Source organism: Paracoccus marinaquae, from assembly GCF_018860165.1.
Taxonomy (GTDB): Bacteria; Pseudomonadota; Alphaproteobacteria; order Rhodobacterales; family Rhodobacteraceae; genus Paracoccus; species Paracoccus marinaquae.
The window spans coordinates 57,672-114,044 of sequence record NZ_JAHKNG010000004.1 but is presented as its reverse complement, the minus strand read 5'-3'; the positions used below and the strand labels follow the sequence as shown (position 1 = coordinate 114,044).

The following is a 56,373-nucleotide window of genomic DNA, read 5'->3' as shown; positions in this document are numbered from 1 at the left end:
GGGGGCGATGGTCGGGTTGCAATGGGCGCGGCGGATGCACGGCTTCGGCGACGCCCCCGAACCCGCGACGACATGAATTCCCCTGCCGATCCGCCGATCCGCGACGCGGCGACCATGATCCTGCTGCGGCGCGCGGCCTCGGGTGCCTCGGTGCTGATGGGGATGCGCGGCGCCAAGGCCGTGTTCATGCCATCGAAATACGTCTTTCCGGGCGGCGCCGTCGATGCCGAGGATGCGGGTGCGCCGCTGGCCCGCAAGCTGGCCGAGCCGCATCTCCGCCGGCTTGGCGCCGAGCCGCGCGAGGGTGCGGGCAGCAATCCCGACGCCATCGCGGCCGCCGCACTGCGCGAACTGGCCGAGGAAACCGGGCTGCTGATCGGCCAGACGGGCGGTCCGCGCAGCCCGTGGCCGGGCTATGCCGAAACCGGCCTCGGCCCGGACGCTTCAACGCTGTCCTATGTCTTCCGCGCGATCACCCCGCCGGGCCGGCCGCGCCGCTTTGACGCGCATTTCTTCGTCGCTGACGCCGCCGCGATTTCCGGCGACCCCGAGGATTTCGGCCGCGCCTGCGATGAACTGTCGCATCTGCACTGGGTGCCGCTGACCGAGGCGCGGGCGCTGAACCTGCCCTTCATCACCGAGGTGGTTCTGGCCGAGGTGGCCGAACTGGTGGGGTCGGTCGCGCATGACGCGCCCCTGCCCCTGCCGGATACGGTTCCCTTCTTCGACAATCGCGGCCCCTCGCCGCGCTTTTCGCAGATCGTCTGATCAGCGCCCGATAAAGCGCGGCTTGCGCTTTTCGAGGAACGCCGCCACGCCCTCGCGAAAATCGCTGCTGCGCCCGGCCTGCCCCTGCAGCCGCGCCTCCAGGGCCAGTTGCCCGTCCAGATCGTTGTCGAACGAGGCCGAGACCGCCTCGCGGACGGCGCAATAGGCCAAGGTCGGCCCCTGCGCCAGATGGCGCGCGCGCGCGGCGACGCCCTCGGCGAAAGCCTCATCCGGAAACGCCTCCCAGATCAGCCCCCAATCGGCCGCCTGCCGGGCCGGGATCGCATCGGCAAACAGCATCATGCCCATGGCGCGCGCGCCCCCGACCGCACGCGGGATCGCCCAGGTTCCGCCCGCATCCGGAATCAGGCCGATCCGGGTGAACGCCTGGATGAAATTGGCGCTTTCAGCCGCGATGACCACATCGGCCACCAGCGCCAGATTGGCCCCGGCCCCGGCGGCGGTGCCGTTCACCGCCGAGATCACCGGCACGGGCGCGTTGCGCACCGCATGCAGCATCGGCTCGTATTCGTCGCGCAGCGTCGCCTCGAGGTCCAGTTCCTCGCCCGCATCGCTCAGATCCTGGCCCGAGCAGAAGGCCCGCCCGTTCCCGGTCAGCACCACGCAGCGCACCTCGGCGTCAAGCGTGGTCAGCGCTTGGGTGATCTCGGCCCGCATGCGGCTGTTCAGCGCGTTCATCATCTGCGGACGGTCGAGAGTCAGCGTGGCAATTCCGTCGCTTACCCCGAACTGGATGGTTTCGTAGCTCATGGCATCTCCCCTGTTTGGGAGGCATGATGCTCAAATCGCTGCGGCCTGCAAAGCCGAACCTCGCGTCACTCGCCCCGCATGATCTCGTCGAGACGCGATCTTTCTGCCTCGCTCAGCGTGACCGCCGGCGGCGCTGCGGCGGCCGCGCGGCCGCGCATGAAACGCCAGGCGATCAGCAGCGCGATCAGGGCCATCGCCGGCCCGGCGAGCCACAGAACCAGATTGCCGCCGCGGGCACGCGGCTCGAACAGCACGAATTCGCCGAAGCGGTCCACCACCGCGTCGACCACCTGCGTGTCGTCGTCTCCGGCGACCAGCCTTTCGCGAACGTAAAGCCGCAGATCGCGGCTGATGGCGGCATTCGATTCGTCGATATTCTCGCCCTGGCAGACCGGACAGCGCAGCTTTTGCGAGATCTGGCGCGCGCGCCCCTCCAGCACCGGGTCGTCCAGCACCTCGTCGGGCTGCACCGCCAGCGCCGCCAGCGGCAGCGCCAACAGCAGCGCAAGGATCAGGGCCAGCCGTTTCATTCCGCCGGCACCGCGCTGGCCGCCGCGCGCCGCGCGCCTGCGGCCACGCGATAGCGCCGGTCCGACAGGCTGATCAGGCCGCCAAGCGCCATCAGGATCGAGCCCAGCCAGATCCAGTTGGCGAAGGGCTTGATATAGGAGCGGATCGCCCAGCCGCCATCGGCCTGCGCGTCCCCGATGACCAGATAGATGTCGCGGAAGATGCCGTTGTCGATCGCCGCCTCGGTGGTCGGCATGGCCTGCACCGGATAGACCCGCTTTTCGGGATAAAGCACCGCCACCTCGCGGCCGCCGCGCGTCACCTGCAGCGTGCCGGTGGTCGAGATGTAGTTCGGCCCCTCGACCTCCTCGACCGCCGTCAGCGTGACCTGATAGCCGGCCAGATCGAAGGGCTCGCCGACCTGCGCCACGCGGATATCCTCGACCTGCCAGGCGGTCAGCAGGCCGATGCCGATGAAGGTCACGCCCAGCCCGCCATGGGCGATGGCCTTGCCCCAGTCGGCCCGCGGCAGCCGCAGCAGGCGCGACAGGCCCGACTTGCCGGTGCGGTGGATCAGTTCCGCCACCGCCCCCGCGACCAGCCAGGCGCCCAGACCGGCGCCGACCACCGCGATGGCGCTGCGCCCGGTCGAGACGGCAAAGACCAGCAGCATGACCGCCACCGCGAACAGCAGCGCCCCGCGCAGCGGCGCCAGCGCGCGGGCCAGCACCGCCCGCTTCCACGGCAGGATCGCCCCCACCGGCAGCACGATGGCCAGCACGATCATGAAGGGCGTGAAGGCCTTGTTGAAGAAGGGCGCGCCGACCGACAGCTTGCGGTCCCACAGGAGTTCGGCCACCAGCGGCCACATGGTGCCGATGAAGACCACGAAGGCCGCGACCGCCAGCAGCACGTTGTTCAGGACCAGCGCGCCCTCGCGCGAGACCGGCGCGAAGACCCCCTTGGCCGTCATCGCCCCCGCCCGCGCGGCGTAAAGCGTCAGCCCGCCGCCCACGAAGACGGTCAGGATGCCAAGGATGAACACGCCGCGTGCCGGGTCGCTGGCAAAGCTGTGGACCGAGGTGATGACGCCCGAGCGCACGATGAAGGTGCCGATCATCGAGAACCCGAAGGCCATGATCGCCAACAGGATGGTCCAGCTTTTCAGCGCCTCGCGCTTTTCGACGACGATGGCCGAATGCAGCAGCGCCGCCGCCAGAAGCCAGGGCATGAAGCTGGCGTTCTCCACCGGATCCCAGAACCAGAACCCGCCCCAGCCCAGCTCGTAATAGGCCCACCACGAGCCAAGCGCGATGCCGACGGTCAGGAACATCCAGGCGGCCAGCGTCCAGGGCCGGACCCACCGCGCCCAGGCCGCGTCCACCCGCCCCTCGATCAGCGCGGCAAGGGCAAAGCTGAAGGTCATCGAAAGCCCGACATAGCCGAGGTACAGGAACGGCGGATGGAAGGCGAGGCCCGGATCCTGCAGCAGCGGGTTCAGGTCGCGCCCGTCGAAGGGCGGATTGGCCAGCCGCAGGAACGGGTTCGAGGTGAAGATGATGAAGGCATAGAAGGCCGCCGCGATCGAGGCCTGCACCCCCAGCACGCGGGCGCGCAGGCTGGGTGGCAGATTGCCCCCCCAGGCCGCCGCCGCCGCCCCGAACAGCGCCAGGATCAGCACCCAGAGCAGCATCGAGCCCTCGTGATTGCCCCAGACGCCGGTCACCTTGTAGAGCATCGGCTTGGCGGTATGGCTGTTCTCGTAGACCAGCTTCAGCGAGAAATCCGAGGTAACGAACGCCACCGTCAGCGCCGCGAAGGACAGCCCCACCAGCAGGAACTGCGTCATGGCGGCGGGACGGGCGCTGTCCATCCAGCCGGCCCAGCCCTTGGCCGCGCCGATCATCGGAACGGTCATCTGATACAGCGACACCGCAAAGGCGAGGATCAGGGCGAAATGGCCGAATTCTGCGATCATGGGGGCGGTCCTCCGTCCCCCGCAGCATAGGGCGACGCAAAAAGGGGGGAAAGTCCCCCCTTCGTCGATCCCGCTCAGTTTTCCGTGTGACCTATCCGCGCAGGCCCGAGACCCAATCCCTGAGGGCGGCATTGTCGGCGAAATCGTCATCCGGAGACGCGACCGGCGCCGCCTCCAGTGCCTGCGCCCGCGCAGGCCAGGCCCGGTTGCGGAAGTGATGCGCCTCGCGCGCCCCGAAATAGAAGCCCACGATGGCCCCCAGCAGCCACCACAGCGGCTCGGGCACCTGCTGCAGCCCCTCCATGCGCAGCCCGAAACCGACGGGTTCCACCATGGCATAGACGAACAGCGCCATCGTCCCCAGAGCCAGCAATGGCCGGGGCAGTCGGTTCAACCCGTTGACGAGGCTGTCGAAGAATCCGGCCCGGGCGATCTGGAACTCCTGCCCCAACTGGGTGATGGCGCGGGCATAGGCCTCCTCCTCCAGTTCCATCTTGCGGGTGGCGTTCTGGGTGAACACTTCGGCCATGCCGGTCGCGGCGCTGCCAAGCGCGGTGATGCCGGGCGCAAGCCCGATGAAACGCTCGATCATGCCCATTTCGCAGTCCTTTCGCGGTGCCCGGCCTCGGTCAGGTGATATTTCGGCGTGATGAAGGCCTCGGCCCGGGTGATCCAGCCACCCTTGCCGCCGCCGCGCATGCGCGCATATTTGCGGCTCGCCGGGCGCCGGTCGGCCAGCGCGTAGTAATAGTTCCGCCGCGCGATCCCGTAGGCATCGCCCAGATGATCCGGCGCGGCGGCCGCCGCATCCGCCGCCGCCGCGATGGTCTTCGGCCCGACCACGCCATCGCCCGCCACCGGAAAGCCCATCCGGGTCACCAGTTGCTGCAGGATCTTCACCGCATTGGCCCCGGCATTCACATACATGTCGAAGACGCTGGCCTGCACCACCGGTGGCAGTTCGGCCAGGCGCGGCCGGCGGAAATAATGCTCGACGAAAATCCCTTCGGCCTGCTCCCGGCTCAGCGCCTTCACATCGGCGGAATCGACACGACCGTCGCGGTTCATATCCAGCCCCAGCGACCGCATCGTGCCGATCGTCACCCCGTATTTTGTGGCCCCGCCCGGATCGTCGGGATCGTTCACATAGCCGCCCTCGCGGGCGACGATCTCTCGTGCAATCTCTTCAACGCTCGGCATCGCGATCCCCTCAGACCCTCCGCACCGGTTCGGCGGATCGGGAAAGGCTCACCCCTTCGCGTTAACCCGCCGTTAACCGGCCGGGCGTTGCGCGCGGCCCCTCGCACTCTTTGCAAATACCTTCGGGGGGTCCGGGGGGCGAAGCGCCCCCGGCCGTCGCGGGACGCGGGATCAGGAATTCGGGTCCTGATAGACCCCGGTATCCTTCAGCGTATCGATCACCTCCCGCGGCATGTAGGTCTCGTCATGCTTGGCCAGCAGGTTCTGAGCCTCGAAACGGCCGTCGCGGAAATAGCCCTTGGCGATGGTGCCCTGGCCCTCCTTGAACAGGTCCGGGCGTGGGTCGCGGCCGATATAGGCGACCGGAATCTCGACCGCCCCGTCGGTGATGACGAAATCGAAGGCCACGCCGTCGCGGTTGATGATCGAGCCCTCCTTCACCAGCCCGCCAAGCTGGAAATACTCGTCGGGCGCCGGCGCCGCCTCGGCCACCTGCGTGGGCGAGCGATAGAGGTTGATGCCGTCCCGAAAGCCGTATCCGATCAGCGCGACCGCCACCGCAAGCGCCAGCGCAGCGCCGCCCAGAACCTGTATCCGGCGGCGTTTCTTCAGCGATTTCAGACCGGCCATCGTGTCACCTCATGCAGCCTCGAAGCGGATCGGACGGCGAAGGAACTGCGTCGCCTTCCCCGATACCCGCGCGGGATCGCCCGTCGTCAGAAATTTCGCCTCGGTTCCCGAGCCGAGAAATTCGGGCCTGCGCTGAAGATAGTCAGCCAGGCTCTCGGCCACCAGCCCCGCCTGGCTGTAAACCTTGACCTGCGGGCCAAGCGCGCGCTGGAACGTCGCCTCGACCAAGGGATAATGGGTGCAGCCCAGAATCGCCGCCTCGGGTTGCGGCATGCGCCGCAACAGCGCCTCGACATGGCTGGTCACCAGCGCCTCGGCCAGAATTTCGTCACCCATTTCAATGGCATCGACGACGCCGCCGCAGGGCTGAGCCTCGACATCCACGCCCACGGCGCGAAAGGCCAACTCGCGCTGGAAGGCGCGGCTGGCGACGGTGGCGGGGGTGGCGAACAGCGCCACATGCTTGACCGTCACCTCGCGGGGCGGCGAATTGTCGCCCCAGCGACGCTCGGTCAGGGCCTCGATCATCGGCACGAACACCCCGAGGACACGCTTGTCGGCGGGCAGCCATTTCTCCTGGATGCGCCGCAACGCCGCCGCGCTGGCGGTGTTGCAGGCGAGAATCACCAGATCGCAACCCTCCTGCCACAGCCGCTCGACGCCGGCGCAGGTCAGATCGAAGATGTCCTCGGCGGTGCGCACCCCGTAGGGAATCTTGGCATTGTCACCCAGATAGACCAGGGGCACCTCGGGCAGGCGGGCGGCAATGGCCTGCTGAACCGTCAGACCGCCCAGACCCGAATCAAAAATACCAACCGCCATGCTGTCCTTCCCCTTGCTCCGCGCAGCCCTTCTAGGGCGATGCAGGGGCTTTGGGAATGACCCAGATCATTCGGCGGCATGCTGCAGGGGCGGCAGTCCGCTGCGGAACCGCTCCAGCAGATCCGCGCGCCGATGCGCGGCCTCGTCCGCCGCCCTTTCCTTGACCGGGCCGAAGCCGCGCACGCTCAAGGGCAGTTCGGCCAGTTCAACCGCGACCGGCATGGTGGCATCGGTGACCTTCGCCAGCAATTCGCGCATGTCCTGCTCGTATTCGCGGATCATCGCGCGCTCGCGCCGCCGCTCATGGGAATAGCCGAAGGGATCGAAGGGGGTGCCCCGCAGGACCTTCATCGCCGCCAGCAGCCGGAAGCCGCGCGCCATCCACGGCCCGAATTCACGCTTCTTCGGGCGGCCATTGGCATCCCTGCCCGGCAGCATCGGTGGGGCAAGATGGAAGGACAGCGCCACGTCACCCTCCCAGATCGCCCCCACCTGGCGGGCGGTGTCCAGATGCAGCCGTGCGACCTCGTATTCGTCCTTGTAGGCCAGCAGCTTGTAATAGCCGCGCGCCACGCTTTCGCGCAGCGGCGCGGGCGCGGCATCGACCAGCTTGCGGTATTTCCTTGCCAGCCGGTTGCCTTGATAGCTGACCAACCGCGCGGCCCGGTATTCGACCGGATCGGCAGGCAATTCAGCGACTTCCACAGGCTTTCTCGCCTGATCCGGAAAGGCCATCGCCCAACGGCCGATCTGGAAGGCGCGCTGGTTCTCGGCCACCTTGGCGCCGTTTAGGCGGATCGCCTCCATGATCGCCTGTTCGGTCAGCGGGATCAGCCCCTGCTGCCAGCAGGCCCCCAGGACCAGCATGTTGGAATAGATCGAATCGCCCAGCATGCGCAGCGCCAGATCATTGGCATCGAAGAACGCCACCCGGTCCCGAAGGCGCGACTCAAGCGACAGTTTCAGCCGGTCCGAGGGCACCCGAAAATCGCGGATCCGGGTGAAATCGCCGGTGATGATCTCGTGGTCGTTCACCACCGCGCCAGTCCGGCCGCCGGTCATCAGCCCGATCGTTCTGGCGCCGGCGCTGACGACCAGATCGCCGCCGATGACGCAATCGGCCTCGCCCGTGGCCACGCGGATGGCGCTGATATCCTCGGGCCGGTTGGCCAGACGCAGATGGATATGTACGGCACCGCCCTTCTGCGCGAGGCCGGCCATCTCCATCATGCCCGCGCCCTTGCCGTCGATATGGGCGGCCTGTGCCAGCACCGCGCCGATGGTCACGACACCGGTGCCGCCGACGCCGGTGATGACGACGTTATGGGTGCCGCTGATCGCCGGCAGGGCGGGTCGTGGCAGATCGGGGATGTCGAAGGCCGCGGCCTCGGGTTTCCTCAGCTTGCCGCCCTTCACACTGACAAAGCTGGGGCAGAAGCCGTTCACGCAGCTGTAATCCTTGTTGCAACTGGACTGGTCGATCTGCCGCTTGCGGCCCAGTTCGGTCTCCAGCGGCACCACCGAGACGCAGTTCGACTGCACCGAACAGTCACCGCAGCCCTCGCAGACCTCGGGGTTGATCCAGATGCGGCGGTCGGGATCGGGAAACTGGCCCTTCTTGCGGCGGCGGCGCTTTTCGGCGGCACAGGTCTGCACATAGAGGATGGCGCTGACACCGGACGCGGCCCCCAGGTCGCGCTGGACCGTCATCAAGTTGGCCCGTTCCTCGAAGCGCAGACCCGAAGGGAACTGCTTGCGGTCGATCTCTTCCTTCTCGTCGTAAACCACGACGACCGGATCGACCCCCATGGCCACCAGTTCACGCGCGATCTGCGGTGCGGTCAGCCCGCCCTCGTTCGGCTGGCCGCCGGTCATCGCCACCGCGTCGTTATAGAGGATCTTGTAGGTGATACTGGTCCCCGCCGCCAGCGCGGCCCGGATCGCCAGAACCCCGGAATGATTATAGGTTCCGTCGCCAAGATTCTGGAAAACATGGTTTCTCTTGCTGAACGGCGCCTCGCCGACCCAGTTCACGCCTTCGGCGCCCATATGGGTGAAGCCGTTGGTGTCGCGGTCCATCCACTGCACCATGTAGTGACAACCGATACCGGCATAGGCGCGGCTGCCTTCAGGCAGCCTGGTCGAGCTGTTATGCGGGCAGCCCGAACAGAACCACGGCGTGCGGGTGGCAATCTCGGGGGCGTTGTCGTTGCGGCGCACCTCGGTCAGCCGCTCCAGCCCGGCCCGGATATGTTCGGTGCCGCGCCCCTCCTCGATCAGGATGCCGCCGATCTTCTGCGCAATCATCACCGGATCCAGCGCATAGCGGGTCGGGAACAGTTCCTCGCCGCTGCGGTCATGCTTCCAGCCATGCACGCGACGACCGTGCCGATTGTCGAAGATCGCCTCTTTCAGCTGCACCTCGATCAGCTTGCGCTTTTCCTCGACGCAAACGATAAGATCAAGATTTTCAGACCACTCCTGCATGGACTTCATGTCAAGTGGCCAGGTCTGGCCGACCTTGTAGGTGGTGATGCCCAGCCGTTCCGCCTCGGCCTCGTCGATCCCCAGAAGCGACAGCGCATGGACCAGATCCAGCCAGTTCTTGCCGGCGGCGACAAAGCCGATCTTGGCGCCGGGCTTGCCCCAGACCTGCCGGTCGATCCGGTTTGCGCGGGAAAACGCCTCGGCCGCCCACCGCTTGTGGTCGATCATCCGCGCTTCCTGCGCCAGGGGCGTATCGCCCAGCCGGATGTTCAGCCCGCCTTCGGGCAGTTGCACCTCGGGCAGCACGAAGGACAGCCGGTGCGGGTCGCCATTCACGACCGAGGTCGCCTCGACCGTATCCTTCATGGTCTTCAGCCCGGTCCAGACACCGGCAAAGCGCGACAGCGCAAAGCCGTAAAGCCCGTAGTCGAGGATTTCCTGCACCCCCGCCGGCGACAGCACCGGGATATAGGCGTCGATCATCGCCCAGTCCGACTGGTGCAGCACGGTCGAGGATTCGCCGGTGTGATCGTCGCCCATGGCCATGACCACGCCGCCATGTCTCGACGAGCCGGCCATATTCGCATGCCGCATCACATCGCCGCTGCGGTCGATGCCCGGCCCCTTGCCGTACCACAGCCCGAAGACGCCGTCATATTTCCCCTCGCCACGCAACTCGGCCTGCTGGCTGCCCCAGATTGCTGTCGCGGCAAGATCTTCGTTCAGGCCGGGCTGGAACAGGACATTTGCCTCGGCCAGCCGCTTGCCCTCGCGCATCATCTGCAGATCAACCCCGCCAAGCGGGCTGCCGCGATAGCCGGTGACAAGCCCGGCCGTCCTCAGCCCGGCGGCTTCGTCGCGTGCCGCCTGCATCAGCATCAGCCGCACCAGTGCCTGCGTCCCGTTCAACAATACGTGTGTCTTCGACAGATCGAAGCGGTCGGCTAGCGAGAATTCCTGCTTGCTCATCCTGCGTCTCCTCCGATGGCGCATGGCTGGCGCAGACTATACGTCAGTCATGCTGACCAATAAAGGAAAAATTCGGCGCTTGACGTTACGTGCCGGGACAGGCAGGGGAGTGTAGATTTGCAAAAAATGCATGGCTGACCTCGCAGGATTGTAACAGCTATGGACTGGGACAAGCTCAGAATATTTCATGCGGTTGCCGATGCCGGCAGCCTGACCCATGCCGGCGACGTATTGCATCTGTCGCAATCGGCGGTCAGCCGCCAGATTCGCGCACTTGAGGAATCGGTCGGGGCGACCCTGTTTCACCGCCACGCCCGCGGCCTGATTCTGACCGAACAGGGCGAATTGCTGTTCGACGCCACCTCCGCGATGGCCCGCAAGCTTGATGCCGCCTCGGCCCGTATCCGCGACAGCGAGGAAAGCGTACTGGGTGAATTGAAGGTCACCACCACGGTCGGCTTCGGCTCGCTCTGGCTGGCACCGCGTCTCTACAAGCTGTACGAGAAATTCCCGGATCTGAAGATCGACCTGCTGCTGGAGGAACGGGTTCTGGACCTGCCGATGCGCGAGGCCGATGTCGCCATCCGCATGAAGGAGCCCAGCCAGTCCGACCTGATCCGCCGGCGCCTGCTGAACATCCGCATGCGGCTTTATGCGACCCAGGACTATCTGGACAGTGCCGGAACCCCCGAAAGCATGGCCGATCTGGCCGCGCACCGGATCATCTGCCAGAAGACCGACCAGCCGCAGGTCGCCGCCGGCGCGAGGCTGGTGCAGGAGATCCTGACCCAGAACATCACCTCGACCCTGACGGTGAACAATTATTTCGGTGTGCTGCAGGGCGTGCTTGCCAATGTCGGGATCGGCGTCCTGCCCGACTACCTGTCCCTCGATCACCCGCGCCTGGTTCGCGTCCTGCCCGAGACAGAATCGGGCGAGGTTCCAGTCTTCCTCGCCTACCCCGAGGAATTGCGGCAAACCCGCCGCGTGGCGGTTTTCCGCGATTTTGTCTTGGAGGAGATTCAGGCTTATCGTCGCCTGCAAAGCGAGAACTTGACAGCCTGATCCGCTAAACAGGCGGATTCCCTTGATATCGGAGTCAGAAAAGTCGTGATTCGGCGGTTGAAGATCAACTCTTGCGTGTAGCTATTCGGCAACGGCATGTCGGCTATGCTGCACGTGCAGCATGAAGATACTTGATTCGGCAATGGCCTGCACATAAATCATGCTTCGAAGGCGGTGGTCAGCCTAACCGCGCATCACCTTCAACCTCCCTGTTGGACTTAGGCCGGGCTTCTTGCCCGGCTCTTTTTTTGTCGCAGCGCGATCTTACCCGATCCACCGCCCTTCCAAACCGGCATCTCTCGCCATACAAGGCGCCAGACTCCACGGGCAGGAAGGGCCGGACATGCAGGAACCGTCGATCACCGCCGATCTGATCGCCGCGCACGGGCTGAAGCCCGACGAATATGACCGCATCCTGCAGATCATCGGCCGCGAGCCCAGCTTTACCGAACTGGGCATCTTCAGCGCCATGTGGAACGAGCATTGTTCCTACAAGTCCTCGAAGAAATGGCTGCGCACCCTGCCCACGGAAGGCCCGCAGGTGATCTGCGGCCCGGGCGAGAATGCGGGCGTGGTCGATATCGGCGACGGTCAGGCGGTGGTCTTCAAGATGGAAAGCCACAACCACCCCTCGTATATCGAACCGCATCAGGGTGCCGCGACCGGCGTGGGCGGCATCCTGCGCGATGTCTTCACCATGGGCGCGCGGCCCATCGCGGCGATGGATTCGCTGTCCTTCGGGCGCCCCGAACATCCCAAGACCCCGCATCTGGTCAAGGGTGTGGTCGAGGGGGTCGGCGCCTATGGCAACTGCTTCGGCGTCCCGAATGTCGGCGGCGAGGTGCGGTTCCACCGCAGCTATGACGGCAACTGCCTTGTGAACGCCTTTGCCGCGGGCCTCGCCGACAGCGACAAGATCTTCTACTCGGCCGCCTCGGGCGTCGGCATGCCGGTGGTCTATCTGGGCGCCAAGACCGGCCGCGACGGCGTCGGCGGCGCGACCATGGCCTCGGCCGAATTCGACGACACGATCGAGGAAAAGCGCCCCACCGTCCAGGTCGGCGACCCGTTCACCGAAAAATGCCTGCTGGAAGCCTGTCTTGAACTGATGGCTTCGGGCAGCGTCATCTCCATTCAGGACATGGGCGCGGCGGGCCTGACCTGCTCGGCGGTCGAGATGGGCGACAAGGGCGGGCTGGGCATCCTGCTGCAACTCGATCACGTGCCGCAGCGCGAAACCGAGATGACGGCCTATGAGATGATGCTGTCCGAAAGCCAGGAACGCATGCTGATGGTGCTGAAGCCCGAGAAGGAGGCCGAGGCACGGGCGATCTTCGAGAAATGGGATCTGGATTTCGCCATCGTCGGCGAGACCATCCCCGAGGACCGGTTCCTGATCCTGCATGGCAACGAGGTGAAGGCCGACCTGCCGCTGTCGAAACTGTCCTCCAGCGCGCCGGAATATGACCGGCCCTGGGTGGAAACCCCGGCTGCCGCCCCCGCCCCGGCCCTGCCCCGGATCACCCCCATTGCCGCCCTGCGCGCGCTGATCGGGTCGCCCAACCATGCCCACAAGGCCTGGGTCTGGGAACAGTATGACACGCAGGTCGGCGCCGATACCATCCGCCGCCCCGGCCTTGGCGCCGGCGTGGTCCGCGTCCACGGCACCGGCAAGGCGCTGGCCTTCACCAGCGACGTGACCCCGCGCTATGTGAAGGCGAACCCCTATGAGGGCGGCAAGCAGGCCGTGGCCGAGGCCTATCGCAACCTCTGCGCGGTGGGCGCCACACCGCTGGCCACGACCGACAACCTGAATTTCGGCAATCCCGAAAAGCCCGAGATCATGGGCCAGTTCGTCGGCGCCATAAAGGGCATCGGCGAGGCCTGCCGGGCGCTGGATTTCCCGATCGTGTCGGGCAATGTCTCGCTTTACAACGAGACCGACGGCAAGGGCATCCTGCCGACGCCGACCATCGGCGGCGTCGGCCTGATCGCGGATCTGGATGAGCTGATCGCGGGCCTGCCCGCGGCCGGTGATCTGGCGCTGGTGATCGGCGTCACCCGGGGCCATCTGGGCCAGTCGGCACTGGCCGCCGAAGCCTTCGGCGTTGAGGCGGGCGACGCCCCGCATGTGGATCTGGCGGCCGAGCGGAAGCATGGCGAATTCCTGCGCGCGAACCGCGCGCATCTGAACGCCGCCACCGATCTGTCCGATGGCGGCCTGGCGCTCGCGGCCTTCGAGATGGCCGAGGCGGCCGGGCTCGGCCTCACGCTGGATACGGCCGAGATCGGCCAGCTGTTCGGCGAGGATCAGGCCCGCTATCTGGTCGCCTGCTCGGCCGAGGGAGCCGAGGCCCTGATCCATGCAGGTCGGGCCGCCGGCGTCGCGGTTGCCGCGGTCGGCCGGTTCGGCGGCGACACCGTCTCGCTTGGCGGCGATGCCGTGCCGCTGGCGGAACTTTCCACGCTCTATCGCACGGCTTTCGCCGCCGCCATCCGCGGCGACATGCCCGATCACATATGACACTCACCGTACCGGCAGGCTATGCCGCCATCGTCACGGCGGCCGGTCGCGGCAGTCGAGCCGGCGGCGACCTTCCGAAACAGTGGCGCGATCTGGCCGGAAAACCCGTTCTGGCCCATGCGCTGGCGGCCTTCGCGGGGTTCGAGCGGGTCATCCTGGTCGTTCATCCCGACGATATGGGCCGGGCCATTGCGGGTTTCGCCGGCCCGGTCACCATCATCACCGGCGGTGAAACCCGCGCAGCCAGCGTCCGCGCGGCGCTGGCGACGCTTGAGGGCAGCGACATCACCCATGTCCTGATCCATGACGGCGCGCGGCCCCTGGTCAGCGAGGCGGTGATCCGCGGCGTCATCGCGGCGCTGCAATCGGGCGCCGCCGCCGCCGCCCCCGCCCTGCCCGTCAGCGATGCGCTGTGGCGGGGACAGGACGGCGCCGTCACCGGCACCGCCTCGCGCGAGGGGCTCTATCGCGCCCAGACCCCGCAGGGCTTTGCCCTGGCCGACATCGCCTTGGCGCACCGGCTGCACCCGCAGGACGCGGCCGACGATGTGGAACTGGCCCGCAAGGCCGGGATCGAGGTTGCGATCACGCCCGGCAGCGAGGACAATCTGAAAATCACCTTCCCCGCCGATTTCGCGCGGGCCGAAAGACTGCTGGGGGGCGCGATGGATATCCGTCTGGGCAATGGCTACGACGTTCACGCCTTCGGACCGGGCGATCATGTCTGGCTTTGCGGGGTGAAGATCCCGCATGAGGCCGGGCTGGTCGGCCATTCCGATGCTGATGTCGGCATGCACGCGCTGACCGACGCCATCTATGGCGCGCTGGCCATGGGCGATATCGGTCGCCATTTCCCGCCCTCGGATCCGCAATGGAAGGGCGCGGACAGCGCCGTCTTCCTGCGCCACGCGGCGGAACTTGCCGGCAGGCAGGGTTTTCGCATCGGCAATGCCGATGTGACGCTGATCTGCGAGGCCCCGAAGATCGGCCCCCATGCCGTCGCCATGGCCGCGCGGCTGGCCGGCATCGCCGGGATCGCGCCCGACCGCGTCAGCGTCAAGGCGACCACCTCGGAACGGTTGGGCTTCACCGGCCGGCGCGAAGGCATCGCCGCCATCGCCACCTGCACCTTGCTGAAGGAATAGCGCATGGAGCGGCTTCTCTGCATCTGGTTCGGCGCCGGCCTGCTGCGCCCCGCGCCCGGCACCTGGGGCTCGGCCGTGGCGGTGGCGCTTGGCCTGCTGATCCACCGCATCGGGCATTTCCCGCTGCTGGCTTTGGCCACCGTCGCGGCGACCGTGGTGGGCTTCTGGGCGGTACGGCGCTATACCGCCGGCATGGCCGATCCCGACCGCAGCGAGATCGTCATCGACGAGGTGGCGGGGCAATGGCTGGCGCTGTGCTTTCCCTCGGCCGGCTTCTGGCTGATGGGCCTGCCGGCCGGAAACTTTCCCTGGCCGGGCTGGGTCGCGGCCTTCCTGTTCTTCCGCCTGTTCGACATCTGGAAACCCTGGCTGGTCGGCCGCGCCGACCGCGAGGGCGGCGTGGACGGGGTGATGAAGGACGACCTCTGGGCCGGGCTTTTCGCCGGCATTGCCACCATGATCGCCGCCGGCATCTCGCACGGGCTGATCAGATGAGCCTCGCCGCCCAGATCCTCGACGCGGCCCGCCGGCGCGGCATCATGATCGCCACGGCGGAAAGCTGCACCGGCGGGCTGATCGTGGGCGCGCTGACCGAGGTGGCGGGGTCGTCGGATGTCGTGGACCGGGGATTTGTGACCTATTCCAACGCCGCCAAGCAGCAGATGCTGGGCGTGCGCGCCGAAACGCTGGACGCCCATGGCGCCGTCAGCGAAGAGGTCGCGGCCGAGATGGCCCAGGGCGCGCTTTCGCAGTCGGGGGCGCAACTGACCGTTTCGGTCACCGGCATCGCCGGCCCCGGCGGGTCCGAGCACAAGCCCGAGGGCCGGGTCTGTTTCGGCATCGCCACCGCCTTCGGCGTGACCACCGAGACGGTCGAATTCGGCGCCATCGGCCGGCATCAGGTCCGCGCCGCCACCGTCGATCATGCCCTGCAACTGCTGCGATCGGCGCTGGATCGCTGAACCCCGGCCTACCCGGCCAGCAGCGCGATGAACGCCTCGACATCCGTATCGGGCGTGTCCCAGGACGTGACCAGCCGGATCGGCACCGGGTCCGAGGCTTCGGCGGACTTGTCCGGCCAGAGGTGATAGATCGCCCCCGCCGCCCGTGCGCGCCGATGTGCCCCGGCCGGGATCGTCGCAAACACCGCATTCGACTGCACCGGGGCCAAGAGGCCGCCCCCGGCCGCCAGCACCCCCTCGGCCAGTCTGGACGCCAGCGCATTGGCGCGGATCGCCAGATCCAGCCACAGCCCGTCGCTGACCAGCGCCAGCATCTGTGCGGCCAGGAAACGCTGCTTCGAGAACACATGGCCCGACTGCTTTCGCCGAAAGTCAAAGCCCGCGGCCAGCGCCGGATCGAAGAACACCACTGCCTCGGCCGCCATGGCACCGTTCTTGGTGCCGCCAAAGCACAGCGCATCCACGCCCGCGCGCCAGGTCATATCGGCCGGCGCGCAGCCCAAGGACGCCGCGGCATTTGCAAAGCGCGCGCCGTCCACATGCAGCGGCACCCCCGCCCCATGGGCCAGATCCGCCAGTGCGGCGACCTGGTCGGGCGCATAGACCGTGCCCCATTCGGTGGCATTGGTGATCGAGACCATGGCGTTGCGGCCACCGTTCAGCCCGCCGCCGGCCCCGCGCCGCAGGGCCTCGGCCAGCGTATCGGCGGTCATCCGGCCTTCGGCGCCTGCCAGCGTCACCAGCTTTGCGCCATGCGAAAAGAATTCGGGCGCGCCGCATTCGCTGGTCTGGATATGGGCATCCTGATGGCAATAGATGCGCCCGCCCGCCGGGCTCAGTTGCGCGCAGACCAGCGCATTGGCCGCCGTGCCTGTGGCGGCGAAGCGGATCACCGCCTCCGGCGCCTCGAACAGATCGCGGATCGCCGCCTCGGCGCGGGCCGTCACCGGATCGGCGCCATAACCCATCACCGCCCCGGCATTGCAATCGGCCAGTGCGCGCAGCACCGCCGGATGCGCGCCGTAGGCATTGTCCGAGGCGAAGTTCACGACAGATCCTCGATGATGTGATCCTCCCAGTCCTCTTCGGACAGTTCGACCTCGCTGATCGTCCAGCCGCGCACGCTGACCCCGGCGCGATGCACCGATTCCGGATCGCCCGAGATCAGGTAATGCCACTTGTACAGGGGCCGCCCCTCGTGGCGCAGCCGATAGGCGCAGGTCGCCGGCAGCCACCAGGCGATCTCGTTCAGCTTCTTCGGGGTCAGCACCACGCATTCGGGCACATAGTCGTGCCGGTTGGCGTAGGAACTGCAGCGGCAGGCATGGTTGTCCAGCAGCTTGCAGGCGACGCGGGTGAAGGCCAGTTCGCCCGTATCCTCGTATTCGATCTTGTTCAGGCAGCACTTGCCGCAGCCGTCGCACAGTGCCTCCCATTCGGACGGGGTCAGGCTGGCCAGCGGCAGCTCCCAGAAACGTTCGCGCATCAGCTGGCCGACAGGATCGCGCGGGCCTGCCCGGCGTCGCGGGCGATCTGGTCGGTCAGCAGGTCGATGCTGGCGAATTTTTCCTCGTCGCGCAGGAATTCGACCAAGGCCACCGACAGGTGCTGGCCATAGAGATCACCCGAGAAGTCGAACAGATGCACTTCCAGATTGGGCGCGTTGCGGCCGAACATCGGCCGCACGCCAAGGCTGGCCACACCCCGGCAGGACAGCCGGTCCGGCCCGGTCAGCACATCGACCAGCACCGCATAGACGCCCAGCCGCGGCAGATGCAGCCCCTCGACCCGCATGTTCGCCGTGGGCCAGCCCAGATCACGGCCGCGCTTGTCGCCATGCACGACCTCGCCCTCGATCCGGTGCCAGTGGCCCAGCATGCGTTCGGCATCGCGGGGGCGGCCCTCGCTCAGCGCCCGGCGGATCGCGGTCGAGCTGTAATCCTGCCCGTCCGGCGCGGCCAGCAAAGGCACGGCGGTGACGCCGAAACCCAGTTCCGCACCCAGATCGCTCAGCGTCCGGACATTGCCCGCGCGCTTGTTGCCAAAGCAGAAATCCTGCCCGACGCTCACATGCCGCACGCCCAGCCCGTCAACCAGAACCTCGCGGGCGAAGGCCTCGGGCGACAGGCCGGCAAGGACCGGGCCGAAGGGCAGTTCATAAAGCTGCTCGACCCCCAGCCGCGCCAGGCGGTTGGCCCGCGCCTCGGCATTCATCAGCCGGAAGGGCGGCGCGTCGGGGGCAAAGAATTCACGCGGATGCGGCTCGAAGGTGATGATGCCCAGCGGCGCGTCGGTGGCGGCGGCGCGTGCCGCGTCGATCACTGCCCGATGGCCCAGATGAATGCCGTCGAAATTGCCCATGGCGATGCTGGCGCCGCGCGCGCCGGCGGGCAAACCGGTCCAGTCGTGATGGATCTGCAACGCGCCCCCAATCGAGGCACCGAGGCCCCGTCAGTCGAACTTGCGGCTTGGGGCCAGCACGACCGCCTCGCCTTTCAGCACGACCGTATCACCCACCAGACAGCGGGTTGCAAGCGTGACCCGCCGTTTCGCATGGTCGATCGCCTCGACCGTGACCTCGGCCCGGACCATGTCGCCGGGGCGCACGGGGGCCATGAATTTCAGCGTCTGGCCCAGATAGACGGTGCCATGGCCGGGCAGCTGCTCGCCGATCACGGCCGAGACCAGCCCGGCGGTCAGCATGCCATGCGCGATCCGCCCCTCGAAGATGGTGTCTTGCGCATAGGCATCGTCCAGATGCACCGGATTGCGGTCGGTCGAGACCTCGGCGAACAGTTCGATATCGCGATCCGTCACCTGTTTCTGCAGGTGGCGGGTCATGCCGACTTCCAGATCCTCGATGACGATGGTGCCGCGGGGAAGATTGTCAAACATGTCGTGTTCCATCAGCTGGGTCGGCCTCTTGTCGTTCATGCTGCATAGCAGCATAAAAATCGAAACGCAACAATATATCGCTGAACATACACCAAAGTATAAGATTGTTACGTTGCGGATTGCCGCACTGCCGGCACGAAAAATCCCGCGCCGGAGCGGCGCGGGAGATGGAGGTGCGGGCGGTTACAGGATCAGCGCAGCCGGCCGATACTGTATTGCGGGTCGAGGAAATGATGGGTCAGCCATTCCTGCAGCAGGTCCGGGCTGGGGCTTTCGACATCGCGGCCAAAGGCCTCTGCCGCAAGCCCGCCGGTCACGAACAATGCGTCGATCCCCTCCTGCAGCGCGCCGCGGATATCGGTATTGATGCCATCGCCAATGGCAAGGATGCGGGCCTGATCGCCCAGACCCAGCAGCCGCCGGGCGCGATCATAGATCGGCGGGTTCGGCTTGCCGAAATACAGCGCCTCGCCGCCCAGTTCCTCGTAGAACTGCGCCAGCGCGCCGGCGCAGTAGATCCGGGTCTCGCCCATGTCGACGACGACATCGGGATTGGCGCAGAGCATCTTCAGCCCGCGTTCGCGCGCCAGCATGAAGCGGGCGCGGTAATCCTCGGGCGCCTCGTTCATCTCGTCGAACGGGCCGGTATTGACGATGCCCTCGGCCTCCTCGAGCGGGACGCGGGTGATCGGCGGCGCATCGGCCCATTCCGCGGGGATGTCGTTGAAGAAGCCGTCATCCTTCTCGGTGCCGATGAACCAGACCCTGCGGCCGACCGCGCCCGCGAACATGGCGTCCTGCGCGGCATCGCCCGAACTGACGATCAGATCCCAGACATCGTCCGGCACGCCCATGCGCGCAAGCTGGGCCTGTACATAGGCGTTGGGGCGCGGCGCATTGGTCATCAGCACCACCTTGCCACCGCCCTGCCGGAACTCCTGCAGGGCCGCCACGGCGGCGGCATAGGGCTGCTTGCCGTTATGCAGGCAGCCCCAGAGATCGCAGAACAGCACGTCGTAATCGCCGCCGATCTCCGACAGCCGCTCGATGATGCGGGTCATGTCAGACAGCCAGCGCCGGGATGATCTGCTTCTTGCGGCTCATGATGCCCGGCAGCACGACGGTATCGCCGCTGACCGAGGCACCAAAGCTCTGCTCGGCCACCTGCTTGACGAAGTCGTTGGGCACCAGAAGCGTCGCCTCTTCGTTCAGGATGTCGATGACGAACAGCAGCACCTCATCGGCGCCATCGGCCGCGGCGACGCCCGGCATGGCGGCCATCAGCGCATCCTTGCGGTCCAGCAGCACCTGCGGCGCCGTCGTCTCCAGCACCGAGATGCGCAGCTGCTTGCCGCCCAGCTCGTATTCCTTGCTGTCCATCTTCAGCAGCGCCTCGTCCGAGAAGGCGCTGACATCGGATTTCGCGGCGAACATCTCGGCCGCGTATTCGCTGACATTCACGCCCAGATCGGCGGCCAGCTTCTCGGCCACGGCGCGGTCATGCGGGGTTGTGGTCGGGCTGCGGAATTCCAGCGTGTCCGACAGGATGCAGGTCAGCATGGCGCCCTTGACGGCCTCGGGCGCGGCGACGAGGTCGTCGCCGATCAGGTCGTGCATGATCGTCGCGGTGCAGGCCAGCGGGCGCACGGTGATGTTGATCGGCAGACGGGTCTTGATGCCACCCGCCAGCATGTGGTGGTCGATGATCTCGAGCACCTCGGCCTCGTTGATCGAGGCAGGCAGTTCGGCCGGGTTGTTGGTGTCCACGATCACGCATTGCTCGCCTGCGGCCACGTCCGCGATGATCTCGGGCTTGTCGAGGTTCCAGCGGGTCAGCATCCAGGCGGCCTCGGTATTCGGCTCGCCCTGCAGCACCGCCCTGGCCGGGGTCTTGCGAACCTCGTTCAGATACCAGGCCCAGATGATGGGCGAGCCGGTTGAATCCGTATCGGGGGCGGTGTGGCCGAAAACCTTGATCATGATGCGCCTCTGGAAGGGTTTGAAGTCGCGCGCCTTATAGGCGGGGCAACGGGTGATGTCCACGCGGGCGGCGGCGCCCGGCTTCATCGACGACGCTGATCGGAACGGCCCTGATGATCTGGAGGCGGCGTCTGCTGTGGTCCCCGACGGCCGCGCAGCCAGCCTGACGGGTCAGGCGATCCGCCACGAAAAAGGGCGCCCCATTGGGACGCCCCGATGCAATGCAGTGAACGAATCAGGCCGCGCGCGACAGCAGCACCTCTTCGACGCGCTTCTGGGCCGCGCCCTCGTCCACACCGCTGACGGCCGCAACCTCGCGGGTCAGGCGATCCAGCGCCGCCTCGTACAGCTGACGTTCGGAATAGGATTGCTCGCGCTGATCGTCGTTGCGGTGCAGGTCACGCACCACCTCGGCGATCGACATCAGGTCGCCCGAGTTGATCTTCTGGTCATATTCCTGCGCCCGCCGCGACCACATGGCGCGCTTGATCCGGGCCTTGCCCTTCAGCGTATCCAGCGCCCGCGCGATCAGGTCCGGGGTGGACAGGCCACGCATGCCGATCTCGGTGGCGCGCGCGGTCGGCACGCGCAGGGTCATCTTGTCCTTTTCGAAGGAGATGACAAACATCTCCAGCCGCAGCCCCGCGACCTCCTGCTCTTCGATCGAGACGATCCGGCCCACGCCATGAGCCGGATAGACGACGAAATCATCGGGGCGGAATTCGTTCTTCTTGGTCTTGGACATACGTGCTTCCTCTAGGTGGTGCCATTTCAAGGGCACAAAAGACCGCAAGCGGCGGCAGCCACCTTCGGTCCATCTTGATCTTTCGTATTTTCCGCGTGCCTGGCAGATAGCACGGGGCCAAAATTACGGCGCACAACCAACGGGCCTCTGACTCCCATCAGATGCGAAGAGAAATTGAACATAGCATAAATAAAGCGCCAGAAAAAGCGCCGTGATTCCCGCCCGGATCGGGCTGGGTCAAGCGGTTTTTGACTGAACGGTCAAGACATTAACGCCGCCAGTTCGTGACGCTTGGGTAACAATAGGGGCGAATCACCCTGCCCGAAGGCGGGTCCCGGGCCGGCTCAAAACCCGTTCAGTCGCCTTCGCCGGGCGCTTCCGAGAAGTATTTCTCCAGCTTGCCAGTGACGCCGTCCATCTCTTCGGCTGTCGGCAGCGGGTCCTTCTTCTGGGTGATGACCGGCCATTGCTCGGAGTATTTGCGGTTGAACTCGACCCAGGGTTCCATGTCGGGTTCGGTATCCGGGCGGATCGCGTCGGCCGGGCATTCCGGCTCGCAGACCCCGCAATCGATGCATTCATCGGGATGGATGACCAGCGTGTTTTCGCCCTCGTAGAAGCAATCCACCGGGCAGACCTCGACGCAGTCGGTATATTTGCACATGATGCAATTATCGGTGACGACATAGGTCATGGCGCGCTCCACTTCAATCCGCCGCGACAGTTACGCCCGGCGCGGCGATCATTCAAGGCCGCGGCTGCGGAAAAGACCGGCATCTCGACGCCGGGGACGGAAGGAGAACACCGGTTCCCGCCAGACCGGAATGCGGCGAATAGCGGTCCGCCGTCACCCGCCGCTCGGGCATGTCTCCGACCGCGCGTCTTCACCCAGTTCGCGATAGAGGGCCTGGGCTTCGACAGCGGGCCCCCGCCGCGTCCCGAGGGCCAGGATTTCGAGGCTGCGGACCCGGCCAAAGGCGGACACGACCAGCAGATCTCCGGGCTTCACCGCCCGGCCGGGCTTGCGGCAGGGCTGGCCGTTCAGGCGGATGCCGCCGCCCTCGATGCGTTCGGCGGCCAGCCCGCGCGACCTGAACAGGCGCGCATGGAACAGCCATTTGTCCAGCCTCAGCCCGGCGGCCTCGGCCACCGCGCTCACTTCTTGTCTTTAAGCGCCGCCAGCACCGCGAAGGGGCTGTCCGGGTCGGCCTTCTTCTCGGGGCGCGACGAGAAGGTCTTGGGGACCTGCTGCGGCTTGCCGCCCTTCTTCGGGCCACCCTTGCCGCGTGGCTTGCCGCCATCGCGGGGTTTTCCGCCCTCACGTCCACCCTCACGCTCACGCGCCTCGCGGCCCGGCTTGCCGCCTTCGGCGCGGCCCTCTTGCGCGGCGCCCTCGCGGCGCGGTCCGCGCCGCCCCTGCCCCTGTCCCTCACCCTGCGGACGGCGGTTGCCGCGCGGCTTCGGCGCCCAGCGGAAGGTATAGAAGACTTCCATCTCGGGCGCGGCCTCGCCCTCGGCGGGCACCTCGTCGGTCTCGCCGGCGGCCTCGGCCTCGGCGCGGCGCTTCTCGGCCTGCTCGGCCTCCCATTTCGCCCGCGTCTCGGCGGCAAGGACGCTTTCCTCTTCGGTCATCGGCGCATCCGACGCCTCGCCTTCGGGTGCGGGCTGGGGCGCCGGCGGCTCGGCCGCCTTGACCTTGGCACGCTCGCCGCGCTCGGCCGCGTAGCCGAGGCCCTGCATCAGCCCGGCGAACTGTTCCAGCGTCATGCCGGTGATTGACAGCATGTCGGGATTGGCCTCGAAGCCGCTGCGCGTGTCCTGCGTGCGCACCAGATCGGCCAGCCGTTCCAGCATGTCGATGCGGATCGCCCGCTCGCCGGCGGGGCGATAGCCCGACAGCGTATAATACCCGTCCGGCACCTCGGGGATATGCGGGATGGTCACCAACCCCGGCGGCGGGCTTTCGGGGAATTCGTCCAGACCCGCGGCCAGCGACCACAGCACCAGCCGCAGCCGGGTCGGCGCGGGCTTCAGCAGCGCCGGCATGAAGATGGTGAACTGACCGAAGCGGACGCCATGCTTGCGCAAGAGCCCGCGCGATTCCTGATCCAGCTCCTTCACCTCGGCGGCCACGCCCTCGCGCGGCAGCACGCCGAAGGCCTCGACCAGCCGGAAGGCAAATCCGCGCGCCAGACCGACCAGCGCCTCGTCCCTCTGCAGCGCCAGCAGCGGCTCGAACAGAGCCGCGACCTTGCGGTCGATGAAATGCTGCAACCGGCGCTGGACCTTCTCGGCGATCTCGGGGCCGGCGTCCTCATCGACGAAGACCTGAATGCCGGGATGCAGCGCATCCGCGCCCCTGACCAGCTTGCCCACGGCCGAGTTGCCCCACATCAGGCCGCCCTGCTCGGTGAAATCAAGCTCGGTATCGGGGGCGTTGTAGAAGCGGTCCGCGCGCAGGTGGAACTCTGGCTTCAGCGCCTCATAGCTGGCGCGGTTCAGCATCTTCGCCTCATCCGCGGTGGCTGTCTGATCCGGGCGGAAGCGGAATCCCTCCAGCCGGCCGGCGAATTCGCCCTCGACCGTCACATCGCCCTTGTCATTCACTTCGGCCACAAGGCTCTCCTTCTGCTTGAGCCGGCGCAGCAACACCGAGGTGCGCCGGTCCACAAATCTCTGGGTCAGCGCCGCATGCAGCGCATCTGACAGGCGGTCTTCTACAGCGCGAGTCTCGCCGCGCCAATGGCTTTCGTCCTGAACCCAGCCGCTGCGCTGCGCGACATAGGTCCATGTGCGGATATAAGCCAATCGCTTGGACAACGCATCAATGTCGCCATGGGTCCGGTCGATCCGCCTGACCGCGCGTTCCAGCCAGTCCGAGGGGATCGCGCCCTCCTGCAGAAAGCCGAAGATGCGGGCCAGAAGGCCGGTATGTTCGGTGGGCGAGATGCCGCGGAAATCCGGCACCCGGCAGACATCCCACAACAGCCGCACATCGCGGCCGCCCTGCACGCGGTCGCGGATCTCGGGCATCTCGCCCAGGGCTTTCAGCGCGTGCAGGTCATCGGCCTCGCGCCCGCGTGACAGCCATTCATGGCCCGAGGCGGATTCCAGCGACTTCACCAGCCGGTCCACCGTGCCGAATTCCAGCGCCGCGTTGCGCCAGACCAGCCGGCTGATCGGCTGGAACCGGTGGTTCTCGATCGCCTCGACCAGCCCGTCCTCCAGCACCCGCGCCTCGCCGGTGACCCCGAAGGTGCCGGGTTCCGTGTGCCGCCCTGCCCGGCCGGCGATCTGGCCCAGTTCGTGCGGGAACAGCGGTCGCACCCGGCGGCCGTCGAACTTGTGGGTGGCCGAGAAGGCGACGTGACGGATATCGAGGTTCAGCCCCATGCCGATGGCATCGGTGGCGACCAGGTAATCCACCTCGCCGGCCTGATACATGGCGACCTGGGCGTTGCGGGTGCGGGGGCTGAGCGCCCCCATGACCACCGCGCAGCCGCCCTTCTGGCGGCGGATCAGCTCGGCCATGGCATAGACATCATCGACCGAGAAGCCGACGATGGCGCTGCGCGCCGGCATCCGGCTGAGTTTCTTCGAGCCGGCCCATGACAGCGTGCTGAACCGCTCGCGCCGCTGGAACTGCACGCCCGGGACCAGCGCCGCGATGGCCGGGCGCATGGTGTCGCTGCCGAGCAGCAGCGTCTCGTGCAGCCCGCGCATGTTCAGCAGCCGGTCGGTGAAGACATGGCCGCGCTCGGGATCGGCGCAAAGCTGGATCTCGTCGATGGCGACGAAATCGGCGCCGATCTCGGGCATGGCCTCGGTGGTGGCGACCCAGTATTGCACCCGCTCGGGCACGATCCGTTCCTCGCCGGTGACCAGTGCCACGACCGACGGCCCGCGCGCCTTGACGATCCGGTCATAGACCTCGCGCGCCAGAAGCCGCAGCGGCAACCCGATGACGCCGGTGCGGTGCGCCAGCATCCGCTCGATGGCGTAATGCGTCTTGCCGGTATTGGTGGGCCCCAGAACGGCGGTGACCCGGCCTCTGTCTTGCACTGTCATGGCGTCAGATATCGGTGCCCCGGTCTTCCCGTTCCAGACGCTCGACCGCGTCGATGGCCTCCTGCTGGTTGGGATGGATGGCGAGGCTCTGGCGATAGGCGGCCAGCGCGCGGTCGGTTTCGCCCATTTCCTCCAGCATCGCGCCAAGCTGGGTCAGGGCGATGAAATGCCGCGGCTCAAGCTCCAGCGTGCGGCCCAGGTCGGCCGCCGCCGGCCCGTACTGGCCGGCCGTCGCATAGGCCGCGGCACGGGCCTGCCAGCCGGCGGCGAAACCGGGGGCATGATCGGTCAGCGCGGTCAGATGGCCGATGGCCGCTTCGGCATCGCCCTCGTCCAGGGCCTCCTCGCCGCGTTTCAGCAGCAGATCCATCGCCGCCGAGCCGGATTTCGACCATTCCCGCAGGATATCCGATTCGGCGATGCGCCATGCCTCGCCCTCGGGATCGGCAAGCTGCGCGAACAGCGCATCCATGTCGACCGCGTCCTGTGCCGACAGCGGCGCTGCGGGCGCGAAAACTGTTGCCAAAATGAACAAAATCGTCAGAACTCGACTGCGGGTTGCCGCAAGGACATGGTGGAAATGATGACGGTCCGGGCGCATATTTCCCCTGTAACCCAGCCCGCATGGCGGGCGCCAGACAAAGCGCGATGAAAGGAAGCAGATGAGCGATGTTGTGAAGGCCGCGGTCGAAAAACTGGGCGAGAAGATCGGCAGCTTTCCCTCGACGGCGAAATTCGTCATCGAGAACGAGGGCTCGCTGATGATCGACGAGAACGGCGTGCGCGCCGGTGACGAAGCCGCCGAAGTCACCCTGAAAGCCAATCGCGAAACCTTCGAGGGCATCCTTGACGGCAGTGTGAACCCCGCGACCGCCTTCATGACCGGCAGGCTGACCATCGACGGCTCGATGGGGATCGCCATGCAACTTGGACAGGCGCTGTCCTGACCCTCACGGTGAGCGAGCCCGCACCCTTCCATCAGCTGCCGGGCGACAGCAGCCGCCCGGCCAGCGCCTTCTGGGTCAGCGCCGATGACGGCATCCGCCTGCGACTTGCCCTGTGGCCCGAAAGCGCCGGATCGGCGCAGGGCAGCGTCCTGCTGTTTCCGGGCCGCACCGAATATGTCGAGAAATACGCCCCGATCGCGCAGCGCCTGAATGCCGAAGGGTATCATGTGCTGGCGATCGACTGGCGCGGACAGGGCCTGTCCGACCGGTTGCAGCCCGACCGCCGCCCCGGCCATGTCGGCGATTTCGCCGATTACCAGCGCGACGTGGTCGAGATGGTGGTTGCGGCGACCGAACTGGGCCTGCCCAGACCCTGGCACCTGCTGGCCCATTCGATGGGCGGCTGTATCGGCCTGACCGCGCTGCATGGCGATCTGCCGGTGGCCAGTGCCGTCTTTTCGGCGCCCATGTGGGGCATCAACCTGCGGCGGATGCCCCATGGGGTGGCGGTGGGTATCGCCTATCTGGCCGGCCGTCTGGGTCATGGCGGACGCTCGGCGCCGGGCAGCGGGGCCTCCGGCAACTACATGCTGGATGAGGCTTTCAGCACGAACCTGCTGACGCCCGACCCGGATGAATGGTCCCGGCTTCTGCGCGAAGCCGCCAGTTGGCCCGACCTGACCATCGGCGGCGCCAGCTTTCACTGGGTTTCGCAGGCGCTGAACGAATGTTCGCGCCTTGCCCGGCTGCCCTCGCCCGAACGGCCGATGACCGTTCTGTTCGGCAGCGAGGAAAAGATCGTCTCGATTCCGGCGATCCGCACCCGCGCGGCGGACTGGCCGGGCGCGGACCTTCTGGAACTGCGAAAGGGCCGGCACGAGTTGCTGATGGACGCGGACCAGCGCGAGAGTTTTTTCGAGGCCATGCTGGCCCGGTTCAGCGCCGCCTGAGAGGGGCGAAGCTCAGGGCTTCCCTGCCCCGCCCGGATCAGTTGTTGCCTATGCCGCGCGGCCCGGGCCAGCCACGCCCGGCAGGCGCAGCCGCACCCGCTTGATCCGGCGGGGATCGGCCTCGACGATCTCGAATTCAGCGCCCGAATCATGGGCGATGACCTCGCCGCGCAACGGCACCCGTCCGGCCAGCATGAATATCAGCCCGCCAAGCGTGTCCACCTCATCCTCGTCGTCGCCATCGGTCAGCCGCAGCCCGGTCTCGGCCTCGACCTCGTTCAGCGGCGCGCGGGCCTGGATCAGCCACTGGCCGGGCTTGTCCAGAACCCACAGCCCGCCCTCGTCCTCGTCATGTTCGTCCTCGATCTGGCCGATCACCTGTTCGATCAGATCCTCGATCGTCACCAGCCCGTCGACCCCGCCATATTCGTCGATGACCAGCGCCATGTGCATGCGCTTCTGCTGCATCTGCTGCAGCAGAACCCCGATCGGCATCGAGGGCGGGACGTAGAGGACAGGCCGCAGCATCGGCCGCAGGGTGAACTTGCCGCCCTGCCCGAAGCCGTGCTTCAGCGCCAGATCCTTCAGGTGGATCATGCCCAGCGGGCTGTCCAGCGTGCCGCGAAAGACCGGGATGCGCGAGAAGCCGTGTTCGCGGAACATCTCGACCAGATCATCCAGCGTCACGCTCAGCGGCGCGGCGATGATCTCGACCTTGGGGATGGCCACGTCATCGACCCGCAGCCGGCGCAGGTTGATCATGCCGGGCGCGGGCTGGGCCACCGGACCGTGCGGGGCGCCCCCGTCCCCGCCATTCTCGTCCGATCCGGTCAGGGCATCGAAGAAACGTCCGAAAAAACCGCGCGAGCCGGGCAGGTCGCGCCCGTCCCCGCCGACGCCGTCGGCAGGGGCTGCCGCATCATCGCCAAGGGACTGTTCGGGTAATCGGGGTTCGGAGTTCATCGCACCTTCTCTTGCCAGGTTTCGGGCTCTTGATAGGGATCGGCAATCTGCAGGCCGTGAAGGATCGCCCGCTCGGTCGCCTCCATCAGTTCGGCATCGGCGTCGTTCAGGTGATCATAGCCCAGAAGATGCAGCGTGGCATGGACCAGCAGATGCGTCACATGATCGGCGACGGGCTTGCCCTGCGCGCGGGCCTCGGCCTCGCAGGTCTCGTAGGCGATGGCGATATCGCCCAGTTCGTCCTCGTCGGGCAGATCGGGGCGGGTGCCGGCGTCATGCGGCACATGCTCGACCGCGGGCCAGGACAGCACGTTCGTCGGCTGCGGCTTGCCCCGGAAATCGGCGTTCAGCGACGCGATGCGGGCATCATCGCAGCCCAGCACCACGACCTCGCCGCCGATGCGATGCCAGCGGAGCGTCGCGGTGACGGCGCGCAGGGCCAGCGCCTCGAGCCCGGCCGTCTCCCATCGGTCGTCCTCGATGACGCAATCGGCGGATATCTCGTCAGGCATCGTTTCGCATTGCGCGGCGCGGCACATATCCACCGCGCGCCTCCCCGGTTTCGCCGCGCGCCAGGGCCGCGGCATCCTCGGCGTCATAGGCGTCGATGATGCGCGCGACAAGCGGGTGGCGCACGACATCCTTGGCGGTGAAATAGCTGAAGCTGATGCCCTTGACGCCCGACAGGATCCGCTCGGCGTCGGACAGGCCCGACTGCATGCCGCGCGGCAGGTCGATCTGGGTGCGGTCGCCGGTGATGACCATGCGCGAGCCCTCGCCCAGACGGGTCAGGAACATCTTCATCTGCATCTGGGTGGCGTTCTGCGCCTCGTCCAGCACCACGAAGCTGTTGGCCAGCGTGCGCCCGCGCATGAAGGCCAGCGGCGCGATCTCGATGCGCTTTTCCTCGATCAGCTTCTGCATCTGCTTCGAGGGCAGAAAGTCGTTCAGCGCGTCATAGAGCGGCTGCATGTAGGGATCGACCTTCTCCTTCATGTCGCCGGGCAGAAAGCCCAGACGCTCGCCCGCCTCGACGGCAGGGCGCGACAGAACGATCCGGTCGACATGCCCGCCGATCAGCATGGTGACGCCCACGGCGACGGCGAGATAGGTCTTGCCGGTGCCGGCCGGGCCGATGCCGAAGGCCAGTTCATGTTCGAACAGCGAGCGCACATAGGCCTTCTGTGCCTCGGTCCGCGGCTCGACCGATTTCTTGCGGGTGCGCAGCTCGTAATTGCCGGCGGCGAACATCTCGATCTGGCCGCTGGGGCTGGTGTCGGCATCGGCGTCGATGCCCATGCGCAGCGCCGCCTCGACCTCGGCCATGCTGACCGGCCGGCCCTGTTCCAGCCGGGCATAGAGCCCGCGCAGCAACTGCGCCGCCTCGGCCTGCGCCTCGGGGCCGCCGACCACGGCCAGTTGGTTGCCGCGCCGCAGGATATGGATGCCAAGCGCCTCCTCGATGCGGGCCAGATGCCGGTCATTGGCCCCACACAGGTCGATCAGCAGCCGGTTGTCGGGAAATTCCAGCAGGGTTTCGCCCGGATGGGTCGCGTCGGGGGGCGTTGGGGTCAGGCCCAAAGTATTCTCCAGCGTGGTTCTCTGCCCTCTATGGTGGCGATCCGAGAGGATTCGCACAAGATCATGTTCAAGGATTATCCCGCAATCAGATGCCGGTGCGGCGGAATTCGCGCGGCGCGGACGGATCACATCGGCGCGCGACCGAGGAAGTCGGCAAGCGGTACGGCGTCCTGCATCGCCTCCACCGTCCCCTGCCAGGTGATATGGCCGTCCTGCAGCATCGCCACCCGGTCGCCGATGGCGCTGACCGAATCCATGTCATGGGTGATGGTGATGGCGGTCGCCCCGGTCTCGTCGACGATGCCCCGGATCAGCCCGTTGATGCGCCGGGCGCGGATCGGATCGAGGCCGGTCGTCGGCTCGTCGAAGAAGATCACCGCCGGATCGTCGGCGATGGCGCGGGCGAGACCCGCCCGCTTGGCCATGCCGCCCGACAGTTCGGCCGGCATCAGATCGGCGGTTTCCGGGCCCAGCCCGACGCGCGCCAGCTTGTCGATGGCGATGGCGCGGGCCTCGCGGTCGGGCATGCGCTGGCGCAGGCGGAAGCCGACATTCTGCCAGACGCTGAGGCTGTCGAAGAGCGCCGCCCCCTGGAACAGCATGCCGAAATGGCGCAGGAAATCCCGCCTTGTGCCATGGTCCAGCGGCCGTCCCTGCCAGAGGATCTGCCCCGCATCCGGCTGCTCCAGCCCGAGGATGCATTTCAGCAGCACCGACTTGCCCATGCCCGACTGGCCGATCACGCACAGGCTTTCGCCCGGCGCGACCCGCAGATCGATCCCGTCCAGCACCGCCCGCGCCCCGAAGGATTTTCTCAGGCCCCGTGTCTCGATCATCGGAAGAACAGCCCGGTCAGCACGAAATTCGCCCCGAGGATGGCGACGGCGGCGGCGACCACGGCGGATTTCGTGGCCCGGCCCACACCCTCGGCGCCGCGGCCGGCATGCATGCCGAACCAGCAGCCGCTGACCGCCACGATCAGCCCGAAGGCCGCGCCCTTGATCAGCCCCGAAATCACGTCCCAGCGTTCCAGATAGGCCCAGCTGTTCGACAGGTAGGTGGTCGAATTGAACCCCAGCGACTGCGTGCCGACCAGCCAGCCGCCCATGATGCCGATGCTGTCGCCGACCGCCACCAGCACCGGCACGGTCAGCATCGCCGCCCAGAGCCGTGGCGTGACCAGCCAGCGCATCGGATCGGTCGACAGCGTCACCAGCGCGTCGATCTGCTCGGTCACCTTCATCGTGCCGATCTCGGCGGCGATGGAACTGGCGACGCGCGCGGCCACCATCAGCCCGCCAAGAACCGGCCCCAGTTCGCGCACCATGCCGATGGCGACGATGGCGGGCACCACATCGCCGGCCTGAAACCTCGCGCCGCCCGAATGGATCTGCAGGGCCAGTGCCGCCCCGGTGAACAGCGCCGTCAGCCCCACCACCGGCAGCGACAGCCAGCCGATCTGCACAAGCTGGGTCAGGAAGACGCGCGGATAGACGGGCGACAGGCGAAAGAGGCCGCGCAGGGTGAACAGGCTGACCGCGCCGATGGCACGCAGCGCCCGCAGGGTCAGCCGTCCGGTCAGCCGGATGGGGTTCACAGATAGGTCCGCTCATAGCGCTGCCCCAGCGAGGTCAGCACTTCATAGCCGATGGTCCCGGCGAAACCGGCCAGCCGGTCGATGGGCTGCTCAGGACAGATCAGGTCCAGTGCCGCCGGAACGCTGGCCAGCCCGGTCACGTCCGCGGTGATGAGATCCATCGACACGCGGCCGACGACGGGACAAGCCAGGCCATCGGCATACAGGCAGACACCACTCGACGACAGCGCCCGCGGGATGCCGTCGGCATAGCCCGCCGCGACCGTGGCGATGCGGCGCGGGGACTCGGCGCTCCAGGAGGCGCCGTAGCCCACAAATTCGCCGGGCCTTACCTCGCGCGTCTGGATCACCGGCAGCGACAGGCGCACGACCTGCCGCGCCCCGGCGAAGGGCAGGCCGCCGTAAAGGCCCACGCCCGGCCGCACCAGATCGAAGTGATAATCCGGCCCCAGCAGGATGCCGCCGGTCGCGGCCAGCGACCGCGGCACCGCGCAGCCCTCGGTCATCGCGCGGAAGGCGGCCAGTTGCGCGGCATTGGCGGGATCATCCGGCTCGTCGGCGCAGGCCAGGTGCGACATGATGAAGCGCGGCCCCGCGCCGCGATCGGCCGCCAGCGCCTCGGCCCGGATCGCGGCCCATTCCGCCGCCTCCATCCCCAGCCGGTTCATGCCGCTGTCCAGCTGGATCGCGAAGGGCTTGCCCCGGCGCATGGTGCGGTCGCGGAAGAACTGTTCGGCACTGTTCAGCACCGGGACGAGGCCGGCCAGATCCTCGCCCTCCATATGGCCGGACAGCACGCAGATCGCCGCATCCTCGGGAAGATGGGGGCGCAGCGCCCTGCCCTCGCCGGCCAGCGCGACGAAGAAATCCCGCGCGCCTGCATCATACAGCGCCCGCGCCACCCGCGGCGCGCCCAGCCCGTAGGCATCGGCCTTGACCACCGCCGCCGCGCGGGCGCCCGGCGCCTGCGCGGCCAGCGCCTTCCAGTTGGCCACGATGGCCCCGATATCGATCTGCAATCCCATGCGGATGGCTTGCCCCCGGCCCCGCCCGGCGTCAAGAGGGCTCGCGCCGGCCATGATTTCGCAGCTTTGCAATTTGCGCGCGATTGCGGCGACATAGTTTGCAAATTTTCCCGATTTTTCTTTTCCGTGACAGCGTCTCAAGCTAATTTGCCGCAACTTTACCGGGAGGCTTGCCATGAAGGACATTCTGCAGGAGCTGGAGCGTCGTCGGGACGAGGCGCGGCTTGGCGGCGGACAGCGTCGCATCGACGCCCAGCACAAGCGCGGCAAGCTGACCGCCCGCGAACGGATCGACCTGCTGCTGGACGAGGGCAGCTTCGAGGAGTTCGACATGTTCGTCGCCCATCGCAGCACCGATTTCGGCATGGAGGCGGAACGCCCCTATGGCGACGGCGTGGTGACCGGCTGGGGCACGATCAACGGTCGCATGGTCTATGTGTTTTCGCAGGATTTCACCGTCTTCGGCGGCTCGCTGTCGGAAACCCATGCCCAGAAGATCTGCAAGATCATGGACATGGCGATGCAGAACGGCGCCCCGGTGATCGGGCTGAACGATTCGGGCGGCGCGCGGATTCAGGAAGGGGTGGCCAGCCTTGCCGGCTATGCCGATGTGTTCCAGCGCAACATCATGGCCTCGGGCGTGATCCCGCAGATCTCGGTCATCATGGGCCCCTGCGCGGGCGGCGCGGTCTATTCGCCGGCCATGACCGATTTCATCTTCATGGTGAAGGACACGTCCTACATGTTCGTCACCGGCCCCGACGTTGTGAAGACCGTGACGAACGAAGTGGTGACCGCCGAACAGCTTGGCGGGGCAAGCACCCATACCAGGAAAAGCTCGGTCGCCGATGGCGCCTTCGAGGATGATGTCGAGGCCCTGTCCGAAATTCGGCGGCTGTTCGACTTCCTGCCGCTGAACAACCGCGACAAGGCGCCGGTGCGGCCCTTCTTCGACGACCCGGCCCGGATCGAGGACAGCCTCGACACGCTGGTTCCCGACAACCCGAACCAGCCCTATAACATGAAGGAACTGATCGGGAAGGTCGCCGACGAGGGCGATTTCTACGAGATTCAGAAGGATTACGCCGGCAATATCATCACCGGCTTCATCCGCATCGAGGGCCAGACCGTCGGCGTCGTCGCCAACCAGCCGATGGTGCTGGCCGGCTGCCTCGACATCGACAGTTCGCGCAAGGCCGCCCGTTTCGTGCGCTTCTGCGATGCCTTCGAGATCCCGATCCTGACCTTCGTCGACGTGCCGGGCTTCCTGCCGGGCACCGGGCAGGAATATGGCGGCGTCATCAAGCACGGCGCGAAACTGCTGTTCGCCTATGGCGAGGCGACCGTGCCGAAGGTCACCGTCATCACCCGCAAGGCCTATGGCGGCGCCTATGACGTCATGGCGTCCAAGCATCTGCGCGGCGATTTCAACTATGCCTGGCCCACGGCGGAAATCGCGGTGATGGGCGCCAAGGGTGCGGTCGAGATCCTCTATCGCAGCGAATTGGGCGACACCGACAAGATCGCGACCCGGACCCGCGACTATGAGGACCGCTTTGCCAATCCCTTCGTCGCCGCCGAAAAGGGCTTCATCGACGAGGTGATCCAGCCCCGCAGCACGCGGCGCCGGGTGGCCCGCGCCTTCGCCAGCCTGCGCGGCAAGAAGCTGTCCAATCCCTGGAAGAAGCACGACAACATCCCCCTGTAAGCTGCGGATTTCCATGATGACGCACCTTCGCGCGAATGATGCAGCGCCGCCACAGGGGCGCGGCTATTCGTCCCGGCGCCGCCGGGGCGGCTGTCTGGACATGCCGGCGACGGCTATCATCGCCCCCGGGTCGGCCCGTCAAGAGGCCGGTCCGGAATTGAGCAGCCGGGCGCATTCCCGCCCGCATGACAGGAGCATGATACAATGTCGAAGAAACTCATTCTCGGCCTCGTGCTGGTCGCGGCTTTCGCCGCCTGCCAGCGCCAGCAGCCCGAGGTCGAGGTCTATAGCGCCCCCATCGATCCGGTCACGACCGAGCCGACCTATCAGGGCAAATACGGCGGCTGACGCCGCCGCTTCTCCGCGCGGGCGCCATGATCGCCCGCGCGGACCGAGCCTCTGCGGGGGGCGAGTGCCATGCTGAAGCATCGCGGCTTTCCCGGGCGCCTTCCGGGCACCGATTTCCAGTTCACCATCCGCCGCGAGAACCGCAAGAAGGGCGCGACCCCGATCGCCCGGCGCGAGCGGTTCCGCGACCGCAAGCCCGCCGACCGCCGCGCCGATGCGGGCTTTCTGGCCGCGCTGATCGCGCATTTCGGCGACGAACCCTTCGCCCGCGGCAATCTGGATGCCGGGCGCCTGTCCTGGCTGATCGGCCGCGAGGTCAGGCCGGTCGGCGAGTTCGATCCGGCCGATTACGACCAGTTGCTGCAGGTTGACATGGCCGCCGCCGAAGCCTCGTTCCCCGAGCTTTTCACCACCGACGGACAGCCGGATTTCGGCTGGGAGGATGACGGCTGGGACGACGACGAGGCGGAGGACCGGTGATGGGCGGTTTGTTGCTTGGCGCCCCGCTGTCACGGCCATGTCAGTTTGACTATGGTCGGGCTCGTGCAATATTGCCTGCGCATTCGCAACAACTGGCCCTGAATTGGGCCGAAGATACAGGCACGATCACATGCAGACTTCACTTTTCGCCCGCCTTGCTGGTGTCACCCTCGTTGCAGCCGGCCTCTCGGCCTGCGCCCCCGGCTACCAGACCGGCCTCTCGCCCGACGCCCAGCGTGCTGCCGGTGGCGCCGTCGCCGGTGCCGTCATCGCCGAAGTGCTTGATGAAAACGTGGTCGCCGGTGCGGCTCTCGGTGCTGCGGGCGGCGCGCTTTGCGACGACGCCGGCGTTTGCCAGCGCCGCTACTGAGCGACAGCCCCGCGCTGAACCAGTCCGGGCAGCTGCGCGTTGCGTAGCTGCCACGAAAACAACAGGATCAGACCCATGCCCAAGGCATTTGCCCTTGCCGCAGTTCTCGGCGCGACCGCGCTGGCAGGCTGCACGCAGAACATCAATCCGACCGACACCGACCGCGCCCTCATCGGTGCGGGCGCCGGTGCGGTCATTGCCGATCTGGCCGGTGAAAACGTCATTGCCGGCGCGGCCCTCGGCGGAGCCGCCGGCGCGCTGTGCAACGACGTGCGCCTGTGCGAATAGCCAAGATCTGACCGGCGCGCCCTGCGCGCGCCGCCATCTTTCCACGACCGTCTGCGACCGTCCGGCCGCAGGCGGTTTTTTCATGTCTTCCGACCGGAGGTAGCCCATGTTCAAGAAGATCCTGATCGCCAACCGGGGCGAAATCGCCTGCCGCGTCATCAAGACCGCCCGCAAGATGGGCATCAAGACGGTCGCCGTCTATTCCGACGCCGACCGCAACGCGCTGCATGTGAAGATGGCCGATGAGGCCGTCCATATCGGCCCGCCCCCCGCGAACCAGTCCTATATCGTGATCGACAAGATCATGGAGGCGATCCGCCAGACCGGGGCCGAGGCGGTCCATCCGGGCTATGGCTTTCTCAGCGAGAACATGAAGTTCGCCGAGGCGCTGGAAAAGGCGGGCGTGGCCTTCATCGGCCCGCCGGCCACGGCGATCGAGGCGATGGGCGACAAGATCACCTCGAAGAAGCTTGCGCAGGAAGCGGGGGTCTCGACCGTTCCGGGCTATATGGGTCTGATCGCCGATGCCGAGGAGGCGGTGAAGATCTCGGGCCAGATCGGCTATCCGGTGATGATCAAGGCCAGCGCCGGCGGTGGCGGCAAGGGCATGCGCATCGCCTGGAACGAGCAGGAGGCGCGCGAGGGCTTTGAATCCTCGAAGAACGAGGCGGCGAACAGCTTTGGCGACGACCGCATCTTCATCGAGAAATTCGTGACCCAGCCGCGCCATATCGAGATTCAGGTGCTGGCCGACAGCCTCGGCAATGCGGTCTATCTGCACGAGCGCGAATGCTCGATCCAGCGCCGCAACCAGAAGGTCATCGAAGAGGCACCCTCGCCCTTCCTTGACGAGGCCACGCGCAGGGCCATGGGCGAACAGGCGGTCGCGCTTGCCAAGGCAGTGGGCTATACCAGCGCCGGCACGGTCGAGTTCATCGTCGACGGCCAGAAGAACTTCTACTTCCTCGAAATGAACACGCGCCTGCAGGTCGAACATCCGGTGACCGAGTTGATCACCGGCGTCGATCTGGTCGAACAGATGATCCGCGTGGCCGATGGCGAGGCCCTGCCGTTCCAGCAATCCGATCTGAAGATCAACGGCTGGGCGATCGAGTCGCGCCTCTACGCCGAAGATCCCTATCGCGGCTTCCTGCCCTCGATCGGCCGGCTGACCCGCTATCGCCCGCCGGCCGAGGTCGCGGACAAGGCCCATGTCGTCAGGAACGATACCGGCGTCTATGAGGGCGGCGAGATCAGCATGTTCTACGACCCGATGATCGCCAAGCTCTGCACCTGGGCGCCCGGCCGCGGCGAGGCCATCGAGGCGATGCGGGTAGCGCTGGACGAATTCGAGGTCGAGGGGATCGGGCACAACCTGCCCTTCCTGTCGGCGGTGATGGATCACCCGAAATTCGTCGCGGGTGAGATGACCACCGCCTTCATCGCCGAGGAATATCCCGACGGGTTTGCCGGCGTCACCCCGCCCGACTCCGAGGCGGTCCGCATCGCGGCGGCGGCTGCCGCCATGCATCGCGTGGCCGAGATCCGCCGCAGCCGGATCAGCGGGCGGCTGGACAATCACGAACGCCATGTCGGCGAGAACTGGGTCGTCTTCGTCGCCGGGCGTGACCTGCCGGTGCGGATCCGCGCCGACCGCGAGGGCGCGACGGTCCTGATCGAGGGCCGCGACCTGCGCGTCGAAAGCCAGTGGCGGCCCGGCCAGTCGCTGGCCCGGCTGATGGTCGACGGCGCGCCGCTGGTGCTGAAGGTCGACCGCATCGCCGCGGGCTATCGCCTGCGCACCCGCGGCGCCGATCTGAAAGTCCATGTCCGCCGCCCGCGCGCCGCCGAACTGGCCCGGCTGATGCCCGAGAAGGTCGCCCCCGACACCTCGAAATTCCTGCTCTGCCCGATGCCGGGTCTGGTGGTGAAGATCAACGTCGCCCAGGGCGACGAGGTGCAGGAGGGACAGGCGCTGGCCACGGTCGAGGCGATGAAGATGGAGAACATCCTGCGCGCCGAGAAGAAGGGCGTGGTGAAATCCGTCAATGCCGAGGCCGGCCAGAGCCTTGCCGTGGACGATGTGATCCTGGAGTTCGAATGATCCGACCCGTCGCCCCTGCGCCCGCATCGCACCGGCCGTTCCCGGCGGTTTCGGGCCGGCGCATGGGCGCGGCTTTCTCCGGCGCCGCCGATCGGCGTCCGGTCGCGCCCGCCGGTATCCGCAGGTAGCGCCGATGCCGCCGCTGGACCCCTATCTCAGTCCACAGGCGCAGCAGGCGGTCATCGCCGGGCTGTTTCTGGCCGTGGGCTGGTGGGTGGTGGCGCTGCAGAACCGCAGGCGCGATGCCAAGCTGCGCCAGCACCGGGTCCGCGATGTCCAGCGGGCGCTGTTCGCCGAAATCCGGGCGAATGTGGCCGCCCTGCAGCGCGAGGAACTGGAACATTACGGCGAGGCCATTGCCCTGCGGATCGAGGAAAAGCCGGGCTATTTCCCGACCATCCCGACCGAAGCGAACGATGCGATCTTTCGGGCCATTGTCGGGGATATCCACGTCCTGCCGCGCGACACGATCGACCCGATCGTGCTGTATTACCGCCAGTTGAACGTCATCGGCGCGGCGATTGCCGATCTTCGGGTGCTGGATATCGACAGGATCGGCCCCGAACGCGCGGCTGACCTGTATCGCGACTATATCAATTTCAGGCTGGAGGCGCTGGAACTGGGCGAGGATGCGATGATCGCCATCGCGCGGGATATCGACGGAACCGGGCGCAGCGCGGCACCCGCGAATGTCAGTAACCCGGGCGCGGCCCCGTCCGGCCCAGGATCGGTGTGACGCCCATGATACGTTCGGCTTCCTCGATCAGGGCAGAACGGGCCGCCCGCAGGTCCTTGTCCAGAATGCGTGGACGGCTGGGACGGGCCTGCGCCTCGCGCGGCTCGGCCTGCGAGGGGGTGGGACGCGTGATGCGGATGCGCTTCGGATCGGCCATGATCGTCTCCCTTGTCTGCGACAATATGGGGCCTGACGGCTGCGATTGCAATCAGGGCGTCACGCCGGCCCTGCCGATTTCCTGCCGGCGCAGCGGGAACTTGTCGATGGCGCGGCTGATCTCGCGCACGTCCCAGGGCAAGGGCTTGCGCAGCTTTACCTGCCCGTCCTTGTCCATGATCACCAGCGAAAATCCGCGCGGATGCAGCTGGCGGCGCCATGCGCTGTTCGCCGCCGGATCGGCATCGGCGATCACCACCACGTCGCGCTCGACCAGCATGTCGGGCCGGCTGCGCAGCGCCTGCATCTGCTCGCGGAAGGCCGGATCGTCAGGCGTTTCGGCAAAGACAACGACGGGGCGCGCCTTCCACAGGAAATCGTCCGGCGCGACCTCGCCGGCGGCATATTCGACCAGTTCGGGCCGCGCGGGCTCGGGCGCGGCGGCGGCGGGCAGGTCTTCCGGGCTCATCGGCACCGATGGCGCGGCCTCGGCCGGGCTGGGCGGAGGCGCTTCGCGCGCCGGCCCCATGGCGGCCAGCGCCATCACGAAAATCAGGAATTTCAACTTCATCGGCACCTCATCCTCAGCAGAATATAGGACCGGGCGCCGCAGGGGAAAGGACGCAGCATGACAAAACCGACACTGCAGGACTGGCACAAGCTGGCCGAGAAGGAACTGAAGGGCCGCGATCCCGACAGCCTGACCTGGGACACGCTGGAAGGCATTCCGGTGAAGCCGCTTTACACCGAGGCCGATACGCAGGGGCTGGAGCATATCGGCAGCCTGCCCGGCATCGCCCCCTTCACCCGCGGCCCGCGCGCCACGATGTATGCCGGCCGGCCCTGGACCATCCGGCAATATGCGGGCTTTTCGACCGCCGAGGAATCGAACGCCTTTTACCGCCGCAACCTGGCCGCCGGCCAGCAGGGCGTCTCGGTCGCCTTCGATCTGGCCACCCATCGCGGCTATGACAGCGACCATCCCCGGGTCGAGGGCGATGTCGGCAAGGCGGGCGTCGCCATCGATTCGGTCGAGGACATGAAGATCCTGTTCGACGACATCCCACTGGACAAGGTTTCGGTGTCGATGACCATGAACGGCGCGGTGATCCCGATCCTGGCGAATTTCATCGTCGCGGGCGAGGAACAGGGCCATTCGCGCGCGGTCCTGTCGGGCACCATCCAGAACGACATCCTGAAAGAGTTCATGGTGCGGAACACCTATATCTATCCGCCCGACCCCTCGATGCGGATCATCGCCGACATCATCGAATATACCAGCAACGAGATGCCGAAATTCAACTCGATCTCGATTTCCGGCTATCACATGCAGGAGGCGGGCGCGAACCTCGTGCAGGAACTGGCCTATACGCTGGCCGACGGGCGCGAATATGTGCGCGCGGCCATCGCCTCGGGCATGGATGTGGATGTCTTCGCCGGCCGGCTGAGTTTCTTCTTTGCCATCGGCATGAACTTCTTCATGGAGATCGCCAAACTGCGCGCCGCACGCCTGCTGTGGCACCGGATCATGCAGGACTTCGGCGCGAAGAAGCCGTCGTCGCTGATGCTGCGCACGCATTGCCAGACCTCGGGCGTGTCCCTGCAGGAACAGGATCCCTATAACAACGTCGTCCGCACCGCCTATGAGGCGATGTCGGCGGCGCTTGGCGGCACGCAGTCGCTGCATACCAACGCACTGGACGAGGCGATCGCCCTGCCGACCGATTTCTCGGCCCGGATCGCGCGCAACACGCAGCTGATCCTGCAGGAGGAAACCGGCATCACCCATGTCGCCGACCCGCTGGCCGGGTCCTACTACATCGAAAGCCTGACCGCGCAACTGGCCGACAGGGCCTGGGCGCTGATCGAGGAGGTCGAGGAGATGGGCGGCATGACCAAGGCCGTCGCCTCGGGGATGCCGAAGCTGAGGATCGAGGAAACTGCGGCCCGGCGGCAGGCGATGATCGACCGCGGCGAAGAGGTGGTCGTCGGCGTCAACAAGTACCGCAAGGAAAAAGAGGACCATATCGACATTCTGGATGTCGACAACGTCAAGGTCCGCAACAGCCAGATCGCCCGGCTGGAAAGCATCCGCGCCAGCCGCGACGAGGCGGCCTGCTCGGCCGCGCTGGACGAAGTGACCCGCCGCGCCCGCGAGGGCGGCAATCTGCTGGCCGCCGCCGTCGAGGCCGCCCGCGCCCGTGCATCCGTCGGAGAGATCAGCATGGCCATGGAAAAGGAATTCGGGCGTCACCGCGCCGAGGTGAGGACTCTGGCCGGCGTCTATGGCGCCGCCTATGAGGGCGACGAGGGCTTCGCGGCGATCCAGCGCGATGTCGAGACCTTCGCCGAAGAGGAAGGCCGCCGCCCGCGCATGCTGGTCGTGAAGATGGGTCAGGACGGCCATGACCGCGGCGCCAAGGTCATCGCCACCGCCTTCGCCGATATCGGCTTCGACGTCGATGTCGGGCCGCTGTTCCAGACCCCGGAAGAGGCGGCGCAGGATGCCGTCGACAATGACGTGCATGTGGTCGGGATCTCGTCGCAGGCCGCCGGTCACAAGACGCTGGCGCCAAAGCTGATCGAGGCGCTGAAGGCGCAGGGCGCGGGCGAGATCCTGGTGATCTGCGGCGGGGTCATCCCGCAGCAGGATTACGACTACCTGAAGAAGGCCGGGGTAAAGGCGATCTTCGGGCCGGGAACCAATATCCCCGCCGCCGCCGCCGACATCCTTCGCCTGATCCGCGCCGGCCGCGCGGCATAGGCTGCAGAACGCCTGCCGGGGCCGCCCGGGCCCGGCAGGCAGTAACCCCGGGTAGGGGCACTGGGGGAACAGGACCCTCCGCGCCGGAAGGTCAGGCGATGCAGCCCTCAGCCGAGGCGGTAGTTCGGTGACTCGCGGGTGATCTGCACGTCATGGACATGGCTTTCCTTCAGCCCCGCGCCGGTGATGCGCACGAACTGGCAGTTCCGGCGCATCTCCTCGATGGTGGCGCAGCCGGTATAGCCCATCGCCGCCCGCAGCCCCCCGACCAGCTGGTGGATGACGGTGCCGGCCGGTCCCTTGTAGGGCACCTGCCCCTCGATCCCCTCGGGCACCAGCTTGTCGGTCGCCGCGTCCTTCTGGAAATAGCGGTCGGCCGAACCGCGCGCCATCGCCCCGAGGCTGCCCATGCCGCGATAGCTCTTGAAGCTGCGGCCCTGATACAGGATCACCTCGCCGGGGCTTTCGTCGGTGCCGGCGATGGCGCTGCCGACCATGGCGCAGCTTGCCCCCGCCGCGATCGCCTTGGCGAAATCGCCCGAATACTTGATGCCGCCATCGGCGATGACCGGCGTGTCGCCGGCCGCACTGGCGGCATCCATGATCGCGGTCAGCTGCGGCACGCCGACGCCGGCCACGATCCGCGTCGTGCAGATCGAGCCCGGCCCGATACCGACCTTGACCGCATCCGCCCCCGCCCCGATCAGCGCGCGGGTGGCCTCGGCGGTGGCGACGTTGCCGGCAACCACCTGCACCTCGTTCGAGAACTGCTTGACCCGCTCGACCGCCATGCCGACGCTGTCGGAATGGCCATGCGCGGTGTCGATCACCACCATGTCCACGCCCGCCTCGATCAGCGCCTGACTGCGCTCGAAGCCTTCATTGCCCACGGTCGAGGCCGCGGCGACCCGCAACCGGCCCAGATCGTCCTTGCAGGCAAAGGGGTTCAGCACCGACTTCTCGGTATCCTTCAGCGTCAGGAGCCCGGTCAGATGGCCCTCGCCATCCGTCACCAGCAGTTTCTCGATCCGGCGCGACTTCATCAGGTCGATGGCCTGCTGGCGGTCCGCCGGTTCGGTCAGCATGGCCAGATTGTCGGCACTCATCATCACCCTGACCGGGGTGCGGTCGTCGCTGGCGAAACGCATGTCGCGATTGGTCACGATGCCAAGAACCCGGCCATCCTGATCCACGACCGGAAAACCCGTCACGTTATAGCGGTCCTGCAGCGCCTTGGCATCCGCGAGGGTCTGGTCGGGCCGCAGGGTGATCGGCTTGTAGACGATGCCGGATTCGAAGCGCTTGACCCGGCGTACCTCGTCGGCCTGCTGCTCGACGGTCAGGTTGCGGTGGATCACGCCCATGCCGCCAGCCTGCGCCATGGCGATGGCCATGCGGCTTTCGGTAACGGTGTCCATGGCCGAGGACAGCAGCGGAATGTTCATCCGGATCGTGCGGGTGACATGCGTGGTCACATCCGCGGTCGAGGGCATCACCGCCGAGGCGGCGGGAACCAGAAGAACATCGTCAAAGGTCAAAGCCTCACGAATCTGCATGGCGGGGGTCCTTGCGGCAAGTTCGTTTGGCAGTTTCCCCTTTCACGCGCGGGGCGGTTTGTCCAGAGCGCGGGGCGGTAACCGGGCGGGAAAAAATCCCGGCTGATTGTGTAAAACTATCACGAAAGCGTTGCGCCAATGACACGATGCTGAATGATAGAGCCCGATCTACGCAACGTCATGCCGGTCCGAAAATTGATTTGTCCAATACGCACGCTAGGCTGTTTCGCAAGGTTCAGGTGAGCCTGAAAGAGGGAGGTATTCATGAAACTTGCATTTACCGGTGTGGCCGCGCTGCTGATGGGCGCCTCGCCGCTGCTGGCGGGCGGCATCGAACGGGCGCCGCAATCGCTCAGCCCGCTGTTCGAGCCGGCGACGAACTATGTCGAACTGTCCTTCGGCAGCGTCTCGCCCGATATCTCGGGTCGCGACGCCGCCATGTTCGGCGGTTCATCCTTCGGCAATGTCGCCGATGATTACGCATTCGTCGGACTTGCCTACAAGCGCCAGTTCAACGAGAATTTCTCGGCCGCGCTGATCTTCGAGCAGCCTTTCGGCGCCGATCTGTACTATCCGCTGGATTCGATCGCCCTGGGCGGCACCGCGGTGACCGTCGATTCGACCACCTTCACCGCGCTGCTGCGCTATCGCATGGACAACAATTTCGGTGTCCATGGCGGTATCCGCGGCAGCCGCGCCGATGCCAACCTGACGCTGGCCGGCCTGGCCTATGGCGGCCTCAACGGCTATAATCTGAACACCGAGAGCGACACCGGCATCGGCTGGGTGGCCGGCGTCAGCTGGGAAAAGCCCGAGATCGCGGCGCGCGTGTCGCTGACCTATAACTCGCCGATCAACCACACTTTCGATACCAGCGAAACGCTGTCGGGCGGACCTTTCGGCGTTCCGAACCCGGCGGGCGGTTTCTATGGTCCCGACGGCGAGATGGAGGTGGACACACCGCGCAGCGTCAATCTGGAATTCCAGACCGGCGTTGCCGCCGATACGCTGGTCTTCGGCTCGGTCCGCTGGGTGAAATGGTCCGAATTCCTGGTCATGCCGCCGGCCTATTCGCATGTGCCCGAGATTGACAGCACCACCGGCCTGCCGACCGGCAACACCCTCGGCAGCCTGGTCAGCCTTGACGACAGCACCACCTGGACCATCGGGGCCGGACGCAAGTTCACCGACACCTGGTCGGGTGCCGCCTCGTTCTTCTACGAGAAATCGGACAACAACGATCTGGTTTCACCACTGGCGCCGACCAATGGCCGCAAGGGCATCACCCTGGCGGCGATCTATACCCAGGGGCCGCTGAAGATCACCACGGCCTTCAACTATACCAAGCTGGGCGATGCCGCGCCCGAGACCGGCACGCCGGATACGGCGCGCGCCTATATGGACGACAGTGATGCCTGGGGCGTCGGCATGCGGATCGGCTACAGCTTCTGATCCCGCCCCTCGCAGCGATCCGGAAAGGCCCCGCCCGCATGGCGGGGCCTTTCTCATCTCCGCCTGCCCCTTTTCTCTTTGCCGCCTGCGGATTACCTATGCCCGGACAACCAGGGGACCGGCATGATCTATGGCAGCGGCAGCGAATGGCAGCGGACGGCGAACAGGCGCGTGATGCTGTTCGGCATGTCCGGGCTGGGCAAGACCTATCTGTCGAACATGCTGCGCGAGGCCGGCGACTGGTTCCACTACTCGGTCGATTACCGCATCGGCACGCGCTATATGGGCGAATTCATCGCCGACAACTTCAAGCGCGAGGCGATGAAGGTGCCGTTCCTGCGCGAATTGCTGCTGTCCGACAGCGTCTATATCGCCAGCAACATCACCTTCGACAATCTCGCGCCGCTGTCGACCTATCTGGGCAAGCCCGGCAGCCCCAGCCGTGGCGGCCTGCCCTATGACGAATACCACCGGCGTCAGGACCAGCACCGCCGGGCCGAGATCGCATCGCTTCTGGACACCCGGCATTTCATGGAGCGGGCCGCCGAGATCTATGCCCTGCCGCATTTCGTCTGCGACAGCGGCGGCTCGATCTGCGAGGTGGTCGATCCAGAAGACCCGCAGGATCCCGTGCTGGCCGCGTTGGAGCGCGATCTGCTGCTGGTCTGGATCAAGGGGTCCGAGGCGCATACCGCCGAACTGGTGCGCCGCTTTGACCGGGCGCCGAAGCCCATGTATTACCAGCCGGAATTCCTTGAACGAGCCTGGATCGCCTATCGCGTCGAGAAGGGCCTGCAGGGCCATGAGGTCAATCCCGATGACTTCATCCGCTGGACCTATGCCCGCGCGCTGGCCCATCGCCAGCCGCGTTACGCGGCGATGGCGCGGCGCGGCGTCACCGTCACCGCCGAGGAGGTCGCAGGGGTAAAGTCCCCGGCCGATTTCATCGAGCTTGTCGCCCGCGCCATCGACCGCAAGGAAGCCTGAGATGCCCATCACCCTGAACGAGAACCTTCCCGCCTATCGCATCCTGTCGGATGAGGGCGTGATGGTGATGTCGCCGGGCCGGGCCGAGACGCAGGACATCAGGCCCTTGCGGATCGGGCTTCTGAACCTGATGCCGAAGAAGATCCAGACCGAGAACCAGTTCGCCCGGCTGATCGGCGCCACCCCCCTGCAGATCGACTTCCAGCTGATCCGCATGTCGGATCACGAAAGCCGCAACACGGCGGCCGATCACATGGAAAGCTTCTACCGCCCCTTCCGCGAGGTCGAGGCGACGGGCGAGAAATTCGACGGCCTGATCATCACCGGCGCCCCGATCGAGCATCTGCCCTTCGAAGAGGTGACCTATTGGGACGAACTGACCCGCCTCTTCGACTGGACGCAGAGCCATGTCCATTCCACCTTCGGCGTCTGCTGGGGCGGCATGGCGATGGCCTGGCATTTCCACCGCCTCGAAAAGCACATGCTGGACCACAAGGCCTTCGGCTGCTTCCGTCACCACAACTTCGCCCCGGCCTCGCCCTATCTGCGCGGCTTCTCGGACGATGTGCTGGTGCCGGTCAGCCGCTGGACCGAGGTGCGCCAGCCCGAGATCGACACCCGCCCCGCGCTGCGCACCCTGCTGGCCAGCGAGGAGGTCGGTCCCTGCCTGATCGAGGATCCGGGGCATCGCGCGCTCTATATCTTCAACCATCTGGAATATGACAGCACCACGCTGAAGGACGAATACGACCGCGACATCGCCTCGGGCAAGCCGATCGGGGTGCCGCGGAACTATTACCCCGACGACGACCCGTCGCGCCCGCCCTCGAACCGCTGGCGCAGCCATGCCCACCTGCTTTACGGTAACTGGATCAACGAACTCTACCAGACCACCTGGTACGACATGAGCAAGATCGGAACCGCGTGATGGCCAAGACGAAGCCCGCAATGCTCGACCTGCCGCTGGTCGGGCAGATCACCGACTATCTCGAGAAGGGCGCCCCCAAGGCCATCCGCAAGGCCATCGAGGGCGCGGGCAAGGACGTGATCCTCGACCCCGACTATCCCTATGGCGAGGAAATGGACGCGGACGATTACGAGGATCACATGGAAAAGCTGCAATTGCAGCTTGTGCGGATGATGCATGATGTCGTCGCCACCGGCAAACGCGTGATCGTGATCTTCGAGGGGCGCGACGCCGCCGGCAAGGGCGGTACCATCGAGCGCGTGCGCGAGAACCTGAGCCCGCGCAACTGCTATATCGTCGCCCTGCCAAAACCGACCGAGCGTGAATCCGGCCAGTGGTATTTCCAGCGCTATGTCGACTGGCTGCCGGCCTCGGGCGAGGTCGCGCTGTTCGACCGCAGCTGGTACAATCGCGGCGTGGTCGAGCGGGTCTTCGGCTTCTCGTCCGTGGATCAGCGCAACGCCTTCTTCCGCCAGTTGCCCAGCTTCGAGCGCACCCTGGTCGATGACGGCATCATCCTGGTCAAGCTGTGGCTGAATGTCGGCCGGGCCGAGCAACTGAAGCGTTTTCTCGACCGCGAGAAGGATCCGCTGAAACAGTGGAAGCTGTCCTCCATCGACGTGGACGGGCTGGCCAGATGGGACGCCTATTCCGACGCGATCAGGGAAACCCTGAGCCTGTCGCATTCGCCCATCACGCCCTGGACGGTGATCCGCTCGGACGACAAGAAACGGGCGCGGATCGCGGCGATCCAGACGCTTCTGCACACGGTCGGCTATGCCTGCCGGGACCACGAGGCCATCGGCAAGGTCGATCCGCTGATCGCAGGCGGGCCTGAACTGTTGCAGCCGTGATCCGGGCCGCGATCGGGGCGGCGCTGATCTGGCTGGCCCTGGCGCTGCCGCCGCGCGCGCAGGATCTGCCCGAATGGCAGCATACCAGCATCAACGATTTCGCCGGACTGCTGGGCGGCGAAGACACCCGGCTGCTGGATCAGGCGCTGATCGCGCTGCATGACGAAACCGGCATCGAGGGCACCGTGGTCACCCTGCCGGACCGGGCACGCCATGGCGGACGCGACGGGCTGGAACCCTTTGCGACGCCGCTGTTCAACGATTGGGGCGTGGGTGACGCGCGGCGCAATGACGGCTTCATGGTGCTGGTGCTGCGCGACGACCGCGAGGCGCGGATCGAACTGGGCGCGGGCTATCCCGCCACCGCCGATGTCATCGCGCAGGAGATCATGGACGAGGCGATCCTGCCCCGGTTCCGCTCGGACCGCATGTCCGAGGGGCTCCGCGACGGCACGCTGGCGGTGATCGACCGGATCGCCCGCCCCACGGCCGAGGGACGCCCGCTGCAGGCCCCTTCCCGCCGCCTCGTCGATCAGATCCTGCCGCTGGCGATGCTTGGCGCCTTCGGCTTCATCCTCGTCAGGATCGGTCGGGATATCCTTGCCCGTATCCGCCATGCCCACCGCCCCTGCCCGGTCTGCGGCGGCCGCGGGCTGACGGAAGAGGTCGAGCCGCTGAGTGCCACCGACGCCGCAGGCAAGCCGGTGCCGCGGCAGTCGGTCTGGACCCGCTGCCCCCGATGCGGCTGGAGCCGGCACAGCATCCGCGACACGCCCGCCGCCCGCTCACGCTCGCGCCGTGGCGGCTTTGGTGGCGGCCGGTCCTCGGGCGGCGGTGCCTCGGGGCGCTGGTAGCCCGCGCCCGGGCATGGCAGAAGACGCAAAAGCCAGAGGAGGAAAAGCAGATGGATCTGTCACATGCCCGCGCCATCGTGACCGGCGCCGCATCCGGACTGGGTGAGGCCACTGCCCGGCATTTCCGCGATGCCGGCGCCGAGGTGGTCATTCTGGACCGCGACGAGGCCGGGGCCGCCACCGCAGCCGCGATAGGGGCAGAATTCGCGCAGACCGACGTGACGGACGAGGCCAGCGTCGCCGCCGCCATCGGACGGGCGGTCGGGATCATGGGCGGCATCGACATCTGCGTGAACTGCGCCGGCATCGCCACCGGCGAAAAAACCGTTGGCCGGGACGGGCCGCACAGCCTGTCGGGCTTTCGCCGCACCATCGAGATCAACCTGATCGGCAGCTTCAACGTGCTGCGCCTCGCCGCCGCCGAGATGGCCCGGAACCAGCGCGAGGAAAACGGCGTCATCGTCAATACCGCCTCGATCGCCGCCTATGACGGGCAGAAGGGCCAGGCGGCCTATGCCGCCTCGAAGGCCGGCATCGCCGGCATGACCCTGCCCATCGCCCGTGATCTGGCCGGTCAGGGGATCCGGGTCTGCGCCATCGCGCCGGGCATCTTTGGCACGCCGATGCTGCGCGGTCTGCCGCAGGAGGTGCAGGACGGCCTTGCCGCCGAGGTGACCTTCCCCAAGCGCCTGGGCGATCCGGCCGAGTTTGCCCGCATGGCCGCCTTCATCGTCGAGAACGGCTATCTGAACGGCGAGGTGATCCGGCTGGACGGCGCGCTGCGCATGCGCTGATCTGACCGGCGACGCAGTTGCGCGAGACCCTTGCGCGGGTCTCGCGGCGCGGCTAGCGTTTGTGGAAACGGATCAACAGGAAGGCCCCGAAAACATGCGTCTACTGACCACGACCGCGCTGGCGACCGCGCTTGCCCTGCCCGCCCTTGCCGCCGACCCGGAACTGACCGTCTTCGACTGGGCCGGGTTCGAGGAGCCCTCGATCTTCCAGGGCTATGTCGACAAATATGGCGACAACCCGACCTATGCCTTCTATGGCGATGACGACGAGGCCTTCCAGAAGATCGCCTCGGGCTTCAAGGCCGATCTCGTCCATCCCTGCAGCCAGATGGTCAGCAAATACCGCGATGCCGGGCTGATCGAGCCGTGGGACACGTCGCGCATCCCGGAGTTCGAGAATATCGACAAGCGGTTTCTGGCCTCGGAGACCTTCGTCGACGATCAGGGCGTCTGGTATATCCCCTCGGACTGGGGCGTGACCGCCATCGCCTATTCGAACGCGAATGTGACGCCCGAGGATGTCTCGACCCTGGAGGTCTTCACCGATCCGAAATTTCAGGGCCGCACCTCGCTGCCCGACAGTTCGGACGATGTCTGGGCGCTGGCCTATCTGGCGACCGGCGTGACCGACTGGACCGACACGACCGACGAGCAGTTCGCCGCAGCCGCCGAATGGTTGCGCGCGGCGCATCAGAACGTCGCCGCCTACTGGGCCGACCCGGCCGAGATGAGCCAGCTGATGGCCTCGGGCGCAGTCGATGTGGCCTGGTCCTGGAATGACGGCATCGTCTATCTGCGCGACGACAATTACGACGTGGGCTTCCAGCGCGAGGCCAAGGAAGGCTCCAGCACCTGGTTCTGCGGCTTCATCAACATCAAGGACGGGCCGGGTTCGGAAGACAAGGTCTATGACTTCATCAACGCCTGGCTGGCGCCCGAATCCGCGCGCGGGCTGCTGGACACGATCGGTTACGGCCATACCAACCTGAAGGGAATGGAAACCATCGCCGACGATCCCGCCGTGGCCGAAGGGCTGTCACCCGTGGAGGTGCCGATCCTGGCGCAGACCCCGAACGATCCGGCGCAGCGCGAGCGGCAGCTGGCCGAGTTCGAGAAGATCAAGGCCGGTTTCTGACCCGAACGGGGCGGTGGCGGGGCCGGTGGATACCGGCCTTAGCCACGCCCGGCACGCTCAGCGCGCCCTGGCCCGGCCGCGCGGGTTTTCCGTGCATCACGCCCAGATCACGGCGCGCCGGGTGTCGTACCAGCTTTCAAAACGCGGCTCGTACCGTTTCTCGATGACGTTGCGCCGCACCTTCATCGTCGGCGTCAGGTAGCCGTTGGCGATGGTCCATTGCTCGTCCGAGATGGCCAGAAAATCCAGCCGCTCATGGTCCTCCAGCGCCGCGTTGACGCGCCGCCGCAGGGCTTCCAGTTCCTCCTCCAGCCGGGCCCGGCCTGCCTCGCCCGAAAAGGCCCCTCGCGCCTCGGCGTTCAGCATCAGCAGCCCGAAGGGTTGCGGCATCCCTGCCCCCATGACGCAGGCCACCTCGATCCCGGGATGGCTGATCAGCCGCTCCTCGATGGGGGCCGGCGCGACATATTTGCCCTTGCTGGTCTTGAAGATCTCCTTCACGCGGCCGGTGATCCTCAGCCGGCCGTCCTCGTCGATCTCGCCCATGTCACCGGTCCGGAAGAAGCCGTCCTCGGTGAAGGCCGCCCGGGTCAGCTCCGGATCCCTGAAATAGCCCAGCATCGCGCCCTTGCTCTTGATCAGGATCTCGCTGCCCTCGCCGATCCGGCGCTCGACCCCGGGATGGGGGTGGCCGACATAGCCGACGCGAGTGCGGCCGGGCAGCGACACATGCGAATAGCAGAAGTCCTCGGACATGCCGTAGCCCTCAAGCATTTCCAGCCCGAGGGCGCGATACCACTCGACCACCGATTGCGGCAGCGGCGCTGAGCCGGTGATGGCGATACGGGCCTGATCGAGGCCAAGCTGTTCGAGGATCCGGCGCTGCGTGGCCGCAGCCGTCCGGGGATCGGCAAGCAGTGCCGACAGCTTTTCCTGCGGGAGTTTCTGCAGGACACCAAGCTGGAACTTGACCCAGAGCCGGGGAACCGAAAGGAAGATCGTCGGCCTGGCGCGCTCGATGTCGGTGGCGAATCTCAGCAGCGACTCGTTGAAGAACAACTGGCATCCGAAACGCAGCGATCCCATCAGCACCACCGCCTGCTCGAACACATGGGCCAGCGGAAGATAGGAAATCAGGCGGTCGTCGGGGCCGACCGGCACGATATTGTTGGCAAGGCACGCCCCGACCGCAAGTGCGCCAAAGCCCAGCATCACCCCCTTGGGCTTGCCGGTGCTGCCGGATGTATAGACCAGCGTCGCAAGGTCGGTCCCGGCGCGCGCAAGCGGCTCGCCCCGCATCGGGGCGGTGATGGCGACCAGATCGTCCCAGGCCCGCAGATTTTCGCGCGGCGGATCGAAGACCGGCGCCCGGGGCAGCGCGATGATCGGCAACCCGTCCGGAATCCCCTCACGCACATCGTCCCAGTGATCTAGACTTCCGAGGATGAGAACCCTGGCTTCGCTGTGGTCCAGCACATAGCCGACCGTCTCGCGGTTGGCCGAGGAATAGATCGGCACGCTGACATGGCCCGCCATGAGAATGGCCAGATGCGCCATGACCCAATGCGCGCAATTCTTCGAGACAAGCGCGACCCGGCTGCCCTCGGGCAGGTCCAGCGAGGCAAGATGCGCCGCGATGCGACGCACCTGATCGGCGGTTTCGGCCCAGGTATAGGTCGTGATCTCTCCGCCCGTCGGCTGGGTCAGATAGACCGTATCCGGCTGCTCGCGCTCCCAGTGACAGAGGCCGGCCATCGGGGTCCAGGAATTCGTCTGTTCCATGTCTCTCTCCCATATCCTGCGGGAACCGCGCGCTTCGTGAACGGGCGTTCTCCGGCGGGCACGGTGGTCCGCCTCCGCAATCCCGTCCCCTGCCAGAGCCTCGGTCACGCTCGGGATCGTCGCGGATAGACTGGGGCGTTCGCCAAAACCCGGATCGGCCGGCGCTCAGGGAAAAGACTGGTGGTACCGGTCCCGCGGGTCTGCCCGGGGACCGGCACGAAGATCGGCTATTCGGCCTTTTTCGAGCGCCCGGTCCAGCCATGCACACGCTCTCGCATGGTCTGGAAGACCACATAGAGCGCCGGGATAATGCAGATGCCGACGATCGAGGCGACGGCCATCCCACCGGCGACCCCGGTTCCCACCGCCCGCCGGCTGAGTTCGCTGGCGCCCTCGGCGAAGACCAGCGGCAGCAGGCCGGCGATGAAGGCAAAGCTGGTCATGATGACCGCGCGGAAGCGCGCCCGCGCGCCCTCGACCGCGGCGGTCAGGATGTCCTCGCCCGCCTCGCGTCTGGCCTTGGCGAACTCCACGATGAGGATCGCGTTCTTGGCCGCCAATGCGATCAGCACGATCAGGCCGATCTGGGCATAGATGTCGAAGGACAGCCCCGCCATGATGATCGAGGCCAGCGCCCCGGTCACCCCGAACACCACCGACAGCAGCACCGGGATCGGGATCATCCAGCTTTCATAAAGCGCGACGAGGAACAGATAGGCGAAGACCACCGCCATGACGAGGATCGGCCCGGTCTGGCCTGCCGCCTCGATCTGCTGAACCGCCGTGCCGGTCCAGGAATAGCTGTAGCCATCCGGCAGCGTCGCATCGGACACCTCTTCCATCGCCACCAGCGCCTCGCCGGTCGAGACGCCCTCGGCCGGGCCGCCATTGATCGTCACCGACCGGTAGTTGTTGTAGCGGACGATGGATTGCGGCCCCAGCACGATCTCGGGCGTGGCCACCGCCGCCACCGGAACCAGTTCGCCGTCGCGGTTGCGCACGTTCAGCCGCCCGATATCGTCAACCGAATCGCGGTCGGACTCGGCCGCCTGCATGTTGACCTGCCAGACCCGGCCGAACAGGTTGAAGTCGTTGACATAGACCTGCCCGAACGTGCCCTGCAGCGCGCCGAAGAGATCGCTGACCGAAACGCCAAGCGTCTGCAGCCGTTCGCGGTTGATGTCGAGGAACAGTTGCGGGGAATCGGCCGAATAGGTGGTGAAGGTCGGCCCCAGGCGGTCGTCCTCGTTGGCCGCGACGCTGAGGCCGCCGGCGACCGCCGCCAGATCGGCCGGATCGCCGCCGCCCAGATCCAGCAGCTGGTATTCGAAACCGTCGCCGGTTCCCAGCCCCAGGATCGGCGGCAGGTTGAAGGCAATCACCTGCGCCTCGCGGATCGCCATGCCCTGTGCCATCGCCTCCTGGATCGCGGCGAAGACGGTTGCGTTCTCGTGTCCGGCGCGTTCCTCGAAGGGCTCCATCACCACGACGGCGAAGCCGCCATTGGGCTTGGCAAGACCGTCAAGGAAGCTGTAGCCGGCAACCGACAACACGTCCGCGACCCCGTCCAGATCGCCCAGCATAGTGGACATCTGCGCCATCGTGGCCTCGGTGCGGTTCAGCGAGGCCCCCTCGGGCAGACGCGCCTCGATGATGAAGGCGCCCTGATCCTCGGCCGGCAGGAACCCGGTCGGGGTGGCCTTGAAGAGAAGCCCGCTCAGCACGAAACCCACGGCCAGCAGGACGAGGCCCAGAACCGCACGGCGGGCAATCGCCATGGTGATGCCGGCATAACCGTCGCGCACGTTGTCGATGCGGTTCGAGATCCAGCCCAGAATGCCGCGCTTGGGGCCATGATGGGGCTTCAGCAGGATCGCGCAGAGCGCCGGGCTGAGCGTCAGCGCGTTGATCGCCGACAGAACCATCGACACCGAGACCGCGACCGCGAACTGCCGGAACAGCTCGCCGCTGAGGCCCGGGATGAAGGCGACGGGCACGAAGACCGACAGCAGCACCAGGGTGATGGCGAGAATCGCGCCGGTGATCTCGCCCATGGCGGCCTTGGCCGCGTCGGCCGGCGACATGCCCGGGTTCTTTTCCATCACCGCCTCGACGTTCTCGACCACGACGATGGCGTCATCGACGACGATGCCGATGGCCAGCACCAATGCCAGAAGCGAGACGGTGTTCAGCGAATACCCCATCGCCGACATGACCGCGAAGGTGCCGATCAGGGCCACGGGCACGGCGAAAAGCGGGATCAGCGTGGCCCGCACGCTGCCCAGGAAGATGAAGACGACGATGATCACCAGCACGAAGGCTTCGATCAGCGTATCCACGACATTCTCGATGCTGGCGACGACGAAGTCCGAGGTGTCATAGCCGATCTCGTAGGTGATCCCCTCGGGAAAGCGTTCCGACAGACGCTCCATCGTCTCGCGCACGCCCTCGGCTGCGGCAAGCGCATTGGCGCCGGGCGACTGGAACGTGCCGATCAGCGCCACCGGGGCGCCGTTGAAGCGGCCGAGGCCATCGTAATTCGCGGCCCCAAGCTCGACCTCGGCGATATCGCGCACGCGCACGAAACTGCCGTCGGGATTGGCGCGGATCACGATATCGGCGAATTCCTCGGGCTCGCTCAGGCGGCCCGTGGTCTGGATGTTCAACTGGACGTTCGGGTCATTCTGCATCGGCTGGGCGCCGACACGTCCGATCGCCGCCTGCACGTTCTGCGACCGCAACGCCGCCAGCACATCGGCCGGGGTCAATTGCAGGCTGGTCAGCCGGTCGATGTCAAGGATGATGCGCATGGAATAGTCACGCGCGCCATAGAGCGACGCATCCCCGACACCGGGAACCCGCTTGATCTCGTCAAGGATGTTGATGTTGGCGAAATTGGTCAGAACAAGGTCATCAACCCGGTCCTCGGCCCCCTCCTCGGCATAGATCGCGATCATCTGCATCAGCGCGGTGGACTGCTTCTTCACGCTGACACCGGTGGCGCGCACCTCGGATGGCAGGCCGGCCTCGGCCAGCGCCACCCGGTTCTGCACGTTCACCGTGGCGATGTCCGGGTCGGTGCCGACCGCAAAGCTGATGACCAGGCTGTACGAGCCGTCCGCGCCGCTGGTCGATTTCATGTAGAGCATGTTCTCGACGCCGACGACCTGACCTTCGATCGGCTGCGCCACCGTCTCTTCGACGACCTCGGCGCTGGCGCCGGGATAATAGGCCGACACCGTGACCAGCGGCGGCACGATATTGGGATATTGCGCGATGGGGATGCGCGTCAGCGCGATCAGACCGGCAAGCGTCAGGACGATCGAGATGACGGCCGCGAAACGGGGCCGGTTGATGAAGAGCGTGGACAACACGGCCTCAGCCCTCCGCTGCGGTGGCGGCATCGACCGTCACACCCGGGCGGACCTTGTTCTGGCCCTGGGTGATGACCAGATCGCCCTCCTCAAGCCCGCTGTCGATGACCGCGAAGCCGTCGATATTGTCCGCGACCGTCACCCGGCGGCGCTCGACGGTCGAGTTCTCGTCGACCAGCAGGACGTAATAGCCTTGCTGATCGCGCTGCAGCGCCGGAACCGGAACGCTGAGGACCATTTCGGGCTCGGCCCGGGTCAGGTTGACCCCGACCAGCGTGCCGTCAAGCAGGGTGCCGTCGGGATTGTCGAACAGGGCGCGCGCCCGGACGGTATCGGTGCCGGTGTCGACCGCGCTGGAAATGAAATCGATGCGGCCGTTCTGGTCGAAGACCTTGCCATTGGGAAGGGTGAGCGAAACCTCGGCACCATCCGCGCCGACCTTCTCGATCTGTTCCTTGTAGTTGAGGAAGATCGAGGTCGCGACGGGAAATTCGACGCTGATCGGGTTCAGCGAGGTCAGCGTCGTCAACGGCCCGCTCTCGGGTCCGACCAGTGCTCCGACATCAACCGCCGACAGCCCGACCACGCCCGAGAACGGCGCTTCAAGCCGGGTATAGGACAGGTTCAGTTCGGCCGCCGCCTTCTGCGCCTCGAGGGAGGCAAGGTTCGCGGCGACCACGTCGTAATTGGCCGTCGCCACGTCAAGTTCCGACTGCGCCACCGCATCGCGCTGGACCAGCGCGGTACGGCGCTGCCTTTCGATATCGGCCAGCTTCAACTGCGCCTCTGCCGCCTTGATCCCCGCCTCGGCCTGAAGCAGCGAGGAGGCATAGCCGTCATCCTCGAGCCGGAACAGCAGGTCGCCCTCGCTGACCACCTTGCCCTCGGTAAAGCCGATCTCTTCAAGGAAGCCGCCCACCCGCGCGATCACGTCGATCCTGCGCAACGAGATGACCCGGCCGGTGAACTGCGCCCCGCCACGCAGATCGCGGATCTCGGCGGGTGCCACAACGACGGCGGGCGCTGGCTGCGCCTCGACCGTGCCGGCGGCTGTCAGCAGGAACGTGGCGGCTGCGGTGGCG

General features: G+C 66.6%; 55 protein-coding genes (2 of these 55 running past the window's edge). 24 read left to right on the top strand and 31 right to left on the bottom strand.

The window, feature by feature from the left end:
• Together KNW02_RS04125 and KNW02_RS04120 are read left to right on the top strand one after the other, a co-directional pair.
• Positions 1-76, top strand: the final stretch of a protein-coding gene (locus tag KNW02_RS04125; protein WP_252733434.1) for a DUF983 domain-containing protein. Its footprint begins 350 nt before the window's first position; the window shows 76 of its 426 coding nt (coding positions 351-426); its start codon lies off the left edge, out of view; it ends in the stop codon at positions 74-76.
• Positions 73-768, top strand: a complete 696-nt coding sequence (locus tag KNW02_RS04120) for an NUDIX hydrolase (protein ID WP_216032004.1) — start codon at positions 73-75, stop codon at positions 766-768. Before KNW02_RS04125 ends, KNW02_RS04120 begins: the two co-directional genes overlap by 4 nt.
• On the opposite strand, the gene KNW02_RS04115 is transcribed toward KNW02_RS04120, so the two are convergent.
• The 8 genes from KNW02_RS04115 to KNW02_RS04080 all read right to left on the bottom strand — a co-directional run bounded on the left by KNW02_RS04115 (position 769) and on the right by KNW02_RS04080 (position 10,135).
• The gene (locus tag KNW02_RS04115; protein ID WP_216032003.1) at positions 769-1,539 is read right to left on the bottom strand and encodes an enoyl-CoA hydratase-related protein; all 771 of its coding nucleotides are present in this window, start codon (positions 1,537-1,539) and stop codon (positions 769-771) included.
• A gap of 65 nt (positions 1,540-1,604) precedes the next feature.
• Entirely contained in the window at positions 1,605-2,069 is a 465-nt protein-coding gene (locus KNW02_RS04110; protein ID WP_216032002.1) for a cytochrome c-type biogenesis protein, read from the bottom strand.
• Positions 2,066-4,027, bottom strand: coding sequence for a heme lyase CcmF/NrfE family subunit (locus KNW02_RS04105; protein WP_216032001.1), 1,962 nt, complete (start codon positions 4,025-4,027; stop codon positions 2,066-2,068). Before KNW02_RS04105 ends, KNW02_RS04110 begins: the two co-directional genes overlap by 4 nt.
• Before the next feature lie 91 nt (positions 4,028-4,118).
• Positions 4,119-4,625: a holin family protein gene (locus tag KNW02_RS04100; RefSeq protein WP_216032000.1), complete on the bottom strand. Its 507-nt coding sequence runs from the start codon at positions 4,623-4,625 to the stop codon at positions 4,119-4,121.
• Positions 4,616-5,227, bottom strand: coding sequence for a holin-associated N-acetylmuramidase (locus KNW02_RS04095; protein ID WP_216031999.1), 612 nt, complete (start codon positions 5,225-5,227; stop codon positions 4,616-4,618). Before KNW02_RS04095 ends, KNW02_RS04100 begins: the two co-directional genes overlap by 10 nt.
• A 171-nt stretch (positions 5,228-5,398) precedes the next feature.
• Positions 5,399-5,857 carry a cytochrome c maturation protein CcmE gene (gene ccmE, locus KNW02_RS04090; RefSeq protein ID WP_216031998.1) on the bottom strand — a complete coding sequence of 153 codons (459 nt, stop codon included), beginning with the start codon at positions 5,855-5,857 and terminating at the stop codon, positions 5,399-5,401.
• 9 nt (positions 5,858-5,866) lie between these two features.
• Complete coding sequence (locus KNW02_RS04085; RefSeq protein ID WP_216031997.1) at positions 5,867-6,679, bottom strand: glutamate racemase; 813 nt, start codon at positions 6,677-6,679, stop codon at positions 5,867-5,869.
• Positions 6,680-6,745: 66 nt separating this feature from the next.
• The gene (locus tag KNW02_RS04080; protein ID WP_216031996.1) at positions 6,746-10,135 is read right to left on the bottom strand and encodes an indolepyruvate ferredoxin oxidoreductase family protein; all 3,390 of its coding nucleotides are present in this window, start codon (positions 10,133-10,135) and stop codon (positions 6,746-6,748) included.
• A 159-nt stretch (positions 10,136-10,294) separates the two neighbouring features.
• Between KNW02_RS04080 and KNW02_RS04075 the strand changes: the two genes are divergently transcribed.
• From KNW02_RS04075 to KNW02_RS04055, 5 genes are all read left to right on the top strand, one after another.
• On the top strand, positions 10,295-11,200 hold the full coding sequence (locus KNW02_RS04075) for a LysR family transcriptional regulator (RefSeq protein WP_216031995.1): 906 nt from the start codon (positions 10,295-10,297) through the stop codon (positions 11,198-11,200).
• Between the two features lie 343 nt (positions 11,201-11,543).
• Positions 11,544-13,724 carry a phosphoribosylformylglycinamidine synthase subunit PurL gene (gene purL / locus KNW02_RS04070; RefSeq protein ID WP_216031994.1) on the top strand — a complete coding sequence of 727 codons (2,181 nt, stop codon included), beginning with the start codon at positions 11,544-11,546 and terminating at the stop codon, positions 13,722-13,724.
• Positions 13,721-14,869, top strand: coding sequence for a bifunctional 2-C-methyl-D-erythritol 4-phosphate cytidylyltransferase/2-C-methyl-D-erythritol 2,4-cyclodiphosphate synthase (locus KNW02_RS04065; RefSeq protein ID WP_216031993.1), 1,149 nt, complete (start codon positions 13,721-13,723; stop codon positions 14,867-14,869). The genes purL and KNW02_RS04065 overlap by 4 nt, the downstream gene beginning before the upstream one ends.
• Before the next feature lie 3 nt (positions 14,870-14,872).
• A complete protein-coding gene (locus KNW02_RS04060) occupies positions 14,873-15,364 on the top strand; it encodes a phosphatidylglycerophosphatase A family protein (protein WP_216031992.1) in 492 nt (163 codons plus the stop codon).
• The gene (locus KNW02_RS04055) at positions 15,361-15,831 is read left to right on the top strand and encodes a CinA family protein (RefSeq protein ID WP_216031991.1); all 471 of its coding nucleotides are present in this window, start codon (positions 15,361-15,363) and stop codon (positions 15,829-15,831) included. Before KNW02_RS04060 ends, KNW02_RS04055 begins: the two co-directional genes overlap by 4 nt.
• Before the next feature lie 8 nt (positions 15,832-15,839).
• Here KNW02_RS04055 and KNW02_RS04050 read toward each other — a convergent pair whose 3' ends face one another.
• From KNW02_RS04050 to KNW02_RS04000, 11 genes are all read right to left on the bottom strand, one after another.
• On the bottom strand, positions 15,840-16,880 hold the full coding sequence (locus KNW02_RS04050) for a threonine aldolase family protein (RefSeq protein ID WP_216031990.1): 1,041 nt from the start codon (positions 16,878-16,880) through the stop codon (positions 15,840-15,842).
• Positions 16,877-17,317: a YcgN family cysteine cluster protein gene (locus KNW02_RS04045; RefSeq protein WP_216031989.1), complete on the bottom strand. Its 441-nt coding sequence runs from the start codon at positions 17,315-17,317 to the stop codon at positions 16,877-16,879. Before KNW02_RS04045 ends, KNW02_RS04050 begins: the two co-directional genes overlap by 4 nt.
• Entirely contained in the window at positions 17,317-18,252 is a 936-nt protein-coding gene (locus KNW02_RS04040) for a bifunctional riboflavin kinase/FAD synthetase (protein WP_216031988.1), read from the bottom strand. The genes KNW02_RS04045 and KNW02_RS04040 overlap by 1 nt, the downstream gene beginning before the upstream one ends.
• Positions 18,253-18,282: 30 nt before the next feature.
• On the bottom strand, positions 18,283-18,726 hold the full coding sequence (locus tag KNW02_RS04035; protein WP_216031987.1) for a MaoC family dehydratase: 444 nt from the start codon (positions 18,724-18,726) through the stop codon (positions 18,283-18,285).
• A gap of 191 nt (positions 18,727-18,917) precedes the next feature.
• A complete protein-coding gene (locus tag KNW02_RS04030) occupies positions 18,918-19,787 on the bottom strand; it encodes a TIGR01459 family HAD-type hydrolase (RefSeq protein ID WP_216031986.1) in 870 nt (289 codons plus the stop codon).
• 1 nt (position 19,788) lies between these two features.
• The gene (locus KNW02_RS04025) at positions 19,789-20,706 is read right to left on the bottom strand and encodes a manganese-dependent inorganic pyrophosphatase (RefSeq protein ID WP_216031985.1); all 918 of its coding nucleotides are present in this window, start codon (positions 20,704-20,706) and stop codon (positions 19,789-19,791) included.
• A 235-nt stretch (positions 20,707-20,941) separates the two neighbouring features.
• The gene (locus tag KNW02_RS04020; protein ID WP_216031984.1) at positions 20,942-21,451 is read right to left on the bottom strand and encodes a CarD family transcriptional regulator; all 510 of its coding nucleotides are present in this window, start codon (positions 21,449-21,451) and stop codon (positions 20,942-20,944) included.
• A gap of 355 nt (positions 21,452-21,806) precedes the next feature.
• Positions 21,807-22,145 (bottom strand): ferredoxin FdxA, encoded by a 339-nt coding sequence (gene fdxA / locus KNW02_RS04015; protein ID WP_216031983.1) that lies wholly within the window; start codon positions 22,143-22,145, stop codon positions 21,807-21,809.
• A 153-nt stretch (positions 22,146-22,298) separates the two neighbouring features.
• Positions 22,299-22,610 (bottom strand): RNA-binding S4 domain-containing protein, encoded by a 312-nt coding sequence (locus tag KNW02_RS04010; RefSeq protein ID WP_348524677.1) that lies wholly within the window; start codon positions 22,608-22,610, stop codon positions 22,299-22,301.
• Positions 22,607-25,513, bottom strand: a complete 2,907-nt coding sequence (locus KNW02_RS04005) for a helicase-related protein (protein ID WP_431356739.1) — start codon at positions 25,511-25,513, stop codon at positions 22,607-22,609. Before KNW02_RS04005 ends, KNW02_RS04010 begins: the two co-directional genes overlap by 4 nt.
• Before the next feature lie 10 nt (positions 25,514-25,523).
• Positions 25,524-25,991, bottom strand: coding sequence for a tetratricopeptide repeat protein (locus KNW02_RS04000; protein WP_216031981.1), 468 nt, complete (start codon positions 25,989-25,991; stop codon positions 25,524-25,526).
• A gap of 190 nt (positions 25,992-26,181) precedes the next feature.
• Here KNW02_RS04000 and KNW02_RS03995 point away from each other — a divergent pair, with 190 nt between their 5' ends.
• Together KNW02_RS03995 and KNW02_RS03990 are read left to right on the top strand one after the other, a co-directional pair.
• On the top strand, positions 26,182-26,466 hold the full coding sequence (locus KNW02_RS03995; RefSeq protein ID WP_216031980.1) for an SCP2 sterol-binding domain-containing protein: 285 nt from the start codon (positions 26,182-26,184) through the stop codon (positions 26,464-26,466).
• 8 nt (positions 26,467-26,474) lie between these two features.
• Positions 26,475-27,416 (top strand): alpha/beta fold hydrolase, encoded by a 942-nt coding sequence (locus tag KNW02_RS03990; RefSeq protein ID WP_216031979.1) that lies wholly within the window; start codon positions 26,475-26,477, stop codon positions 27,414-27,416.
• A 48-nt stretch (positions 27,417-27,464) separates the two neighbouring features.
• On the opposite strand, the gene KNW02_RS03985 is transcribed toward KNW02_RS03990, so the two are convergent.
• The 6 genes from KNW02_RS03985 to alr all read right to left on the bottom strand — a co-directional run bounded on the left by KNW02_RS03985 (position 27,465) and on the right by alr (position 32,582).
• Positions 27,465-28,379, bottom strand: a complete 915-nt coding sequence (locus KNW02_RS03985; RefSeq protein ID WP_216031978.1) for a hemolysin family protein — start codon at positions 28,377-28,379, stop codon at positions 27,465-27,467.
• The gene (gene ybeY, locus KNW02_RS03980; RefSeq protein WP_216031977.1) at positions 28,376-28,891 is read right to left on the bottom strand and encodes an rRNA maturation RNase YbeY; all 516 of its coding nucleotides are present in this window, start codon (positions 28,889-28,891) and stop codon (positions 28,376-28,378) included. The genes KNW02_RS03985 and ybeY overlap by 4 nt, the downstream gene beginning before the upstream one ends.
• Positions 28,884-29,960, bottom strand: a complete 1,077-nt coding sequence (locus tag KNW02_RS03975) for a PhoH family protein (protein WP_216031976.1) — start codon at positions 29,958-29,960, stop codon at positions 28,884-28,886. The genes ybeY and KNW02_RS03975 overlap by 8 nt, the downstream gene beginning before the upstream one ends.
• A 125-nt stretch (positions 29,961-30,085) precedes the next feature.
• Entirely contained in the window at positions 30,086-30,796 is a 711-nt protein-coding gene (locus KNW02_RS03970; RefSeq protein WP_216031975.1) for an ABC transporter ATP-binding protein, read from the bottom strand.
• Positions 30,793-31,557, bottom strand: a complete 765-nt coding sequence (locus tag KNW02_RS03965) for an MlaE family ABC transporter permease (RefSeq protein WP_216031974.1) — start codon at positions 31,555-31,557, stop codon at positions 30,793-30,795. Before KNW02_RS03965 ends, KNW02_RS03970 begins: the two co-directional genes overlap by 4 nt.
• The gene (alr, locus tag KNW02_RS03960; protein ID WP_216031973.1) at positions 31,554-32,582 is read right to left on the bottom strand and encodes an alanine racemase; all 1,029 of its coding nucleotides are present in this window, start codon (positions 32,580-32,582) and stop codon (positions 31,554-31,556) included. Before alr ends, KNW02_RS03965 begins: the two co-directional genes overlap by 4 nt.
• 175 nt (positions 32,583-32,757) lie before the next feature.
• Between alr and KNW02_RS03955 the strand changes: the two genes are divergently transcribed.
• The 7 genes from KNW02_RS03955 to KNW02_RS03925 all read left to right on the top strand — a co-directional run bounded on the left by KNW02_RS03955 (position 32,758) and on the right by KNW02_RS03925 (position 38,616).
• The gene (locus KNW02_RS03955) at positions 32,758-34,290 is read left to right on the top strand and encodes an acyl-CoA carboxylase subunit beta (RefSeq protein ID WP_216031972.1); all 1,533 of its coding nucleotides are present in this window, start codon (positions 32,758-32,760) and stop codon (positions 34,288-34,290) included.
• 204 nt (positions 34,291-34,494) lie between these two features.
• On the top strand, positions 34,495-34,638 hold the full coding sequence (locus KNW02_RS03950) for a hypothetical protein (RefSeq protein WP_216031971.1): 144 nt from the start codon (positions 34,495-34,497) through the stop codon (positions 34,636-34,638).
• 69 nt (positions 34,639-34,707) lie between these two features.
• Positions 34,708-35,118 carry a hypothetical protein gene (locus tag KNW02_RS03945; protein ID WP_216031970.1) on the top strand — a complete coding sequence of 137 codons (411 nt, stop codon included), beginning with the start codon at positions 34,708-34,710 and terminating at the stop codon, positions 35,116-35,118.
• Positions 35,119-35,248: 130 nt separating this feature from the next.
• Positions 35,249-35,488: a hypothetical protein gene (locus KNW02_RS03940; protein ID WP_216031969.1), complete on the top strand. Its 240-nt coding sequence runs from the start codon at positions 35,249-35,251 to the stop codon at positions 35,486-35,488.
• A 75-nt stretch (positions 35,489-35,563) separates the two neighbouring features.
• Entirely contained in the window at positions 35,564-35,776 is a 213-nt protein-coding gene (locus tag KNW02_RS03935; protein ID WP_216031968.1) for a YMGG-like glycine zipper-containing protein, read from the top strand.
• A 106-nt stretch (positions 35,777-35,882) separates the two neighbouring features.
• Positions 35,883-37,880, top strand: a complete 1,998-nt coding sequence (locus KNW02_RS03930; RefSeq protein WP_216031967.1) for an acetyl-CoA carboxylase biotin carboxylase subunit — start codon at positions 35,883-35,885, stop codon at positions 37,878-37,880.
• Positions 37,881-38,013: 133 nt separating this feature from the next.
• Entirely contained in the window at positions 38,014-38,616 is a 603-nt protein-coding gene (locus KNW02_RS03925) for a hypothetical protein (RefSeq protein ID WP_216031966.1), read from the top strand.
• Here the strand turns inward: KNW02_RS03925 and KNW02_RS03920 are convergent.
• Both KNW02_RS03920 and KNW02_RS03915 read right to left on the bottom strand, forming a co-directional pair.
• The gene (locus KNW02_RS03920) at positions 38,573-38,773 is read right to left on the bottom strand and encodes a hypothetical protein (protein ID WP_216031965.1); all 201 of its coding nucleotides are present in this window, start codon (positions 38,771-38,773) and stop codon (positions 38,573-38,575) included. The two genes, KNW02_RS03925 and KNW02_RS03920, sit on opposite strands and share 44 nt — an antisense overlap.
• 51 nt (positions 38,774-38,824) lie before the next feature.
• A complete protein-coding gene (locus tag KNW02_RS03915; RefSeq protein WP_216031964.1) occupies positions 38,825-39,343 on the bottom strand; it encodes a DUF4174 domain-containing protein in 519 nt (172 codons plus the stop codon).
• A gap of 57 nt (positions 39,344-39,400) precedes the next feature.
• Between KNW02_RS03915 and scpA the strand changes: the two genes are divergently transcribed.
• Positions 39,401-41,536, top strand: a complete 2,136-nt coding sequence (scpA, locus tag KNW02_RS03910; protein WP_216031963.1) for a methylmalonyl-CoA mutase — start codon at positions 39,401-39,403, stop codon at positions 41,534-41,536.
• Between the two features lie 107 nt (positions 41,537-41,643).
• Here scpA and guaB read toward each other — a convergent pair whose 3' ends face one another.
• Complete coding sequence (gene guaB / locus KNW02_RS03905; RefSeq protein WP_216031962.1) at positions 41,644-43,092, bottom strand: IMP dehydrogenase; 1,449 nt, start codon at positions 43,090-43,092, stop codon at positions 41,644-41,646.
• A gap of 264 nt (positions 43,093-43,356) precedes the next feature.
• Between guaB and KNW02_RS03900 the strand changes: the two genes are divergently transcribed.
• The 7 genes from KNW02_RS03900 (at position 43,357) to KNW02_RS03870 (ending at position 50,135) form a co-directional block, all read left to right on the top strand.
• A complete protein-coding gene (locus tag KNW02_RS03900) occupies positions 43,357-44,544 on the top strand; it encodes an OmpP1/FadL family transporter (protein WP_216031961.1) in 1,188 nt (395 codons plus the stop codon).
• Between the two features lie 123 nt (positions 44,545-44,667).
• Positions 44,668-45,531: an ATPase gene (locus tag KNW02_RS03895; RefSeq protein ID WP_216031960.1), complete on the top strand. Its 864-nt coding sequence runs from the start codon at positions 44,668-44,670 to the stop codon at positions 45,529-45,531.
• A 1-nt stretch (position 45,532) separates the two neighbouring features.
• Positions 45,533-46,459 (top strand): homoserine O-succinyltransferase, encoded by a 927-nt coding sequence (locus KNW02_RS03890; protein WP_216031959.1) that lies wholly within the window; start codon positions 45,533-45,535, stop codon positions 46,457-46,459.
• Positions 46,459-47,352: a polyphosphate kinase 2 gene (gene ppk2, locus KNW02_RS03885; protein ID WP_252733431.1), complete on the top strand. Its 894-nt coding sequence runs from the start codon at positions 46,459-46,461 to the stop codon at positions 47,350-47,352. The genes KNW02_RS03890 and ppk2 overlap by 1 nt, the downstream gene beginning before the upstream one ends.
• Positions 47,349-48,206: a TPM domain-containing protein gene (locus KNW02_RS03880; protein ID WP_216031958.1), complete on the top strand. Its 858-nt coding sequence runs from the start codon at positions 47,349-47,351 to the stop codon at positions 48,204-48,206. The genes ppk2 and KNW02_RS03880 overlap by 4 nt, the downstream gene beginning before the upstream one ends.
• A 50-nt stretch (positions 48,207-48,256) precedes the next feature.
• Positions 48,257-49,000: an SDR family oxidoreductase gene (locus KNW02_RS03875; protein ID WP_216031957.1), complete on the top strand. Its 744-nt coding sequence runs from the start codon at positions 48,257-48,259 to the stop codon at positions 48,998-49,000.
• Positions 49,001-49,094: 94 nt separating this feature from the next.
• Positions 49,095-50,135: an ABC transporter substrate-binding protein gene (locus tag KNW02_RS03870; protein WP_216031956.1), complete on the top strand. Its 1,041-nt coding sequence runs from the start codon at positions 49,095-49,097 to the stop codon at positions 50,133-50,135.
• Positions 50,136-50,231: 96 nt separating this feature from the next.
• Here the strand turns inward: KNW02_RS03870 and KNW02_RS03865 are convergent, their stop codons facing one another.
• The 3 genes from KNW02_RS03865 to KNW02_RS03855 form a co-directional block, all read right to left on the bottom strand.
• Positions 50,232-51,917: an AMP-binding protein gene (locus tag KNW02_RS03865; RefSeq protein ID WP_216031955.1), complete on the bottom strand. Its 1,686-nt coding sequence runs from the start codon at positions 51,915-51,917 to the stop codon at positions 50,232-50,234.
• Between the two features lie 227 nt (positions 51,918-52,144).
• Complete coding sequence (locus KNW02_RS03860) at positions 52,145-55,291, bottom strand: efflux RND transporter permease subunit (RefSeq protein ID WP_216031954.1); 3,147 nt, start codon at positions 55,289-55,291, stop codon at positions 52,145-52,147.
• A 4-nt stretch (positions 55,292-55,295) separates the two neighbouring features.
• Positions 55,296-56,373 carry the 3' portion of an efflux RND transporter periplasmic adaptor subunit gene (locus tag KNW02_RS03855; protein WP_216031953.1) on the bottom strand. Its footprint extends 17 nt past the window's final position, so only the last 1,078 of its 1,095 coding nucleotides appear in the window; its start codon lies off the right edge, out of view; it ends in the stop codon at positions 55,296-55,298.

What these genes read in the sequence shown, in the direction of transcription:
- KNW02_RS04120 (WP_216032004.1), top strand. Translation starts at nt 73, where the DNA reads ATGAATTCCCCTGCCGATCCGCCGATCCGCGACGCGGCGACCATGATC.
- KNW02_RS04115 (WP_216032003.1), bottom strand. Translation starts at nt 1,539, where the DNA reads ATGAGCTACGAAACCATCCAGTTCGGGGTAAGCGACGGAATTGCCACG.
- KNW02_RS04110 (WP_216032002.1), bottom strand. Translation starts at nt 2,069, where the DNA reads ATGAAACGGCTGGCCCTGATCCTTGCGCTGCTGTTGGCGCTGCCGCTG.
- KNW02_RS04105 (WP_216032001.1), bottom strand. Translation starts at nt 4,027, where the DNA reads ATGATCGCAGAATTCGGCCATTTCGCCCTGATCCTCGCCTTTGCGGTG.
- KNW02_RS04100 (WP_216032000.1), bottom strand. Translation starts at nt 4,625, where the DNA reads ATGGGCATGATCGAGCGTTTCATCGGGCTTGCGCCCGGCATCACCGCG.
- KNW02_RS04095 (WP_216031999.1), bottom strand. Translation starts at nt 5,227, where the DNA reads ATGCCGAGCGTTGAAGAGATTGCACGAGAGATCGTCGCCCGCGAGGGC.
- ccmE (WP_216031998.1), bottom strand. Translation starts at nt 5,857, where the DNA reads ATGGCCGGTCTGAAATCGCTGAAGAAACGCCGCCGGATACAGGTTCTG.
- KNW02_RS04085 (WP_216031997.1), bottom strand. Translation starts at nt 6,679, where the DNA reads ATGGCGGTTGGTATTTTTGATTCGGGTCTGGGCGGTCTGACGGTTCAG.
- KNW02_RS04080 (WP_216031996.1), bottom strand. Translation starts at nt 10,135, where the DNA reads ATGAGCAAGCAGGAATTCTCGCTAGCCGACCGCTTCGATCTGTCGAAG.
- KNW02_RS04075 (WP_216031995.1), top strand. Translation starts at nt 10,295, where the DNA reads ATGGACTGGGACAAGCTCAGAATATTTCATGCGGTTGCCGATGCCGGC.
- purL (WP_216031994.1), top strand. Translation starts at nt 11,544, where the DNA reads ATGCAGGAACCGTCGATCACCGCCGATCTGATCGCCGCGCACGGGCTG.
- KNW02_RS04065 (WP_216031993.1), top strand. Translation starts at nt 13,721, where the DNA reads ATGACACTCACCGTACCGGCAGGCTATGCCGCCATCGTCACGGCGGCC.
- KNW02_RS04060 (WP_216031992.1), top strand. Translation starts at nt 14,873, where the DNA reads ATGGAGCGGCTTCTCTGCATCTGGTTCGGCGCCGGCCTGCTGCGCCCC.
- KNW02_RS04055 (WP_216031991.1), top strand. Translation starts at nt 15,361, where the DNA reads ATGAGCCTCGCCGCCCAGATCCTCGACGCGGCCCGCCGGCGCGGCATC.
- KNW02_RS04045 (WP_216031989.1), bottom strand. Translation starts at nt 17,317, where the DNA reads ATGCGCGAACGTTTCTGGGAGCTGCCGCTGGCCAGCCTGACCCCGTCC.
- KNW02_RS04035 (WP_216031987.1), bottom strand. Translation starts at nt 18,726, where the DNA reads ATGTTTGACAATCTTCCCCGCGGCACCATCGTCATCGAGGATCTGGAA.
- KNW02_RS04030 (WP_216031986.1), bottom strand. Translation starts at nt 19,787, where the DNA reads ATGACCCGCATCATCGAGCGGCTGTCGGAGATCGGCGGCGATTACGAC.
- KNW02_RS04025 (WP_216031985.1), bottom strand. Translation starts at nt 20,706, where the DNA reads ATGATCAAGGTTTTCGGCCACACCGCCCCCGATACGGATTCAACCGGC.
- KNW02_RS04020 (WP_216031984.1), bottom strand. Translation starts at nt 21,451, where the DNA reads ATGTCCAAGACCAAGAAGAACGAATTCCGCCCCGATGATTTCGTCGTC.
- fdxA (WP_216031983.1), bottom strand. Translation starts at nt 22,145, where the DNA reads ATGACCTATGTCGTCACCGATAATTGCATCATGTGCAAATATACCGAC.
- KNW02_RS04000 (WP_216031981.1), bottom strand. Translation starts at nt 25,991, where the DNA reads ATGGATGCGCTGTTCGCGCAGCTTGCCGATCCCGAGGGCGAGGCATGG.
- KNW02_RS03995 (WP_216031980.1), top strand. Translation starts at nt 26,182, where the DNA reads ATGAGCGATGTTGTGAAGGCCGCGGTCGAAAAACTGGGCGAGAAGATC.
- KNW02_RS03985 (WP_216031978.1), bottom strand. Translation starts at nt 28,379, where the DNA reads ATGAACTCCGAACCCCGATTACCCGAACAGTCCCTTGGCGATGATGCG.
- ybeY (WP_216031977.1), bottom strand. Translation starts at nt 28,891, where the DNA reads ATGCCTGACGAGATATCCGCCGATTGCGTCATCGAGGACGACCGATGG.
- KNW02_RS03970 (WP_216031975.1), bottom strand. Translation starts at nt 30,796, where the DNA reads ATGATCGAGACACGGGGCCTGAGAAAATCCTTCGGGGCGCGGGCGGTG.
- alr (WP_216031973.1), bottom strand. Translation starts at nt 32,582, where the DNA reads ATGGGATTGCAGATCGATATCGGGGCCATCGTGGCCAACTGGAAGGCG.
- KNW02_RS03955 (WP_216031972.1), top strand. Translation starts at nt 32,758, where the DNA reads ATGAAGGACATTCTGCAGGAGCTGGAGCGTCGTCGGGACGAGGCGCGG.
- KNW02_RS03950 (WP_216031971.1), top strand. Translation starts at nt 34,495, where the DNA reads ATGTCGAAGAAACTCATTCTCGGCCTCGTGCTGGTCGCGGCTTTCGCC.
- KNW02_RS03945 (WP_216031970.1), top strand. Translation starts at nt 34,708, where the DNA reads ATGCTGAAGCATCGCGGCTTTCCCGGGCGCCTTCCGGGCACCGATTTC.
- KNW02_RS03940 (WP_216031969.1), top strand. Translation starts at nt 35,249, where the DNA reads ATGCAGACTTCACTTTTCGCCCGCCTTGCTGGTGTCACCCTCGTTGCA.
- KNW02_RS03935 (WP_216031968.1), top strand. Translation starts at nt 35,564, where the DNA reads ATGCCCAAGGCATTTGCCCTTGCCGCAGTTCTCGGCGCGACCGCGCTG.
- KNW02_RS03930 (WP_216031967.1), top strand. Translation starts at nt 35,883, where the DNA reads ATGTTCAAGAAGATCCTGATCGCCAACCGGGGCGAAATCGCCTGCCGC.
- KNW02_RS03925 (WP_216031966.1), top strand. Translation starts at nt 38,014, where the DNA reads ATGCCGCCGCTGGACCCCTATCTCAGTCCACAGGCGCAGCAGGCGGTC.
- KNW02_RS03920 (WP_216031965.1), bottom strand. Translation starts at nt 38,773, where the DNA reads ATGGCCGATCCGAAGCGCATCCGCATCACGCGTCCCACCCCCTCGCAG.
- KNW02_RS03915 (WP_216031964.1), bottom strand. Translation starts at nt 39,343, where the DNA reads ATGAAGTTGAAATTCCTGATTTTCGTGATGGCGCTGGCCGCCATGGGG.
- scpA (WP_216031963.1), top strand. Translation starts at nt 39,401, where the DNA reads ATGACAAAACCGACACTGCAGGACTGGCACAAGCTGGCCGAGAAGGAA.
- guaB (WP_216031962.1), bottom strand. Translation starts at nt 43,092, where the DNA reads ATGCAGATTCGTGAGGCTTTGACCTTTGACGATGTTCTTCTGGTTCCC.
- KNW02_RS03900 (WP_216031961.1), top strand. Translation starts at nt 43,357, where the DNA reads ATGAAACTTGCATTTACCGGTGTGGCCGCGCTGCTGATGGGCGCCTCG.
- KNW02_RS03895 (WP_216031960.1), top strand. Translation starts at nt 44,668, where the DNA reads ATGATCTATGGCAGCGGCAGCGAATGGCAGCGGACGGCGAACAGGCGC.
- KNW02_RS03890 (WP_216031959.1), top strand. Translation starts at nt 45,533, where the DNA reads ATGCCCATCACCCTGAACGAGAACCTTCCCGCCTATCGCATCCTGTCG.
- ppk2 (WP_252733431.1), top strand. Translation starts at nt 46,459, where the DNA reads ATGGCCAAGACGAAGCCCGCAATGCTCGACCTGCCGCTGGTCGGGCAG.
- KNW02_RS03875 (WP_216031957.1), top strand. Translation starts at nt 48,257, where the DNA reads ATGGATCTGTCACATGCCCGCGCCATCGTGACCGGCGCCGCATCCGGA.
- KNW02_RS03870 (WP_216031956.1), top strand. Translation starts at nt 49,095, where the DNA reads ATGCGTCTACTGACCACGACCGCGCTGGCGACCGCGCTTGCCCTGCCC.
- KNW02_RS03865 (WP_216031955.1), bottom strand. Translation starts at nt 51,917, where the DNA reads ATGGAACAGACGAATTCCTGGACCCCGATGGCCGGCCTCTGTCACTGG.